Genomic DNA, 48,063 nt, shown 5'->3' with positions numbered 1-48,063 from the left:
ACTCTCAATGGTTTGGTGGCGATAGCGAAGAGGTCACACCCGTTCCCATGCCGAACACGGAAGTTAAGCTCTTCAGCGCCGATGGTAGTCGGGGGTTTCCCCCTGTGAGAGTAGGACGCCGCCAAGCTGTCTTAAACCAGTTCATGATGAACTGGTTTTTTTATATGAAAGATCACATAGATATATAAAGCTAATGCCTTTCAAGGGCATTAGCTTTTTTGTTTACATTGATTTTGCTTTGCTGTTGTGATTTTGAAGATTGTTTGATTTTATTGTCTCGAGTATTCTTAAACTGAACACAATCAGCAGCATAAGGACCATCAGTGCAGTAAACAGCCAGAATGCAGTTTGTGCGGGATATTCATCTAAGCTCCAGCCGACGGCGATCGGAAGGAGTGAACCTCCTAATCCGTTTGAAGCGAGCAGAATACTGGTAGTCGTTTCTGTCTTTCCGGGATAAAAATGATTCGTGATGATTAGGGCTATTGCAAACATGCCTGCCATGAACAGCCCTAAAAAGAAGCAAAGGGCAAAGCCGAACCATACGTTTTTACTTAGTGCCAATACAGTAAGAGCAGCCAGACCGCCAATGCTTATGAGACGAAGATAACGGTGATATGTCAGCTTTTCTGATACTGGGCCTGTTAATAACCTTCCGATGATCATCCCCGTCCAATACACTGTAACTGTTATCGTTGCCAAAGAGTTGGGGATATCCCATTTCTCAGCGAAAATGGAAGGGATAAAATGTACAATTGAAACTTCACTGCCGCCGTAAAAGAAGAAGTAAGCCCCCGCCAAGGTAATAAAAAGCAATCCGTGTGACTGATAACCGGTGCTTTCTTTTTTAGTGTCAGCGGAAGAGACCTCTTTTCGGATGAGAAGCTGATCAATACTGCCGAAACTCATCTGCTTCCATGCGATTAAAAGTGCAAAACTGGATAACCCTAATACTAAAAAAGCAATTGTCCACATGTGGTTGTTGATAAGAAAGCCTGAGAGCAGAGGCATGAAAAGCGCACCTAATCCGTAGGCCACTTCCATCTTGCTCATGGCCACAGCCTGTCTTTCTTTAATAGCGGTGAGGATGATCGTACCTACACAGGATTCCACCAATCCGGCGCCAAGCCCCGCGATGCTGACGAGAAGAAAGAGCAGCGGCCAGGGCGGCAGGAAGGTGATGAACATTTCACAGCTGATGAGTGCCATGCCAAAGATAACAACGTTTTTGCGCCCAAGCTTTTTCACCATGTAAGGCATTCCGATGACACCGATGAGAAAGCCCATGAACTGAGAGAATACCAACACACCGCCATTACTGTAGCTTTGTGAATAATGTGTGAGTAACTCAGGCAGTACGGCTCCCAGAATAACAAGTGTAAAAGCAATCGATCCATAAGAAAAACAGCTTATCCACAGCAGACGAGTTTTCATCATTTTATCTCCTTATTGGTAAAATAATATTTCTCTCTACTCGTATGACATGACGTTTTTACAAAAAATCCAAGTATTGTTACTATATCACATAACTTTTTCTCGTACATCCCTTATGGTAACGTTAACAAATTGTTAACATTTTTTACAAGAAAGATCGTTGACATTATTTTCAATAATTAATACGATAAAAAGCGAAATTCTAATAATTTCATAGGGGTGGTATTTGTGGGAACGAAGGAAATCACGAATCCAGACAGCTTGTATTACAGTGTTGACGATGTAGTAATGGAGCGCGGAGAAGGGATTTACCTGTACGATCAAGAGGGGAATGAGTACATTGATTGCGCTTCTGCCACATTTAACTTGAATTTAGGATACGGTAACAAAGAAGTCATTGATACGGTTAAAGAACAAGCCGATAAGCTGATCCATGTGACATCATCTTTTCAAACAGACACCGTAAATAAACTGGCAGAAAAACTAGTAGAAATCGCCCCCGATAATCTCACAAAAGTACACCCTAAAGTCAGCAGCGGTTCCGGTGCAAATGAAGGAGCTATTAAAATGGCTCAGTATTACTCCGGAAAAACCGATGTCATCTCCTTATTTCGAAGCCACCTCGGACAAACGTATATGACTTCCGCTTTGTCCGGCAACTCATTCAGAAAAGAACCTTTCCCGCCGCAAATTTCTTTTGGCCTTCAAGTCCCCGATCCGTATTGCAGCCGCTGTTTTTATAATCAGAAACCTGATTCATGCGGTATGCTGTGTGTAGAAAGAATTAATGATTTTATTGAGTATGCGAGCAATGGAAAAATTGCCGCCATGATTATTGAACCGATATCCGGCAACGGTGGAAACGTCGTTCCGCCTAAAGAGTATTTTAAACAGCTGAGACAGCTTTGTGATGAACACGATATCGCCCTGATTTTTGATGAAATTCAGACCGGGTTCGGACGGACGGGCAAAATGTTTGCCGCGGACCACTTCGATGTGAAACCTAATATGATGACGGTAGCAAAAGGGCTCGGGGGCACAGGCTTCCAAGTCGCCGCCACTCTGACGGAGGACAAGTATACCGGGCTTCCGGGGTATACGCACTCCTTCACGTACGGCTCAAATGTGATGGCCGCCGCTGCCGCGTGTAAAACCATAGATATCATGCAGCGTCCGGGATTTTTGGAAAATGTAACGACGGTCGGTCATTATATTATGGATCGCTTAGAAACGATGAAAGAGGATTTCGCATTTATTTCTGAGGTAAGAGGCGTCGGTCTTATGATCGGTGTGGAAATTGTCAAAGAGAACAATGAACCGGATGTGGAATTGACCAATTATATTGCCAAACGGGCGATGGATTACGGGCTGATTCTCCGGACATCCCGTTACGGGTTCGGAAATGTATTTAAAATCCGTCCGCCTTTAACCATTACACTTAGTGAAGCCGAAGTGCTCTGCTACAGACTTCGCAAGCTATTGGAGGAAATCAAGTGAGAGACTATATCATTGGGCTTGGACAATTTGTTTATCAAAAGGTGAAAAATCAAAAAGGCACGCTGAAAAACCGACTCGTAAACGGCTATTCTCCGGGAGGCGACGCCCAATTTAACATAGACGCCGCTGCTGAGGAGGCGGTGCTGGATTATATTCAAGAAAAGGGCCATCCGGTTGCTTTTTACACGGAGGATGGCGGCCTGAAGCTGATTGGAGAAGATCCGCAATATATTTTAATTGTAGATCCGATAGACGGAACGCGTCCAGCCGCCGCGGGGCTTGAAATGTCGTGTATTTCGATTGCGCTTGCTTCATATAAGCCAAACGCAAAGATTAAGGATATCGAATTTGCTTTTTTGCTTGAATTGAAATCGGGCGCTTATATGTACGGTGATATTTACAGCGATGTCATTCAATTTGAGGGGTATCAGGGAGAATTGCCCAATTTGAGCGGAGTGCGGGATATTAAGAATATGTTTTGGAGCCTTGAATTTAACGGGCATCCGGCGAAGCTGATGACGGACGCATACGGCCATCTGATTGACCAATCGGCTAATAATGGCGGGGTTTTTGTTTTCAACAGCGCTTCTTATTCAATTTCACGAATTATCACGGGGCAAATGGATGCTTATGTGGATATCGGCAATCGTCTGCTGAAAGATGATCCGAAGCTGCTTTCAGATTTTCAGCAGGTCGGGAACGGACAGGTGCTGCATTTGTTTCCTTATGATATTGCCGCAAGCGTCTTTTTGGCGAAGAAAGCGGGAGTGGTCATTACGGATGCATACGGCCGGTCTTTGGACGAAACGCTTCTGACAGATTTAAGTTATCAGAATCAGCAATCATGTATTGCGGCATCAACGAAGGAGCTTCATCAAACATTGTTAGACCAAATCCGCTGGGGCAGAAAGGAAGAGAAATATGAAGGCGTTGGTCTGGACTCCTAATGATAAGCTTGAATATCAAGAGGTGGACGAGCCTCAAATTCGGAAATCCAATGATGTGAAAGTGAAAATTTTCGGCACCGGTATATGCGGAACGGATTTAAATGTGCTGAAAGGAAAAATGAATGCAACCCATCATATGATTATGGGGCATGAATCGGTGGGAGCGGTCGTGGAAATCGGACCGGACGTGACAAATGTAAAAGTCGGAGACCGCGTCGTGATAGATCCTACGCAGTTTTGCGGGAAATGTCATTATTGCCGGAGAGGGCTGACGTGTTATTGCGAAACCTTCGAGGATTGGCAGCTCGGAATCGGGGCGCACGGAACGTTTGCGGAATATTACGTGGGAGAAGACAGGTTCATGTACAGAATTCCGGATTCAATGGAATGGGAGCGGGCCACATTGGTTGAGCCTCTCTCCTGTGTGCTGAATGTTGTGGACAAAGCTTCGATTCAGCCGGAGGACTCGGTCTTGGTTTTGGGGTCCGGACCGATCGGACTGCTTGTGCAAATGATGGTGAAAAAACTGGCGCGATTGACGGTTGCGACTGAAATAGGCAGTTTCCGAAGCGAAGCGGCGAGCCGGATATCGGATTATGTCTACCACCCTGAAGCATTAACCGTGGATGAAGTGAAACGGATTAATCAAGGAAGAAAATTTGATGTGATTTTTGACGCGATCGGCAATCAGCTTGATTGGGCTTATCCTTTTATTGAAAAGGGAGGCAGAATCGTGCCGATGGGCTTTGATGATACGTATGAGATGACAGTCAGGCCGTACCAGCTGCTGTCAAACGGCGTAACGATTGTGGGCACAGGTGAAGCCCGTCAGATCATGGAGGCTGCGTTAGCATGCGCGTCCGACCTTCCGCAGCTCTATGATTTTATTACGGAAAAGACGGAACTGAAGAATTATGAAGAAGCCATTGATCATCTCATGGGCATCGACCCGGTGACAAAAGAAAGAAAGGATATCAGCGCAATAAAAACGATTCTTGTGTCTGATCCGGAACTTTTATAAAAGCGGAAACGGCTCCAGTGAGAGCCGTTTTCTTTTCTTATTTATACGGTCTTGCACATTTCTTTAAAGTTTAATATGATACTCTTTGTTAACCATTCCTTTCCTCAACGACATTATACTCTGAGCGTGTCCCCTTTTTCCCCGTAAGCTTGCCTCATATTCCCCAGATAAAAATCAATGTTTCCAACTGATAAGGTGCGGATTTTTATAGTGAAAAGGAGTCGTTATCATTTGAAAGATTATACGTTACAGCAGCAATGGTTCGGAAATGTCCGTAAAGACATTCTGGCCGGTATTCTGGTTGCTCTCGCTCTGATCCCTGAGGCGATCGGATTTTCAATTATTGCAGGTGTCGATCCGATGGTCGGGCTTTATGCATCATTTTGTATCGCGATTATTATTTCTATCTTCGGCGGCAGACCGGGAATGATTTCAGCCGCTACGGGTTCAATGGCGGTTGTCATGGTGACATTGGTGGCTGATTACGGGCTGCAGTATTTGTTTGCGGCAACCATTTTGACAGGTATTATTCAATTTATTCTTGGTGTCAGTAAGATAGCGAAATTGATGAAATTTATTCCGCGTTCGGTCATGATCGGATTTGTGAATGCTTTGGCGATCTTGATTTTTTCTGCGCAGCTGCCGCAGTTCAAAGGAGCTTCATGGGTCATGTATGCTATGCTTGCCGGATCACTGGCTATCATATATCTTTTGCCGAAGGTTACGACGGCTGTGCCGTCTCCGCTGGTGGCGATTATTGTCATGACGATCATTGCGGTGGTCTTCCATGCGGATGTCCGAACGGTCGGTGATATGGGCGGGATTACAAGTTCACTTCCGCATTTCTTGATACCGGATGTTCCGTGGACGTTTGAGACATTGCGGATTATTTTCCCTTATTCACTGGCGCTTGCATTCGTCGGATTGCTTGAGTCGTTGCTGACGGCCCAGATCATTGACGAAATGACGGATACGGATAGTGATAAGAACAAAGAAAGCCGCGGACAAGGCATCGCCAATATTGTGAACGGATTTTTCGGAGGCATGGCCGGATGCGCCATGATCGGCCAGTCTGTCATTAATACGAAAGCCGGAGGTCGCGGCCGGTTGTCGGCTTTTACGGCCGGAGCGTTTTTAATGTTTTTAATTGCCGTATTAAGCGGTATCGTCGTGAAAATTCCGATGGCTGCGCTTGTGGCCGTGATGGTTATGGTGTCCATCGGCACGTTCGACTGGTCATCGATTAAAGGTTTGCGGAAAGCGCCCCTTACTGATTCGATCGTTATGGTGATTACCGTCGTGACAGTCGTTCTGACAAATGATTTATCGAAGGGTGTTTTCGCGGGTGTGCTGCTAAGCGCAATCTTTTTTACGGCGAAAATTTCTAAGCTGAAGATTGTGTCACATTCCGAACAGAAAGATGTCCGAACTTATAAGGTCACGGGACAGATCTTTTTTGCTTCCGTGTCTGAACTGATGAATGCCATCGTTTATGATGAAGACGTGAAACGGATTATCATCGATTTGACCGATGCCCACGTGTGGGATGATTCGGGAGCGGCGGCTCTTGAGAAGATTGTCGCCAAATGTAAAGAATACGGAATTGAGGCTGAATTAAAGGGATTAAATCAGAAAAGCCGAGATTTAATGAAACAAATGGCATAGAATTTGTGAAGTCCGGATGAATATATCCGGGCTTTTTTTCGGTTAAATTTGGCGATGTGCATTGTTATAATGAATGAGACTTGAAAACCGTATATAGGAGACTTGCATATGATGTGGCTTCAGAAGTTGAACCAAGTGTTGGGGAGAATCATGCCGCTTTTGACTCCGTCAAGTGTGGCGGCGGGTGTGCTGTTATCTCAGCATATCAGCTGGATGGCCGGCGCTGTGCCGTGGATATTTGCATTTATTACATTTACGGGCAGTCTGAGTGCCAATTTTCAATCGCTGAAGCGCAGTATCGAGAAGCCGCTCCCGATGATCATGGCATTGTTTGTTCTGCATATTTTCATGCCTGTTTTTGCATGGGGAAGCGGCCATCTGATTTTCAGCGGTGACCCTTTAACTGTGACGGGGCTGATTATGGGTGTGGTGATCCCGACCGGAATTACGAGTTTGATTTGGGCTGCGATGTATAAGGGAAATGTCGGATTGACGCTGTCTATTATCCTGGTTGATACCGTACTTTCTCCTTTTATCGTACCGTTAAGCCTGTCTGTCCTGGCCGGGGCGAATGTTCAGATGGATGTGTGGGGCATGATGAAAGGGCTGGCGGAGATGGTGGTGATTCCGTCCATCGCAGGGATGATGGTCAACCAGTTTTCCCCGCCGGTAAGGACTCAGGCGATAAGCCGGTCATTGTCTCCTTTTTCAAAAATCTGTCTGATGATTGTCATTGCCATTAACAGTTCGGAAATCGCGCCGTATGTCACGCATGTGGATATCAAATTTGCGGGCATCGCTGGCATGGTATTTTTTATTGCCATGACGGGTTATGCCGTGGCTTGGCTGATCGGAAGACTGATGAAGCGGAGCCAGGATGAAATCGTGTCTCTGATTTATACGGGGGGCATGCGCAATATCAGCGCCGGAGCTGTTCTCGCCGTGTCTTTTTTTCCGTCTCAAGTGGCGGTTCCGGTCGTCATCGGGATGCTCTTTCAGCAAATCCTTGCCGCTTTGTTCGGCTATTTGCTGAGACGCTTTGAACTTAAGCCGGTCGTGATCAAGTATGAAAAAAACCGCTCAGCTACGTGAGCGGTTTTTTCCGTACAGCCAGCTTAGTGCTGAATTGAATTGTCGTTTGAACGCTTCTTGATGGTGCACGGCACCCTCTTCGATCGTAAATGAGAGCTGAGATTGAGAAAAGCCTTTTTGCCTCAGGCTTTTGTACACGCCTTTATTTTGTCCGATCATGGTGTTTTGGATGTTACATTTTTGCTCTGCTTCACGGCTGCCGACAGACATATAGATACGCCGCCGTGCCGGCCGCAAAGGTGCGGAGCGGACATAATCTGCTGATTTTTCATACCAGAAGGAACCGGAAATACAGCCGATTCTGCCGAATATTTCAGGCTTTTGCAGCATCGCGTATATCGAAAACAGTCCGCCTAATGACGCGCCGATCAGTCCTCTCGTTTCCGAATGTGCAGAAATGTGATGCATATCTTCAACAGTTGGAATGATGACATTTGTCAGCTCCTCAAGAAAGAGCCTCCCTTTGCCGCCGAAATCATGAAACGCAGGGCTCAGGGAAGGCGCGGGCCACGGTGTGTACTCATCGAGTCTGTCAGCCGGTTTGATGCCGATGAAAATCAATTCGGAAAGTGTTCCGTCTGCAAATTGGAATTCAAGCTTATCTATCTGTTCTAAAAACAAAGATCCTCCGTCAAGTACGTACACACAGGGTAAAGCCCCCGTTTGAACCGAATAGGACGGAGGAAGATACACAGTGCATTCCCTTCCGTTTATCCGGTGTTCTGTAAGGGTGCCTCTCATGCGTCCAGCCCCTTCTTTTGCTTAAACAGAAGAAAAAAGAAATAAGGAACGCCGAGAATCGCAAGAATAATTCCCGCCGGCACTTCTGAAGGCTGAAAGAACAATTTGCCCGCAAAGTCGGCGGATATGACGAGGAGCATACCGACCAGTCCGCTGACCGGTAATGAGTATCTGTGCTCAATGCCGGCGAGCCTGCGGGAAATATGGGGCGCGATCAGTCCGACAAATGCCATGCTGCCCGCTGCGGTTACACATGCGCTGATCAAAGCGATGCAGGCAATGAGTAAAATGGTTTTTTCTTTATTGGTTGAAACACCGAGGCTTTTCACCGTGTCCTCATCGAAACGAATGGTATCCAGCAATGACGTTTTCGCCATAAGAAGAGGAATGAACAAGATCAGCCACGGAAGGATTGCCGTAATGGTCATCCAGTTTGCCGACCAGATGCTGCCGTTTTTCCAAACCATCGCCATCTCATAATCCTGCGGGTCCATTTTTAATGATAGAAATAAAGACAGCGCGCTGAATCCGGAATTCATGGCGATTCCGACGAGAATAATTCTGCCCGATTCCAGATGCCCCCGGTGCCAGGCGAAAATATAGATCAGCACGGCCGCCATCAATCCTCCGATGAGGCCGAAGACAGGCATACCCATCGCAGAGGCAAGTGCCGTCGCTTCAGATTGTCCCTGAAACAGAAGCATAAACGTGACGATTCCCGCTCCGGCTCCTGCATTAATGCCCAAAATACCGGGATCGGCAAGACCGTTTTTGGTAATGGCCTGAATAACGGCTCCGGCTATCCCCAATCCGAGTCCGATGGCAGCAGCCATGACTATGCGCGGCAGCCTCAGCTGAAACAGCAAAATGTCATATTGCGGATTCGGATGGATGCGGAAAAGCGTACTGAGCAGTTCACCCGGCTTTGCGGAAAAAGAACCGCTTGTCATGCTGAAATAGCTTACGAGCAATATGAGAGCAATCAGAATGATATAAATTCCGGCCATTTTACGCACCACGCTGATCCCCTCCTTTTCTTTTAATCAAATAAAGAAAGAAAGGAACACCGATGATAGAAGTGACGACTTCAATAGGCGTCTCAAACGGGTAATTGATGAATCGGCTGGCAAGATCGCAAAGGGTCAGGAAGACGCCGCCGATGATGCACGCGCATGGGATCAGCCTGCTGTAGTCCGATCCGACGAGAAAACGTGTGATGTGCGGAACGACCAAACCGACAAAGGCAATTTTTCCGGCGAGCGCCACCGAGCTTCCGGTCAATATGACAACGGCTGCCATCGCCATGAGTTTGATGGTTCTTTTCTGCTGTCCCAGACTTTTTGAAATGTCGTCTCCTAATGATACGGCAGTGACCTTTTTGCTGAGAATCATGGCCGTGATGATTCCGATCGCAAAAAATGGGACGGCCAGTTTCAAAAAATCAGGGTTCATTTGATGCAGTCTCGCACTGTACCAAAAACTGAGATCCTGCGAAATTTGAAAATAAATCGAAAGCGCAGCCGACAGACTGCTGAGAAGCATACTGGTTACCGTTCCGATAATGGCAAGCTGCACAGGGGTAAAACCGCCGGGAAGAATGGAGGCCAGCCCGAAAACAAGAGCCGCGCCGAATGCGGAACCGATAAACGAGTATATGATCATTTCAATGGATGTCGATTGAGGGAGCAATACCATGCAAAGGGTGATGATAAAAGCGGAGCCGTCCGACACACCCATGATCGAAGGCGAGGCCAGATAGTTCCGTGTGATTCCCTGCATGAGCGCCCCGGAAACAGCAAGGGCGGCGCCGATAAACATAGCGCCGGCAGCCCTCGGGATTCTTGAATGCCATATGATCTGATGGTCGGTATTCTCCGGATTAAAGTGCAGCAATGCGGAGAACACGGTATGGAAGTCAAGCTGCTTTGCGCCGTATAAAACGGAAAGGAGCAGTGACAGAACAATGGCAATCGGTGAAGCAATGATAATAATGTGTGTCCGCCGTTTTGCATACATGTGAAAAACCTACTCTTTATTAGTCTTGAGTCAATTTGTCAGCCGCAACCTGTAAGAAGCTGATTTTACTCCACGCGGTTCCGCCTTGGGCTAATGGATCAATCGTATTGACGTATACATGGTCTTTTTTGACTGCCTTCAGGCTCTTCCAGATCGGATTTTTCTCTAAGTCTTTCAAAGCGTCCGGCTTATCTGCGTTTTCGTCATCAGAAAATTGTACGAAGATATGGTCAGGGTTCATTTCGCTTAATTTTTCAAGAGAGATCAGTTCCTGCGCTTTCGCCGCTTTGACTTCGTCCGGTGCCTTCAGGCCTAAATCACCGTAAAGCGTGGAGTTGAAATAAACTTGTTCAGGATAAATATAAATATTGCCTTGTCTGATTCTGATGACCAGTGCGTTTGACTGTTTCGCTTTGCTGTTGATCTTTGTTTTTGTCTTTTTCAGGTCCTGTTCGTAATCTGCGATGATTTTTTTCGCTTTTTTCTCTTTATCTGTAAGCTGGGCGAGCAGCATCATGTTTTCTTTCCAGTTTGATGAGATATGAGAGACAGGGATGGTTTCAGCGGTGCCGCTCAATTTTTTCAACGTTTTTTCCGGGAATTTGGTTGATGCCAGAATGACGTCCGGCTGCAGCTCAAGAATTTTTTCCATATTCGGCTGCATTTTTTCTCCCGTTGATACGGATTTATCTGTAATATCTTTAAACAGTTCCGGGAATTTGCCGGAGAAAGAAATTGCTCCTGCCGGATGAACGTCAAGCAATTTGGCGTCTTCCATTGATTCTACGCTGCCTGTAATGGCGATTTTGTCAGTCGGCGCTTTGACTTCATATGTTTTTCCGAGATATTCGATTTTCTGTTTATCTGAAGAAGCGTCCTTTCCTTTACTTGCTGTATCAGATGTTTCTGAGCTTCCGCAAGCCGCGGCCGTGAAAGCCAAAAGCAAAATCATGAAAGCGAATGCCAATTTCTTCATCTATTGTTCCTCCTGTTCAATTGATAACTATTATCAATTGGAATTATAGAGAATGAACAGGGATAAGACCATGGATAATTTCCGGCATTACCATGGACGATCTTCGGATAAAATGGAAATGCTTTGCTCGATCATCCGCTGATGTCCGCTTGGAGAATATTCAATCCACGGGTCAGATGAAATGGGAAACACGCGTTTATTGCTGACGGCACTAAGGTTCTGCCATATCCCGGTCTGCTGAATCCGCTGAAAATAGCGAAGCGTTTCCGGTTCTTTACAAGTGAAAAGCATGATGCAGTCAGCCTGGCAATCCGCCAGCATTTCCAAGGAAATCTTTTCGTCAGGAGCAAAAGATTCCGGTTTTGCGGAGGCAAAGTCTAAATCACCGAAGAAGACTTCCTCAATACTGTTGTTATGGGCGATGTACATATTTTCTTTATATACACGGACAAATAAGAACCGCTGATGCCGCACGTGTTTAAGAGCATCTTTCGCTGAATGGGCGAGACTTTGATAAGTTTTAAGCCAGTGCCGCGCCTCCTGCTCTTCATTCAGATATGCGGCTGTGCGAAGAAACTGGTCTCTCCAATTCTCTTGAGCCGGAAGATAAAAAACTTCAGTGATGTCATTCAGGCGCTGTTTTTCTTCTTCACTGACAGAATCGAGACTGAAAATGATGTCCGGGGCAGCTTGAGACAGCGTGTGCAGGTTCTCTTCCCAATTTGCATTATAGCGGTAAGCGCTCAGGTGAACCGGAATATCGGAAGAGAATTGTTTGTAATAATAGGCCGTCCATTTCGGGTGCAGCGCTGCAGCGTAAGGCACGTGATGCAGAGGAATCAGATGCCCCATCGTTTCTTTTCCGTACGCGGCCATTTTTGTTCGTCTTTTTTTCATATAGCTTGTAGGTGAGCTGCCGGTATGTTTTTTAAAGATGCGGCTGAAATAAAATTCGTCCTGGTAGCCGATTTGATGAGCGATTTCCCGCAGTTTGCAGCTTGCCTTGGCCATCAGTTTTTTCGCATTGGTTATGCGGATGTCTGTGATATATTCAGTTACGCTCTGCCCGTATAGTTTTTTAAAGGTTTCACTGTAATGCTTGGGACTGATTCCCGCCATATGAGCGAGCTGGGTGAGTGTGATTTTTGTGTCGGACTGAGCATGTATGAATTGTTTTGTCTGTTCGATCGCCGCTTTCGTATTATTTTGATGGCATACTTTTGCGGCATAAAGGTCGTACATCAGCTGCTGAAAGTCGGCTGTATATTTCATTTTCTGCAATCCATCCGCCGATCGCACGTTTTCAGAAAGTGATTGGAGCCGGCTTGTCAAATGATCAACCGTTTGTAAATTCATTTGCTGAAGTCCGTGGAAGATGTCTTCCCCGTTATCCGGAAGCATCGCTTCATCATCTGAGGAATAGGAGAAAACACGGAGTCTGACGATATACAAATGGATGCCGCCTGACGATATAGGGGCAATATTGAATGTCTCATCACAAGGACAGATGTAGAGCGTTTCCTTCTGCAGCGGAAAGCTGTCTGTGCCGATATCAATTTGTCCCTCGCCTTTCACATGAAAGATCAATACGGGGGAATCAGTGAGCTGATGCTCTGACAGAAGGTCGGCTGTTTTTTTTACGGAGATGATATCAACGGGCTGAAAGAATAATGTGTTTTTCATGAGAAACCACCTTTTAGGAAACATTCATTTAAATGATAACTGTTATCAATTGAATTGTACCAAATAAATGAATGTTTTCCTATAAAAAGCGGAAATGTGAAATGCGACAAAATGTTACACGTGTAACACGAATGTTGTCAGTATATGAGGTATTGTTTTCTTAGAGTTTTGAATTGGTCCAGCCGGCGTTGATATGTGCCGGTGATGTCTTCAATGGAAGCGCCTTTTTCTATTTTTTTGCGTACCCAGCCGTTACCGATCAGCTTGTCAAAAGAGCCTGTCGGCAAGAATGAAAAGTCATTCGGATATAAGTCATGCATGGTTTTCAGAATCGAGAGCCCTGTTTTGGCCGCTTCAAATGTGTTTCTGTTTGTTACGTAGACTTGTACGCCGTGGCACAGCTTGCCCTGGTGCTTGGAGAAGCTGGGGATGAATGAAGCGGCTCTGAAGGTGACGCCCGGAAGCTTGAGACTGTTCAGGCGTTCTTCGAGCTCGGTGCTTTTCATATAAGGCGCGCCGATAAGTTCAAACGGCTTTGTCGTGCCCCTTCCTTCGGACACGTTTGTGCCTTCGATTAGTCCTGTCGCCGAATATGCGAATATGCTGTCCGGGGTCGGGATATTAGGCGAAGGGAGGACGAACGGCAGACCGGTATCTTCAATCGTCATCGTCCGCTTCCAGCGCTTCATTTTTACGACGGTGAGGTCAGCGCCAATATGAAACTCTTTATTGAATAAAAGAGCAAGCTCACCGATCGTCATGCCGTGCTTCAGCGGGATCGGATACAGTCCGACAAATGAAGCGTAATCCGGTTCAAGAACCGGGCCGTCCGGATTTCGTCCGCCTTGCGGATTCGGCCGGTCCAAGACATAAAAAGGAATGCCTTTTTCTTTGGCCGCTTCCATGGCATAGGCCATTGTATAAATGTAGGTGTAGTACCGGGTTCCGACATCCTGAATATCGAAAATCAGCACATCTGTATCTTTCAGCATGTCAGGCGTCGGTTTCCTCGTCTCCCCGTATAGGCTGTAGACGGGAAGCCCTGTTTTTTCGTCTATATAGGATGTGACTTTGTCTCCGGCCTGAGCATCGCCGCGGACACCGTGCTCGGGTCCGAATAATGCCGTCAAGTGGATGTCTGGCGCCTCATACAGCACGTCAACGCTGCTTTTCAATGATGCGTTCACACCGGTCGGGTTGGTGATCAGCCCGACCCTTTTTCCCTTCAGTTCCTGTTTATAATCTTTCAGCAGGCGGTCGATCCCTGTTTGGGTGCTTGGTTTCTTGGCGGTATGAAGGGTTCTGTCAGAAGCCGCCGAGACTGCCGTCATAGCACTGATGACGACAAGTCCGGCGAGAAGTGCAGCCGTATGTGTTTTCATAATCAGCCCTCCTGTTTAAAGCGGTTTTCCTGTCTTCAGATTGATACCGAAACCATAAGGATACAGTGTCGTTCCCGGATGCGTGACGGAAGGAATGTCAGCGGGCAGCCTGCCTTGCGGTGTTGTCTGTCCGAATATCGCTTCAATGCCTGCCGGAATGTTTGGCTGGAGGAATTGTCCGTCTGTATATCCTTTAAAGCCGTAGACTGCGATAAGGGCTTCAGCTTCTTCAAAATTCGCGGCGTCGTAAGGATTACGCAGGCTCATCAGCACAAAGGGTTTTTGGTTCGATTGTGCGGCTTTCATGACGGCCCGCGGAAATGCAGTCGCCCACTTGCCGGGATCTGTGACGGAATCGTCAATCACGCCGTCGTTTACGACAGGGTCATTTTTTACGACATAGGAGCCTGTAATCACGTAATCCGCATCAGATACCAGCTTTTTGTGTTCATCATGAAATGTGCGCTCGGCGAAGTTCATTTTACTGATGGTTACCGGCCGGATTTTTTTCTTCTTGATGAGCTGCCGGATGGTTTGTTCCATTGACGCTGTTTGATCTTCATAAGGAGCGGCAATGAGAACGCGGCTGTTCTTTTTCGGTTTGAATGGGAGCGTGCGGTTTTTGTTTTGTAAGACGGTGACGGATCTTTCCGCGATTTGTTTTTCAGTTTTCAGGTGATTTTTACTGCCGACGGTTTTCTTTGCTTTTGCAATCTTCTTTTTCAGATTTGTCTCTTTCGGTGCGGGATATATCCCTCGTTTTATTTTCAGGGAAATGATGCGTTCCGCTGATTTGTTAATTTGCTGCAGCGGAATATCCCCTTTTTGTACCGCCTTTTTTAAAGCGGAATGAACCCGGGCAAAGCGGTTTTCCGTTTGCAGCGATGTCACTTGGGCCGGCATCAGGGCAATATCGACTCCTGCTTTTACTGCCATGACGACCGCCTCTTCCTGACCGAAATGATCGGCAATGGCTTTCATATTTAATGCATCCGTAACGATGACGCCGTTAAATCCCATTTCCTCACGGAGAAGATGAGTCATCACTTTTTTCGAGAGTGTGGCGGGTACGAGGATGTCTGAACCGTCCAGCTTGCTTTTATAGGTTGTATCGTCAAAAGCGGGAAATTGCACATGGGCTGTCATGATCATATCAGCTCCGGCCTGAATGGCCTGCCGGAACGGATAAAGTTCAATCTGACGCAGCCTTTCTTGATTGTGGGTGACAAGCGGAAGACCGTAGTGGCTGTCGACATCCGTGTCGCCGTGTCCCGGGAAATGTTTGACGGCGGCAGCGACATTCTGCTTTTGCTGAGCCTTCATTGAGGCAAGGCCGAGTGAAGCTGTCAGATCTCGGTCTGAACTGAACGACCTGACGCCGATGACAGGGTTTGCGGGATTATTATTGATATCGAGAACGGGCGCGAAATTCGTATTAATGCCCAGTGCTTTCAGTTCTTTCCCGATAATGGCGCCGGTCTGGGACGCGTAGGCTGTTTTTCTAGCAGCCCCGAGTGCCATATTGCCTGGGAAATGAGTGCCCTCACCAAGTCTAGTTACGATGCCGCCCTCCTGATCAATGCTTAATAATAGCGGAATGTCAGGGCTCGCCTTTTGAAAAGCATCTGTCAGGCGTACCGTTTGCTCAGTGTTTTTTACATTTTCTGCAAATAAGATAACGCCGCCGAACCGGTACTTTTGAATAAGCCTTGCGACTTCGTCATTCATTTGGGTAAGAGCCTCAGGTGATGACTGCCCCTTTTTTTGCCAATTACGAAAATCAGGCATGAGCATCTGCCCTAATTTTTCATCTAATGTCATACGGGATACCGCTTGTTCCGCCTGTGACGGAATATCCGGTTTTGTCGATGCATGATGCGTGCCGAAAACAATAAACAACAGTAATACAGCTGAGATGAAAAGTTTCATAATGGTGCCCTCCTGCCGTCATAGTTTGGACAAAAGACATGGGTTGTCATTCAATGGCTTCATAAATCGCTTTTATGACGCTGCCGTAGCTTCCGGTCGGGAAAAGATCCCCTTCAAAAACATTCGGGTTTTCACCGGGGCTGACGACGGGGGAATGCTTTTTATTGGTCAAAAGTGCGATCCCCAGCTTATAAGCGGGATCAATAATCGTGATGGTGCCGGTCCATCCCGTATGGCCGTATGCCTGCCTGCTTGCATAAGGTCCGAACATCCACTCCATATCCGGGCTGCCGTTTTTCCGCCAGCCGAGAGCGAATGTCGGATCAGAGGATGCCGCGGTTGTGAACAAATCGGCCGTTCTTTTATTGAAGAGAGAAACATGTTTATAACTGCCGCCGTTCAGCATGACTTGAAGAAGGACGGCCAAATCATCAGCTCTGGAAAACAGCCCGGCGTGACCGGACACCCCTCCCATTGAGTAAAATGCTTTTTCATCGTGAACTTCCCCCTGCAGCGTATACGTCCTGATGTGAGGGAAATGGATGACTCCGTCACGTGTGTTGCCTAAACGTTCAGTAGCTGCGAATGCTTTTTCTTTAAAACCTTTTTGCAGCGGATTGAACAGTGTGTGCGTCAGTTTCAGCGGTTTGTACAGTTCTTGTTCCGCATAGGTATCAAGGGTTTTCCCGGTTATGTTTTCAATAAGGCAGCCGAGAAGCATGTAACCGATATCGCTGTATACGTGTTTTGTTCCCGGCTTGTATTCAAGCGGGATTTGGGTGAGAAAACGGATCGTTTTATCCCGTTCTTGTGAATATAAAGGGCCTGCGGTGTCCGGCTGATAGAAATAAAAGCTTGCCGGCAGACCGGATTGATGCTGGAGCACATCGATAACGCGTATGCGGTCTTTTCCTTGAATCGGATCGCTTTTTCTGTCTTTGAAATCAGGAAGGTAAGCCGAGACTTTTTGATACACATCAAGCTTTCCCTGGCTGACGAGTCGCTGTAGTGCAAAATTGGCCGCGTACATTTTTGTATTGGAAGCTAAATCAAACATGGTTGATGTTTTCATTTTTTTCGGACGGGATAAAAGGGTGTTCCCGTCATATTTTTTGCTGTAGCCGTATGCTTTCTTTTTGATCACCCGTCCGTCCTTTACGACGACGAGGACGGCTCCGGGGAATCCTGCTGCGATGTCTTTTTCAATCATTTGATCAACCTTTCTGAGCTTTGCTGCGTCGTATAATTTGGATTGGGCTTCGGCTTTGTGCTGCGGCAGAAAAGAGAGGCTCATGACCATTGTGAGTATGGCGGCTGTCAGTGTTTTCATATTCTGATCCCTCCCGGTTTATTCAAATTCAGCAGCCATGTCATCCTTAAATCCGAACGCATAAGTGAAGACAAAGCCCGCCGCGTAAGAGATGAAGAGACCGATGATATACAAAACGATTTGAGCCGGCTGTACGAGAAACGAGAGCGGAAGGCCGGAGACACCGATTGAAAAAGTAGCCACTTGAAAATGGGCTTGAAAGGCGCCGCCGATTCCCGCCCCTAAACACGCCGTCAAAAACGGCCGGCCGAGCGGGAGCGTGACGCCGAAGATGAGCGGCTCTCCGATTCCGAGCAGACCGGATGGAAGTCCGCCGCCGATCGCTCTTTTTAATGAGGCTTTTTTTGTTTTCATAAAGATGGCGAAGGCCGCGCCTACTTGACCCGCGCCTCCCATCGCGAGAATCGGAAGAAGCGGGTCATCTCCGATTGATCGGATTAATTCCAAATGTACGGGAGTCAAGCCCTGATGCAGGCCGGTGACGACAAGCGGCAGGAAGGCGGCTCCCAGTACAAACCCTGAGAGCACTCCCCCGACATTCAGCAGCGACAATAAACCTGATGTAATCAGATCAGAAATAAAACCGCCTGCAGGGATAAAAACGACATATGTCACCAGCCCGGTGATAAGTAAAGACAATGTAGGCGTGACGATAATGTCGATGGATTGATGGACGTACTTTCTGATAAACCGTTCGGTATAAGCGATAAAAACCGCAGCGAAAAGAACGCCGATTAATCCTCCCCTGCCAGGGAGTAGATTCTCTCCGAACAAACTGATATTGGCGATCTCAGGGTTAAGGATCAATATGCCCGCAAGGCCGCCCATCGCGGGTGTCCCGCCGAATTCCTTCGCCGCATTGATGCCGACAAGGACGCCGAGGTAAGCGAACAAGCCTGAACCGATAACCGTTAAAATAAGTGCGATTTGAGATTCTTTCGGGAGCCAGCCGGCCTGAATGACGGCTTTCGTAATACCGGTGATTAAACCTGATGCGATGAGTGCGGGAATAAGGGGAATGAAGATGCTTGATATTTTTCTCAGAAACAATTTGATGGGTGTGGTGTTTTTTCTGTTGAGATCGGCTTTTTTCCGTGAGGCGGCTTCTTTTAAATCAATGTTTTTTCCGGATGGCATTAGTTTTGCGAAAGCGTCGGCGACATGATTGACGACACCCGTGCCGAGAATGATCTGCAGTGTTTCGGCTTCGACGACGCCTATTACCCCGTCAAGCCGTTTCAGCGCCTCAATATCCGTTTTGTCCCGATCTAAAGGTGTAATCCTCAGGCGTGTCATACAGTGGGTAAAGCCTGAAATATTCGATGAACCGCCGCAATTGTCCAGGATATCTTTGGCCAGTGACTGATAAAATGCCTCTTTGCTCATGGAGATCCTCCTTTTTCCGTACGATTTTTCCCGGGGAGCTATGCCTGAAACGCGTCCTAAAAGCGCCTGCGCCGAACATGAAAACGGCGCGGGCTCGTAAAAGCACATTATTTTTCACCAAAGAACGATCAGCGTTCTTTTTCTCTTGAAACGTGCTGTTCAATGGCTTTATCAATGAATCCTTCTGATTCTTTGAGCAGTGCCTTCGCGTGTGTTTCGTCCGAATTCGTCTTCAGCATGACGATTGCCGTTTTGACATGGCTGCCTGCGGCCTCAAGCGTTTCTTTTGCCTTGTCGTACGGAACGCCAGTGACGCTTTGGATAATGCCGATGGCGCGTTCTTTCAATTTTTCGTTGCTGACATGAACGTCCACCATTAAATTTTCGTACACTTTGCCGCTTTTAATCATCACGGCCGTGGAAATCATGTTCAGAATCATTTTATGTGCCGTCGCGGCTTTCATTCGTGTTGACCCTGTAATCACTTCGGGGCCGACAATGACTTCAATGCTGTGATCGGCAAAGGTGCTGATCAATGAGTCCTTATTGCATGTGAGCGCGACGGTTTTGGCGCCGATTGTTTTTGCATATTTCAGCGCACCGGCCGCATACGGCGTGCGCCCGCTTGCCGCGATGGCGATCACGGTGTCTTCTGCGGTAAGCCCGATCGTTTTGAGATCGAGAGCGCCGGTTTCCTCGCTGTCTTCTATACCTTCAGCCGCTTGCAAAAAGGCGTCTGCCCCTCCGGCCATCAGACCGATGACGGTGTCGGGACTTACGCTGTATGTAGGCGGGCATTCAACTGCATCCAGTACACCGAGTCTGCCGCTTGTGCCCGCTCCCGCATAAATCAGCCTGCCGTTTCGCCGTAAGGACTGATGGGCGAATTGAACGGCAATCTGAATATCGGGCAGCACCTGCTGAACGGCTTCAGCCACTTTGAAATCCTCTTCGTTAATGATACGGAGAATTTCCATCGTGTCTGCCTGATGGATTGAAGCGGTCTGCGGATTTCTGGTTTCTGTGGTCAATCTGTGAATGTTAAGCCGGTCTGTCATGATCGTACCCTCCCAAGTCGTTAATACTTGAAGTATATGGGCATCTGAATAGATGTTTCAAGAAAAATCGGCAGGGATGAGATGAATAATCAAGCGCTTTCACAAAAAATGATGCAGAATGTGCTGTTCACCGATCGGGCCGATCCTGCGCCGCCCTTTGTCAATAAAACCGGAAGACCGGTACAGGTTCTTTGCACGTTGATTGCGATGGTTTACAGCAAGCACGATTTCATCACACCAAGGAAAATAATTTGCGACAAAAGCGGGGAGCTGCAGCATCGCTTGTTTGGCATAACCTTTTCCCTGATGCGGCGCATGTAATGACAGCGCACTCAGCAAAATGGCAGACACATTGTTCGAATACGGGGCAATGGTTTCTTTTGAGGTATGTAAAATAAAAAAACCGACGGGGCGGTCTTCTTTTAAAATGACTGTCGGGTAGCGATCCCGGATGACAAGCGCCTGCGGCAGGACATCTATCGGCAGAGCTGTGAACTTTTTATCTTCTTCACTCAGCACAAACCCGTTCAGCCCGTCTGCATGCTCCGGTTTATAAAAGGACAGGGCTACATCCATGATATCTACTCTCCTTTTTTATAATTGATCCAATTCATCTTCTGATAGAACACGGCAGCCTGCCCGTTTTAAAAGAGCGGAAGTGATGCCGTCTCCGAGTATTTTTTTTCCTGAGAAAGTGCCGTCATAGATAAAGCTGCTGCCGCAGGACGGACTGTTTTCTTTAAGGATGACCGTTGCGGCGCCTATTTCTTTTGCGTATGCTAACGTTTTTTCCGCGCCGTCCATATATAAAGCTGTAACGTCTTCGCCTGATCCCGTTACGATTCTTGCCGTTCCGTTCAGCACGTCTTCACCCGTGCCGCCGATGATTTCCGCCGGTTCGCGGGGAGTGGTGAAGCCGCCCAAAAGTTCGGGGCAGACCATAACAGCTTTCTTTTCTTCTACGAGTCTGCGGATTTTTTCCGAAGCGGCGTGAGAGCCGTTATATCTGCATTCGATACCGCCGAGACAAGAGCTGACTAAGATCATCTGTGTCCATTCCCTTCAATATTTTGATACTTTCATCATAAATGAAATAAGAGAGGAGGGATGAGTTTTTCAGTTAAAAAACGGGTAAAAAAGTTTGAAAATAAAAAAAATAATTTTTCTCTTTACAAATGGGGTACAACCTGTATATAATAACTTTTGTCAGCTCGACGCGGACACAACGGCCCGTTGGTCAAGCGGTTAAGACACCGCCCTTTCACGGCGGTAACACGGGTTCGAATCCCGTACGGGTCATATGGAGGATTAGCTCAGCTGGGAGAGCATCTGCCTTACAAGCAGAGGGTCGGCGGTTCGAGCCCGTCATCCTCCACCATATTTGCCGGCCTAGCTCAATTGGTAGAGCAACTGACTTGTAATCAGTAGGTTGGGGGTTCAAGTCCTCTGGCCGGCACTGTTTTCCAAAAAAATACGGAGGGGTAGCGAAGTGGCTAAACGCGGCGGACTGTAAATCCGCTCCCTCAGGGTTCGGCAGTTCGAATCTGCCCCCCTCCACCATTTTTGGGCTATAGCCAAGCGGTAAGGCAACGGACTTTGACTCCGTCATGCGTTGGTTCGAATCCAGCTAGCCCAGTCTCAGACACCTTTTGCATAAAGGTGTCTTTTTTTTATCAGCATTTTGTTTCGATTTTTGATTGTTCATCAGATATACTATTTTTAAGCTGCTGTTAAGGCAGTATATTCTGTATTTTCCATCTACACCCTGCCTGAAATTTGGTAAAATAAATGTAATAAAAAAAATGAAACCTTTTAAAACAATCAACGTATAGATACAGACCGGTGAAGGGCAGAGGTAAGATAAAACATGGAAAACCTGATTAAAAAAAGAATCAAGCAAGTCAAAAAAGGCGATCAAAATGCGTTTGCAGAAATCGTTGACCTTTATAAAGATAAGATTTACCAGCTTTGCTACCGCATGCTCGGCAATGTTCACGAAGCGGAAGATATTGCGCAGGAAGCTTTTATCAGAGCGTATGTCAATATCGACAGTTTCGATATCAACAGAAAGTTTTCAACGTGGCTTTACAGAATTGCGACCAACCTGACCATTGACCGCATCCGCAAGAAAAAGCCTGATTACTATCTGGACGCAGAAGTAGCGGGAGCAGAAGGGCTGACGATGTATTCGCAGATCGCCGCGGACGGGGTTCTCCCTGAAGACGCCGTATTGTCATTGGAGCTGTCGGACACAATTCAGAAAAAGATTTTAAAGCTGCCGGACAAGTACAGAACAGTTATTGTATTAAAGTATATTGACGAACTCTCTTTAATTGAAATCGGGGAGATTCTGAATATCCCTGTCGGCACCGTCAAGACAAGGATACACAGAGGCAGAGAGGCTCTTAGAAAACAATTGAGGGATCTTTAAGTGGGGTGATGAAATGAGCTGTCCTGAACAGATTGTGCAGCTTATGCATAAGCATCTTGATGGAGATATCCTTCCTGAAGATGAAAACGTATTAAAACAACATTTGCAGTCATGCGGGAATTGCAAACGGCATTTTCATGAAATGGAGAAATCCGTAGCACTCGTCCGAAGCACATCGCATGTCACGGCCCCTGCTGATTTTACTGCCAAAGTTATGGCGAATCTTCCAAAAGAGAAAAAACGCGCTTCTGTAAAACGATGGATCAAAACTCATCCGATGATTGCAGCCGCAGCGGTTTTTGTGATTTTAATGGGCGGCGGTTTTTTCAACAGCTGGCATAATGACCACAATTTCAGTGTGTCCAAACAGCCGAACCTTATCGTGCAGAATCACACGGTCACCGTCCCTGAAGGCGAGACCGTAAAGGGCGATGTCACAGTAAAAAACGGCAAGCTGTTCATTGAAGGAAAAGTCGACGGCAATGTGACCGTCGTCAACGGAGAAAAATACATGGCCTCAGCCGGACAAGTCACCGGGCAGATTGAAGAGATTAACCAATTGTTTGACTGGGTCTGGTACGAACTGAAATCGGCGGGCCAGGGCGTCGTGAGCGCTTTGGACCCGAATGAAGATGAGTAAAGCGTATAATCGCTTTACTCTTTTTTTTATGCATCGCCGTGCTGGCCCATTTCACTTGAGAAATCAAAATGTGTTATAATGAGCACGCTATATGATGTACATATTGCTCATGCAGCACAATTCATAACGGAAAAAACGAAATGACTGAATTCTTGGAGGACGAGGAAATGGCTTTTGAGGACATCCCATTTTTGCAATACCTCGGCAATGCCGTTGATATTCTCCTTGTTTGGTATGTGATATATAAATTAATCATGGTCATACGCGGGACGAAGGCGGTTCAGCTTTTAAAAGGAATCGTCGTCATCGTATTGGTCCGGATGGCCAGTTCATATTTGGGACTCAGCACGCTTCAGTGGCTGATGGACCAAGCGATAACATGGGGATTTTTAGCGATCATCATTATATTCCAGCCTGAGCTGAGACGGGCGCTTGAACAGCTCGGACGGGGCCGGTTCTTTTCCAGGAGCGGAACCCCCGTGGAAGAAGCGCAGCATAAGACAATTGAAGCGATTACAAAATCGATCAGCTACATGGCGAAACGCCGCATCGGCGCACTCATCGCCGTTGAGCGCGATACGGGAATGGGCGATTATATTGAGACGGGCATCCCGCTTAATGCGCAGGTCAGCTCGGAGCTTTTGATTAATATCTTCATCCCGAATACACCGCTGCATGATGGAGCGGTCATTATGAAAAATAACGAGATTGCGGCGGCAGCCTGTTATCTGCCGCTTTCTGAAAGCCCGTTTATTTCAAAGGAGCTGGGGACGCGTCACAGAGCGGCTGTCGGCATCAGTGAAGTGACGGACAGCTTAACCATTATTGTGTCTGAAGAGACGGGCGCCATCAGTGTGGCCAAAAACGGAGACCTTCACAGAGAATTGACGGAAGAAGAACTGAAAGAAATGCTTGAAGCCGAGTTTAAGAAGAACGCCAGAGACACTTCTTCTAACCGCTGGTACTGGAGGGGCAAGAAAAATGGATAAATTCTTAAACAACCGCTGGGCTGTAAAGATCATTGCATTGCTCTTGGCGCTGCTGCTTTACGTTGCGGTTAACAACAACCAGGCGCCGACTCCGAAAAAGCCGGGGGAATCCTTTTTTCCGACATCAACGACTGACGAGGCTACGCTTACTGATATTCCTGTAAAAGCATACTACGATGAAGCGAACTATGTCGTCACCGGCGTGCCCCAGACGGTAAATGTCACGATTAAAGGCTCGACAAGCGCGGTGAAAAAGGCGAGACAGACGAAGAATTTTGAGATATACGCCGATATGAATAAGCTGAAGACCGGGACTCATAAGGTCGAATTGAAGGCGAAAAACGTATCGGACGGACTGACGATCTCCATTAACCCATCAGTCACGACGGTTACGATTCAGGAAAAAACGGCTGAGAGTTTTCCCGTGGAAGTTGAATACTACAATAAAAGCAAAATGAAAAAGGGATATACCCCTCAGCAGCCGATTATCAGCCCGAAAAACGTGCAGATTACAGGTTCGAAAAATGTGATTGATAACATTTCACTTGTCAAAGCATCCGTGAACCTTGAAAATGCAAATGAGACCATTGAAAAGGAAGTGAAGGTGACCGTCTATGACAAAGACGGCAACGCACTTCCTGTTGATGTTGAACCGTCAGTCATTAAAGTGACGGTTCCCGTAGCCAGTCCGAGCAAAAAGCTTCCTTTCAAAATCGAAAGAAAGGGAAGTCTTCCGGACGGGGTGAGTGTTGCGAGCATTGACTCGAATCCGAGTGAGGTGACGGTTTACGGCCCGCAGGATGTGCTGGATTCACTGGAATTTATTGACGGCGTATCTCTTGATTTAGGCAAAATTGATAAAGATACCGATATCAATGCCGATATCCCGCTTCCTAAGGGTGTCACTAAGGTATCACCGGAAAAAATCACGCTTCATGTTAAAGTGGACAGTGAAGACAAAAAGGATTTTGACAATGTCGCAATCAAGACGGTCGGACTGGGAGGCTCACAGCAGATTGAGTTTCTCGACCCTGAATCGCAGGCGATAAATATTACGGCCAAAGGCTCTCCCGCCAACATTAAGGCGCTGAAAAAGTCGGACATTGAACTGTATGCCAATGTCTCGGACCTGGATGACGGAGAGCACTCTGTAAAGCTTGAAGTAAACGGCCCGCAAAACGTCACATGGTCCCTGTCAAAAGACACGGTTAAGATCAAGCTAACTTCTAGGAAAAACACAAGTTCAAATAAAAATGACGGCGGCTCCGCTGATTCCGGCAATAATAACGGCACAAGCGGAGACGCAGACAAAGACAAGAACAAGAACCGGGAAGACGACACTGACAGCGATCAGAATAAAAGTCAAAACCAGGATCAAAATCAAGACCAGGATGAAGACGGATCAAGCGCTGATTCTTCTTCAACAGAATGAAAAAGGAGCGATACAAAATGGGCAAGTATTTTGGAACAGATGGTGTAAGAGGTGTTGCCAACAGCGAGCTTACGCCAGAGCTGGCCTTTAAAGTGGGGCGTTTTGGCGGTTATGTCCTGACCAAAGATAAGCAGCGCCCGAAAGTGCTGATCGGCCGTGATACACGTATCTCCGGACATATGCTGGAGGGAGCCCTTGTCGCCGGACTTTTATCGATCGGAGCTGAAGTGATGCGCCTCGGCGTTATTTCTACGCCGGGGGTATCCTATTTAACGAAAGCCATGGATGCTGAGGCGGGCGTCATGATCTCTGCTTCTCACAACCCCGTACAGGATAACGGAATTAAATTTTTCGGAGGGGACGGCTTTAAGCTTTCTGATGAGCAGGAGGCCGAGATTGAACGTCTCATGGATGAACCGGAAGATAAGCTGCCGAGACCGACAGGCGCGGACCTCGGGCTTGTGAACGATTATTTTGAAGGCGTTCAAAAGTATCTGCAATTTTTAAAGCAGACGGCGGACGAAGATTTTACGGGCATTCATGTAGCGCTTGACTGCGCCCATGGTGCGACATCTTCCATTGCGACGCACCTTTTTGCCGATCTCGATGCTGACGTATCTACAATGGGGACGTCTCCGAACGGATTAAACATTAATGATGGCGTCGGTTCTACACACCCGGAAGCGCTGAGTGCTTTCGTCAAAGAAAAAAACGCCGATATCGGCCTTGCGTTTGACGGAGACGGCGACCGCCTCATTGCCGTTGATGAAAAAGGAAACATCGTCGACGGCGATCAGATCATGTACATATGCGCGAAGTATTTGAAATCAGAAGGCCGTCTGAAGGATGATACCGTCGTATCGACCGTGATGAGCAACCTCGGTTTCTACAAAGCGCTTGAAAAAGAAGAAATCAAAAGCGTTCAAACGGCAGTCGGCGACCGCTATGTCGTAGAAGCGATGAAAAAAGACGGCTATAATGTCGGCGGCGAGCAGTCAGGGCACCTTATTTTCCTTGATTACAACACTACCGGCGACGGTCTTTTGTCCGCGATCATGCTTGTGAATACGCTGAAGGCGTCCGGCAAAACCCTTTCAGAACTTGCGGATGAAATGAAAAAATTCCCGCAGCTCTTAGTGAACGTGAAAGTGACGGATAAATATAAGGTAGAAGAAAACGCTAAGGTGAAGGCCGTTATTTCTGAAGTGGAAAAAGAAATGAACGGAGACGGCCGGATTTTAGTGCGCCCGTCAGGCACCGAACCGCTCGTACGCGTGATGGCGGAAGCGAGAACAAAAGAGCTTTGTGACGAATATGTCACAAAAATCGTGGATGTCGTGCGGACAGAAATGGGAGCGGAGTAGCGAAGTTTATAAGCAGAGAGCGAACAAGACAAGTGCGATCAGCATAAAATGATAGTAAACATGATGCCGGGGCGGCAAAAAATAATTGACCGTCCTTGGCACATGCTGTAAAATCAAGCTTGTTCAGCCTTTGTTTTTCACTTGCAGGAAAGGCGGGATTGTTTGCATCTTTTATAATTACAGCGCCCGAACTAAGCGCCCGAAAAACGGCTTAGTTGACGAGGATGGAGGTTATCGAATTTTCGGCGGATGCCTCCCGGCTGATTCATTTAGATCACAGCCGTAAGGATTTCTTCAAACCGGAGGGGCGACTCTCCGAACAAAGAGAAATCACATGATCTTCCAAAAAAACATGTGGGAGGGGACGATTGAAAGTCCCCTTGTAATTTGACTTTCTTCGTCTCCTTTTACACCTTTAGGAGGAAGAAAATATGTGTGGAATTGTAGGTTACATCGGTCAGCTTGATGCGAAAGAGATTTTGTTAAAAGGATTAGAGAAGCTGGAGTACCGCGGCTATGACTCTGCCGGTATCGCTGTGGCGAATGAGCAGGGCGTGCATGTGTACAAAGAAAAAGGCCGCATCGCCGACCTTCGTGAAGTGGTGGATCACACGGTTGAATCTCAAGCGGGAATCGGCCATACACGCTGGGCGACTCACGGCGAACCAAGCTTCCTGAACGCTCACCCGCATCAAAGCGCACTCGGCCGCTTTACACTTGTTCATAACGGTGTGATCGAGAACTATGTTCAGCTGAAGCGCGAGTATCTTGAAAACGTTGAACTGAAAAGCGACACGGACACTGAAGTAGTCGTTCAAATGATTGAGCAATTTGTGGCGGGAGGACTCAGCACAGAAGAAGCGTTCCGTAAAACACTGACTCTGTTAAAAGGCTCTTACGCAATTGCATTATTTGACGGTGAAAACACAGACACCATTTACGTTGCAAAAAACAAAAGCCCTCTGTTAATCGGTCTTGGAGATACGTTTAACGTCGTGGCATCTGACGCGATGGCTATGCTTCAAGTAACGAATGAATACGTTGAGCTTTTGGACAAAGAAATGGTGATCGTGACAAAAGACGAAGCCGTGATTAAAAACCTTGACGGTGAAGTCATGACACGTGCGTCTTATATCGCTGAGCTTGACGCCAGTGATATCGAAAAAGGCACATACCCTCACTACATGTTAAAAGAAACGGATGAGCAGCCGCTTGTTATGCGCAAAATCATCCAAACGTATCAGGACGAAAACGGCAGACTGGCCGTGGCGGGCGATGTCGCTGACGCCGTGGCGGAAGCGGACCGCATTTATATCGTGGCTTGCGGAACGAGCTACCACGCCGGTCTTGTCGGGAAACAATATATTGAAATGTGGGCAAACGTACCGGTTGAAGTGCATGTAGCGAGTGAATTCTCTTACAACATGCCGCTTCTGTCTAAGAAGCCGCTCTTTATCTTCCTTTCTCAAAGCGGAGAAACAGCGGACAGCCGCGCGGTGCTTGTTCAAGTCAAAGCGCTGGGTCACAAAGCGCTGACGATTACAAACGTCCCGGGATCAACGCTTTCCCGTGAAGCGGATTACACATTGCTTCTGCACGCAGGCCCTGAGATCGCCGTGGCATCAACAAAAGCGTATACGGCTCAGATTGCCGTCCTCGCGATCCTTGCATCAGTTGCGGCAGAACGCAACGGCGTTGATATCGGTTTTGATTTAGTCAAAGAATTAGGTATCGCGGCAAACGCCATGGAAGCCCTCTGCGACCAGAAGGATGAAATGGAAATGATCGCGCGTGAGTACCTGACTGTTTCAAGAAACGCTTTCTTCATCGGCCGCGGCCTTGACTACTTCGTATGTGTCGAAGGCGCCCTGAAGCTGAAAGAGATTTCTTACATCCAGGCGGAAGGCTTCGCCGGCGGCGAGCTGAAGCATGGAACAATTGCACTGATTGAAGAAGGAACACCGGTCTTTGCGCTTGCGACACAAGAACACGTCAACCTGAGCATCCGCGGAAACGTGAAGGAAGTCGCAGCCCGCGGCGCCAACACTTGCATCATCTCGCTGAAAGGCTTAGAAGACGCAGACGACAGATTCATCCTGCCGGAAGTCAACCCTGCGCTTGCTCCGCTGGTATCTGTTGTGCCATTGCAGCTGATCGCTTACTACGCTGCACTGCACCGCGGCTGTGACGTTGATAAACCGCGCAACCTTGCGAAGAGTGTTACGGTGGAATAATATATTTAACCCCTTTGGTTATTAGCCAGAGGGGTTTTTTAATGCGGAAATGAGAAATACATACTCTTTGCGATTGTAAAGAAATCCCCTTTTATATATTGAAAAGGAATAACACCTGCTTTATAATACGAGATGCATTCCGGTTAACATCCATAAATGTAATCATTAGTAAATCATTTTTGTGTATGTCTCATCGAAAAGTAATCACCTCCAGTAATTTTCATCATGAATATCCATTATATAAATGTAATCAATCGATTACACTTCCAAATTATGATTAAAAAAGACTTTAAAATCCCTTTTGTATTTGCCGACTCCTGATCCATTATGAATACCTAGACTAGATATGAAAATCACAACATTTTTGCAATAATCCGGTTCAATTCTTAAAAAAGTCCTGACAACAATGATAGGAGTGGAATGATGTCAAATCTTTTAGAAATCAGAAACATCAGCAAATCTTTTGGTCATAAAGCTGTTTTAAAGGATGTTACATTCAATGTGCCTGCCGGATCAATTGTCGGTTTTATCGGTGATAACGGCGCAGGCAAATCAACAACATTTAAAACGATATTAGGGTTAATCTCTCAAGATAGAGGAAAAGTGAAAATCTTTGGTGAGGAGAATCTGGATAAACATATAAAGTTTAAAGAAGATATTGGGGTCGTATTTGATGCGATGAATCTGCCCGCGCACCTTACGATAAAGCAGCTGAACCATGTATTTAAGAAACTATTCGACGCTTGGGACCAAGACCATTTTTACCGGTTGGTTCATTCTTTCTCTTTACCTATGGACAAAAAAGTGAATACATTCTCGCGCGGCATGTCAATGAAGTTATCTGTAGCTGTTGCTTTGTCGCATAATGCAAAATTATTACTCCTGGATGAAGCAACGGGAGGGCTTGATCCTTCTTCAAGAGATGATCTGTTAAATGAATTAAAAAGCTTTGTGAGTAAAAGCAACGGCGGTATTTTACTTTCATCGCACATTATGACTGATGTCGAGAAGATAGCCAGCCATATCATTATTATGAAAGATGGCGAAATTTTATTAAATGAAGAGAAAGATAAGGTTCTTGAAAGCTATACCGTTATAGATGTTGATGAAGGCCAATTGGCTGAGCTTGACGAAGATATCGTTCTAGCAAAAAGGAATCATGGATCTTATTGGAGTGTGCTTGTATCGGATCAACAGAAGTTGCCGAATGGCGTAACGGCCAACACCATTTCCATAGAAGAAATCAGCGTCTTTTTAACGAGGAGTGAAAACATTGAGAGGTCTGTTACTGACTAACTATTACTTGGTTTATCGGAGTTTCTTTGCATACACAGGGTTGGCCATATTGGTATCAGCAGTTATTTTTTATTTTGGGGATGCTTCAATGCATCGTTTTGTTGCTATGCTGATTATTTTGTTTGTCGTTATGCCCGCACTTGAGGTTATAAAGTATGAGAGCAAGTCTGGCTATGACAGGTATGTCTTGACTTTACCGGTCAGCAGAACAAATATTGTTCAAAGTCACTATTTCTTTTATCTTTTGATTGTTGTGATCGGAGCCGTAATATCTTATGGTATTTTCGTTGTATACAGCCTGGGTTCTGATGAACCAATTGACGGCATATTTAATATTGTCTCTTTTGGAACGTTCATCGTTCTCTTTGCCGGTGCAATCGTTTATCCTCTTCTCTACATGATAGGTCCGGAAAAATCCGATGCTATCGTGATTGGAGGGGCAATGGGGGGACTTTTTGCTACCTTTGGATTGCAAAGTGTCGTTGGGTATGTAGCAGAACAAGTACCGCTGTCATTTTTGCACATAAATCCTTCTTTATATGTCCCGATTATATATCTCATGATCGGCGTTATCTTATATATCATTTCATTTTTCATCGCCGCAGCTATATATCATAAAAAAGAATTTTAGCAGCGTGTTTAATGTTTTATGCTGTGACAACAGGATAAGGCATGGCACGGGCTCATAAATTCACTTTAACTCCAAGGAGACAGCCGCCCGCACAATGGGCGGCAGTTCTTCTAATTAAAACTGCGTTGTCATATCGTACTCATAATCAATCTTCAATTTCACATTTTTCATAGCCGATTTTGCTGTTACGAGTGTGTTGTATTTAAAATTCCAGATGCTTGAGACTGAGAGGTTATCTTCCAGTGTGATATCGTAATTTCCTTGAGTGGAGCTGTTTGCGAGTGCGCGGTGCCACACTTTATTTTCTTCTGACATTATGCAGTGTCTTGTGTTTCCTTGACTTGGTATTTGAGTCGCGGCGGTGCTGATTCTTTTCACTATGGCGTCTTTTGGAATGCTTGTCTGTTTGGTTAAGTCGAGCCTGAGAACAGTTGAATCTGATCCATTCGGACTGAGGTTTGTATTTCCTTTATTTTCAGCCGTGCCGCTGAATGAGAAGGTCTCGCTTCCGGTTTTGATTCGATCGTAAATGGAGAGTGTAAAGTATATATCGTCAGTGTATGAGCCGCGGGACACTTTTACGTAGAACGTCTCGTTATTCTCTTTCGCATCTGTAATGGCATAGATAAAAGGAAGCGGCGTATCAGGGTTTATCACTTCTGTGCCTTTACTGATCAGCACTTTGTTTTTATTATAAATTTCAATGCTCATTCCCTTGTATTCACTTCTTGTTGAGCTCCTGACATAGAGTCTTTCTCCCTTATTTGCCGTGAAAGTGAAGTACGATTCTTTTTCCCCTTCCGGCAATATGGCAGTATCAATATTTTTATATTTCCAGTAGCCTACTGGATTGGCAGTTTCAAATGAGTGATTTCCTGTAATAGCGCTTATTTGTGATGAGTTCTTTTGAGACGCAGAGGCTGAAGGTGCAATCAATACGCCTGATAATACGATTGCACTGACAAATAGTATAGATATATACTTTTTTATGGAAAAATCCCCCTTTTTGACTACATCATACATAAAAACCCCCCATGATGTAAACATTTGTTATTTTAGGTTAAAATCAACTGGGAAACAGCCGATACAAACACTAGAACATCATCTCAAGCGGAGGTTAAAAACATGCGCCTAAACGCTCGTTATATAAAAAATCAAATAATGGCTCAGCAAGCGCTTCAGCGGTATACTTCCAAAACAAATGTGAAAGATGCGGCAAAAGGGCCGGACAGCTTATTGATTCAGGCAAGCGGCACCCGCGATCTCAGCCAGGTGAATTATTCAAGGAGCGGTGTCACTGAGAAAGGGAGCAGTCTGTCCCGTTTATATCAATCCGCAAATCAGAAAACGATTACGGATAATGGGAATGAGACGGTAATAGACGCTAATAATCCGTATGAGTCTGAGAGTGATATTGCGAGCAAGATTCTTGATGAGAAATACAGCCGTATCAATGAAATCAATAAACGAAAACCAGATCCTTTGCATTATATTAAGGACAAATACCAGCGTGCCGATTCACCTTATTTCAGAAGTGATTTATCAGAATCGGAGCGTCAGGCTGCTTATCATAATGAAACGGAATGGCTGTTTAAGGGGAAAGCCCAGAGCTATGATTTCCGTGATGCGGCGTTTCGGGGTGAAACGCTCAACGGAGAGATTCAAGGAGAAAATGAAAAGGTGTTTCAGAGAGGGCAGGTCAATCAGCAAATCGGTGTGCTTTTTCATCGGAATCATATTCAGATTCCGGAGGGTGCGAATCTTACATTTACGATATCACCGATTGATTATCTGTTAAAAGTGAGCGGGATTGACGATAAAGAGCTCACTCAGCAGATTGAAGCCGTCTTAAACTCCGGGGAAAACAGCAAAGAGCTGTTTGCGCACATCATTCGCAGCCGGAGTGATGACTCCTCGCAGTTTACGCCGGAAGCGTATGAGAAATATCAAGTCGTTCGGGAAATGTATGAGGTGACCGGCTATCATCTGAAAGACTTGCAGACTGTGGGTGGGAAGTTCGTCACAGAAGACGGCCGCGACCTTTTAGAGGTTTATAAGGAAGCGCTGCAGCAAGATCCTTTGCTGAAACATACGGCGGCAGAAGCGGCCGCCCATTACGGACAGGGGCTCACGAAGCTTGCGAGAACGGGTTATGATGCCATTCCTGATTTGGTGCTGTCCATTGAGTATAAAAACGGATCTCTGCGTGATGCCGGTCAAAGCAGGCAATACGGATCTGGGGATACAGATTGGCTTTCTGAATGGAAACGGGAGCTGGGTGTGCGTATATAAAATGAGAAAAAAGCTGACGAATGATGCCGTCAGCTTTTCTTTATGTGTTTTCTTAAAACTCCTCATACTCCGCCGGGTCTTGGCCGTTTATGCGTCCGTCGGGGCGGGTAAGCGAGTCGATGATGCTCATGTCGTTTTCATCAAGGGAGAAATCAAAAACAGAGATGTTTTCAAGCTGGCGCTCGGGCGATGCTGATTTTGGAATCGGGATGGCGCCCAGCTGGATATGCCAGCGTAAAATGACTTGAGAAATGGTTTTGCCGTATTTGTCCGCAATCTGTCCGAGTTTTTGATCGTTCAATACTTCGCCGGCGCGGGATAACGGACTCCATGATTCTGTCACGATGCCCTGTTCTTCGTGCCATTGGCGCTGCTGCTGCTGATTAAAAGCGGGATGCAGTTCAATTTGGTTGATGCCTGGCTTTACGCCGGTTTCACGTTCGAGCCGTTCGATGTGCTCAGGCAGGAAATTGCAGACGCCGATGGATCGGATCAGGCCCCATTTTTTCGCATCAATCAGTGCCTGCCATGCTTCCGTGTAGCGGTCTTGTTTCGGATTCGGCCAATGGACGAGATACAGGTCATAGTAGTCCAGACCGGCGCGGTATAAAGATTCTTGGATGGTTTGTACAGCTTTGTCATAGTCATGGTAGCGCCCGGGCAGCTTGGACGTCACGTATAGCTGTTCTCTCGGAACAGAGCTTCTGCGGATGGCTTCTCCGACCGTCCCTTCATTTTCATAGTTATAAGCGGTATCAATCAGACGGTAGCCGATATCAATGGCGCTGGTAATGGCATGAACGCCATTGTTTCCATTAAGAGCGTATGTACCGAAGCCGATCGCGGGAATGCTTGTCCCATCAAGCAGTTTCTTTTGCGGAATTGTCCCAGTCATCATTAAATCCCTCCTTGTTTTCTACTTTACCATTATTCTTACAAATGAAACATAATAATGGAAGGAAATGAGATGATCCGCACATGAAAAAAGCTGACGGAGAACCGCCGGCTTTAAATTTGAAACATCCATGCTACGACGGGGCCGAAGACCGACCCTAACACGGCGCAGAGCGTCATGGATACAGAACTCATGGAGACCGTTAATTCTCCGTACTCCATTGCTTTTGAGGTGCCGAGCGCATGGGAGGCGCTCCCGAATGCAATTCCTTTCCCGAGTGAGCTGCGGATGCGGATCCACTTGAGAAGCAGCGGTCCTAAGATAACGCCGGAAAACCCTGCGATCATGACGAACACGACTGTCATGGAAGGGACACCGCCGATACCGGACGCAATCTGTATGGCGACAGGCGTCGTAATTGATTTTGGGATAATTGACAAAATCAAACTCCGGCTGATGCCGAACAGCTCTGCAAATAGCAGGCCGCTGACCATTCCGGAGAATAAACCGGCCAACACGCCGCCGATGATCGGAAACATATACTTGATTAACACCCGGCGCTGCTTATAAAGCGGGTATGCCAAAGCCACCACGGCGGGTCCGAGCAGTGAATTGATCCATTGTCCGCCGATCATATACGCTTTATACGGAATATGAAAAATAAGCAGCACGGCGATAATGAAAATCGTAGTCGTCAAAACCGGTATGAGAAAGGGATATGGAAAGCGCACATATAATCTCACCATAGCCAGATAGGCGGCGGCCGTGAACAAAATTATAACAATTGCGATACATGCTTGCTGCACTTCTTTTTCTCCTTTCTCTGATTGGCTTTATGCTCTAACAGCTGGCTGGCGTACCCTGCGGCGATCATTGTGACGATGGTGCTCAGCACGATGATCAGAAACAGAGCAGCCCCGCTGGCGGAAAACAGTGACGGGTAATTGATGACGCCCGTCATGGCCGGAATGAATAACAGCGGAAGAAAAGACAGCAAAAATCCGGCTCCGTCTTCAATCATTTTGACGGGAATGATCTTAACCGATAAACATATGATCAGCAGGATCAAACCGATGATGCTTCCGGGAATGGGCAGGTGAAAGAACTGCTGAACGGCTCCCCCGATAAAGGAAAATGCGAATAAAATAATGATTTGCAAGATGATGCGTATGACTTTCACAACGATGCTGTTCTTTGGAGAAGAGCAGCTTCCCCCTTTCTTGATGTTTCTATAAGTTTCTTTACTTTTGGCACATATATTTGTACTATACAAATATATGTATGCAAAATCTTTCTATATGTTTTCTGAGTAAATGTGCATATGTTTGTATTATACAACTAATGTTGCTGTTGTCAATGTAAGGAGTGAGGCGTTTGTCAAAACAAGATCCGATTGAATTAATTGAATATGAACTCACCACTTTCATCAGGAGAGCTGTTTATCTTGATAACTCCGACCGTAAAATCGGACATCTGGAAAGGGCTGCGTATTTGTTATTACGGCAGCTGGATGAATTCGGGCCTGCGCGTGTGAAGGAATTGGCCGAATCATTTAAGCTGGATATTTCTACATTGTCACGCCAGGCAGCGGCCTTGGAGTCGAAAGAGCTGATCCAGCGTTTTTCTGATCCTTCTGACGGGCGGGTCAGTCTGTTTGCGATTACGAAGCTTGGCAAACAGAGGTTAAAAGCTGATAAAAAGATGCGCCTTGAGCGGTATCATCGTATGCTTGACGATTGGTCCGGCGATGAAAAAGAAATGTTCGGCCGGCTTTTGCTGCGGCTGAATGAGGCATTTATCGATTAATGCATGATTTTTGCCGGGTTAAGCAGGATTATGGCGTATACAAGGGTGAATGGAACAGAGTAAGGTTTTACGCCATTCTGCTTAGCAAAAATAATATTGAATAGGGGGCGGAAAACGTTTCTCCTGGGAAATAATGTTTCTCGGAGGCTGCGGCATTTATTATCTCAATATTCATAATTCAATGAAAATGAAAGCGCTTTATTTTTACTCCGGTGGTCCAGAGTGTAAGGTGTTTGCCTGAAAAAAACAATTGTATTTTCCACGAAAATTTATTATGATGGAATAAGGAAATTGGAGATTATATAACGATAGGAAGATAGAATATTTCTAATATTGCGGGAAATGAAGATTGAGTTAGGTTCAACAGGTGCACCTTCTGCTTCATTATTTCACATATATCAGAGCTGTTAAGAGGAGGAAGCGAAGTGGCAAACAAAGAATTAAAGAGAGGCTTAGGCGCGCGTCATATACAGATGATTGCGCTGGGCGGCACGATCGGTGTCGGTTTATTCATGGGGTCATCCAGCACGATCGGATGGACCGGGCCGTCTGTCCTGCTGGCTTATGCGATCTCGGGTATCTTTATCTTTTTTATCATGCGTGCGATGGGCGAAATGCTCTATGTAGAGCCGAGTACAGGGTCGTTTGCGACATTCGGCCATAAGTATATACATCCGTTAGCCGGCTATATGACGGCGTGGAGCAACTGGTTTCAATGGGTGATCGTCGGGATGTCTGAAATTATCGCCGTCGGTTCGTATATGAAATATTGGTTTCCTGATCTGCCGGCATGGATTCCCGGCATTATCGCCATGGCCATTCTCGGTGCGGCGAATTTAATTTCAGTAAAATCTTTCGGTGAGTTTGAATTTTGGTTTGCCATGATCAAAATCGTCACCATTATTCTGATGATTGTGGCCGGAATCGGAATTATTTTCTTCGGTTTCGGTAACGGAGGGCATGCGATCGGATTATCTAATTTATGGTCGCACGGCGGTTTCTTTACAAATGGTTTTTCAGGATTTTTCTTTGCTTTGTCTTTGGTTGTTGCGGCCTATCAAGGGGTCGAGCTGATCGGAATTACGGCAGGGGAAGCGAAGGACCCGCAAAAAACGCTGCGAAGCGCGATTCAGAGCATTATCTGGCGAATTTTGATTTTCTACATCGGTGCGATTTTCGTAATCGTTACCGTATATCCGTGGAATGAGCTTCACTCACTCGGCAGTCCGTTTGTTTCGACATTTGCGAAAGTCGGGATTACGGCGGCGGCCGGTCTGATTAACTTTGTGGTGATTACCGCTGCGATGTCCGGATGCAACAGCGGGATATTCAGTGCGGGACGTATGCTTTATACGTTAGGCGTGAACGGACAGGCACCGAAATTCTTTAAGAAAGTTTCTTCGAGCGGTGTGCCGATATTCGGTACGCTTGCGGTATTAATCGGACTTGTGATCGGTGTTGTGCTGAACTACATCGCGCCTCCGAAAATTTTTGTTTATGTGTACAGCGCGAGTGTGCTGCCGGGAATGATTCCGTGGTTCGTCATTTTGATCAGCCATCTCGGTTTCAGAAGAGCGAAAGGCGCTGAGCTTGATAAGCATCCGTTTAAAATGCCTTTTGCGCCGTTTACAAACTATTTGACGATCGCTTTCTTACTCATGGTATTGATCGGCATGTGGTTTAACAAAGATACGCGGATTTCTTTGGTTGTCGGGGTGATTTTCCTGGCGATTGTGACGGTCAGCTATTATGCGTTCGGTATCGGCAAGCGCATGCCTGGTGAAAAATCGAAAATAGAAGACGCTGTATAATTCAAAAAGACACCTCTCTTACAGGGGTGTCTTTTTCGGCTTGTCCGCGAGTGGTATACTGGTTAAAAAAAGCAGAACCGGGGGAAACATCGATGAGTCATTACCGTACGTTATTATTTGATATAGACAATACGCTGCTGGATTTTACCGCTTCAGAAACCGATGCTCTTCAAAAATTGTTCCAAGGTTCAAAGCTGGAGCTGACGGCAGAGGTGGAAGCCCGTTATAAAGCGTTAAATCAAGGGCTGTGGAAGGCGTTTGAAGAGGGGGAAATGACCCGCGATGAAGTGGTGAATACACGGTTTGCCCTTTTGTTTAAAGAATACGGCCTTGAAGCCGACGGCGTGCTGATGAATCAGGCGTACCGCCAATACTTAGAAGAAGGGCACCAGATGATAGACGGAGCTTATGAGCTGATTGAACGGCTGAGTCCTTTATTTGATTTATACATCGTGACGAACGGCGTCTCAAGATCACAATATAAGCGGCTGGGCGACTCCGGTCTGTATCCGTTTTTTAAAGATGTGTTTGTATCTGAGGACACGGGTTTTCAAAAGCCGATGAAGGAATACTTTGATTATGTATTTGCGAGAATTCCCGGTTTTTCTGCCGGGCACGGGCTTATTATCGGCGATTCATTGAGCGCGGACATAAAAGGCGGTCAGATGGCGGGAATGGATACGTGCTGGTTTAATCCCGGAAAGAAAGCAAATGAGTCCGGGATTATCCCGACGTATGAAATTCATTCGCTTGATGAGCTGTATGATGTGCTGAACGTGGAGGTTGTAGCTTTATGATTTCTCAATATATGTATAATATAATTTATATCAAGTTGTCTCGGGAAGGATTATTATGAAAAATCTTTCTTCAATTAGTACAAGAGTGCTCATAGAGAAAACCATTATTTGTTTTTCCTTATATTCTATTATCAGTTCTATTTTTAAAACGCCAACTTTTACGGCTTCGGAATCCGCTTACCTGCTGATTATCACCATTTTTTTAGTCGTCAACGATCATATCAGATTAAAATACCTAAGCGGTCAGTATTCTTTTAGATATTATGCATCTTTTTTAGTAAGTAACCTTTTATCAGGCATTTTATTGTTTAAAATTAACTGTCTCGGTTCTCAAATATATAATATTTTCTTACTGATCGAGATTATTGTAACAACTCGTAAACTGCCCTGGACTGTAGTAAGTCTGCATTTTATTATTTTTTTTACAGCTCTTAAAGCAGCAGGGACCAGCGGGAAAGATATATTGATGTCCTATTTAGTGATCATGGCTATTATTTATCTGTTTAGAAACGTACTGCTCGAAAAAGCAAAAATACAAACATTAAATAAAGAATTACAAAGTGTAAACACTAAACTTAAGAATTATTCTCAAAAAATTCAAGAGTTAACTATTTCTAAAGAGCGGACAAGAATTGCACAAGAGCTTCATGATTCCCTGGGGCATTATTTGATCGCATTAACAATGAATCTTGAATTCGCCGATAAAATAGTAAGTAAAAATCCCGGCGAGGCTAAACAAGTCATCAATAAGTCACATGATTTATCGAAGGAGTGTATTATTAACCTGAGAGAAGCTGTCGCTTTGCTCAATGACCCTGCTCCTCAAAAAGGGCTTCTGAAATCGATCAATGAGATTTTTGAAAATTTTCAGCAAACAAATGAAATAAAATTCGAGCTTGATATGGACAATAAAGTAGAGTCAGCTGATCCAGATATCAAGAATTGTCTCTATAAAACAGTACAAGAGTCTATAACCAACGGGATAAAACATGGAAATGCTACGTTTTTTTCAATAAAAATACGTAAGTCTTTTGAAAAAATCTCTATATCGATAACTGATAACGGAACAGGATGTTCTGAAATTAATAAGTCAAATGGAATAAACGGAATAGAAAAAAGATTTGCCGCACTTGGAGGAGAGGTTGATTTTTATTCAGGGCTAGATTCTGGATTTACTGTGGAAGCCGTAATCCCCGAGATAGCAGATCTTTAATCCGAATGTGAGGAGGTATTGATATGGATATTATCATTGTGGATGATCAGCAAATTGTCAGGGAAGGGCTTAAAATGATTCTGAGTCTGCACGAGGAAATTAATATTGTAGGCGAAGCTTCTAATGGTGAACATTTATTAGATTTGCTAAAACAGATAAGGCCTGAAATCATTTTAATGGATATAAGAATGCCCGTAATGGACGGCATTGAAGCAACAAAGCTAGTTAAAGAGAGATATTCGGATATTAAAGTAATTATCCTGACAACCTTTAACGATAGTGAATACATTTTTACTGGACTGAAAAGCGGTGCTGATGGTTACATACTGAAAGATTCTGATTCACAAGAAATTATTGATTCCATCAAAACAGCATGTGAAGGCAATATTCTGTTAAATCCTAAGGTAACGCTAAAAGTTGTAAAGGCTCTAAATTCGGTAGAACATAATAAAGAGCTTGTTCAAGAAAATAATGAAAAGGAACAGCTGGTGCAATTGCTTACTCCCAGAGAAAAAGAAGTCGCTAAACAGATTATGGAAGGGAAAAGCAACAAAGCTATAAGCGAAGCACTGTTTATTACTGAAGGCACAGTCAAAAATTATGTATCAAGAATACTGGAAAAACTTCAAATGAACAACCGAACGGAGCTTAGCTTATATTTACAAAAGCATATGTGATTCAACTTTTTTCCTTCAATCAGAAAGGAATTTCATCAAATTCCTTTCCTCCATTTTCTTCTGAATATATCCGGACTTACACCTTCCGTGCATGACTAAAGTAACAATGCGATTCGTAACTAAAGTAATAAGGTAAATGAGTACTATAGTAAATTCTAAAAATATTCAATCCAGGTTAAAATAAAAGAACCGAAATACCACGAGGGGTGTTTTAATTATGCTTGAGTTAAAAAAACTTACCAAAAAATATGATGACTTTACGGCAGTTAATAATATTTCGCTGACTGTAGAAGATGGAGAAGTATTCGGACTATTGGGTCCTAACGGTGCCGGCAAATCAACAATGGTTTCTATGATTAGCACTGTTCTTGCACCTACCAGCGGGACAATTAAAGTAGATAATAAATCACTTAAGGAAAAACCTATTGAGATAAAAAAAATAATGGGGGTTGTTCCGCAGGATTTAGCTTTATATGAAACGTTAAGCGCCAAAGATAACTTGAACTTCTTCGGAAGCCTTTACGGGCTGAAAGGGAAAAAGCTAAAAGAAAGAACTGATGAGGTTCTGGAGATTATTGAACTGACAGATAAAAAAAATCAAAATGTATCAGAGTTTTCCGGGGGAATGAAACGCCGGGTCAACATAGGCGTGGCGTTAATGAATAATCCTAAATTATTAATTCTTGACGAGCCTACAGTAGGAATTGATCCGCAATCAAGAAATCATATCCTTGAAACAGTAAAAAGGCTGAATAAAGAAAAAGGAATGACTGTTATTTATACCAGCCACTACATGGAAGAAGTAGAGTATCTTTGCGAGAAGGTGGCAATTGTTGATCATGGATCTCTTATTGCTTTAGGAACGAAAGAAGAACTCAAGGAAAACTTAAATGCTTGTGACACTTTAACTGTTACTTTTAAGGGTGCTAATGAAGAGGCACTCAGCCGGATAAACAGCATTACAGGAATTGATAAAGTGACGGTAGATCATAAACAAATTTCAATGCTTGTATCGACGAAGGAAAGAAACATCATTGAAATTGTAGATGATATCAAAAATCTGGGGATCGACCTCACTAGCTTTAAGTACGAGGAAGTAAATTTGGAAAGCATTTTCCTTCAAATTACAGGGAAAAACCTAAGAGATTAGTAGGAGGAGGCTATCTTGAGAAAATTATTCAACTTATTTTTTCTTGATTTTAAGCTGTTAACAAAAAATAAGTCATTTTATTTAAAGCTGATGCTGTTTCCATCACTGCTAATCCTCATATTGGGCAGTGTGTTCAGTAATTCAGATTCAAAAATCGAAGCATTTGATGTAGCTTTTTACTCAGCAGATTCAGGGGAGAGTGTTTCTTTAGGTGATGTCTTAAAGGATAAAGTTTTTAAGAAAGGCGATCTCAAAGATATCATTCATTTAAAAGAAGCTGAGAGCTACAATGACGGTGAAAAATTAGTTAAAGAAGGAAAGGCTGCAGCTTTTATCTATGTACCGAAACACTTTACGAAAGCCGTTATGAACAACGGGAAAACAAATATCGATTTAATTGGAGATAATAATAAGACCATAGATAAAAATATTGTTCAGGCTGTTTTGGAGGGCTTTACGAAAAGCGTGAAAACAATGAGTGCTGAGCAACAAGAAGTAATAAAACATATCAGCCCCGGCGGCAGCGTACCAAAAGAAAAAATAGAAAAAATGATGAACGATTTGGCCGATAATGACGGGATCTCCGCTGATATCCCAAAAGCAGCGACAAATAAAAATGCGGTTCCTGTCGATTCCATGCAGTATTATTCAATTGCGATGGTTGTCATGTTTTCCATTATGACGGCTTTTGTGCTTGTTCATAGCATTGTTGATGAGCGGCAGAATAATACGCTGTTCAGAATTAAATCTACACCGACTTTAAATATTCAGTATGTGCTTGGAAAGTTGACAGGTATTATTTTTGCGATCTTAATGCAGATGACTGCTGTTATTCTGATAAGCTGGGTCGTATTCCGAATGAACTGGGGCAACTTGTTTGATATTTTTGTTATTACGGTAGTATACGCATTTGCTATAGGCAGCATTGTATTGTTTTGGGGTTTTACCGCTAAGGACCACGTGGCGGTGTCCAGTATGGCTTCTCCGGTTCTTTATATTTTTAGTTTTTTGGGAGGCAGTTTTATTTCTAAGAACGGACTGCCTGATAGCTTGAGGGTTGTCCAAGAGATCATACCGAACGGTAAGGCAATAAACTCTTATTTAAAAGTCAAACAGAATATTGGTCTTAGTGGCATGTATATTGATTTGCTTGAGCTAATTGGTATTGGTCTCATCTTTGTCTTTATTAATATTATGGTATTCAACAGGAAGAAGGTGGCGTAGTAGTGCAATTGATTGCCATGATTAAACATCAGCTGAAGCTGATGCTCCGAAATAGATTAGCAATTTTTGCAACTATTTCAGTGCCGTTAATCCTTACATTTTTGTTCTCTTTTTCTCAAGATACGGATAGCAAAGAGAACTTGTATATAGCCAATGCTGATAAAAGCAACTATGCTGCAAAGCTCATTGAAATGATAAAAGAGCATAAAAATATTAAAGTTATAAAGCTAACGGAAAATGAAATAAAGAAAAAAGTCGATGATCAGGATATTCCTTTTGGGGTCGTTATTGAAAAAGGTTTTGGAAAGGATTTGGCGGACAATCACAAGATAAAAATGAAAATCATCCAAAACTATGAGAACGGCAGCGGAACATTGTTAGAGCAGCTGGTCACAAATGAGGCGGGAACTCTTAAAAAGGTAGTTAAAGATTCGCAATATATGTCTGCACAGTTGCATACGGACTCAAAAGATATAGAAAAAAACATTTTCAAGAAATTGAAAAACAATTCAGGAATAGAAGTGAATGACAAAACATTAAGTCAGGGTGAACATACTCAGGATAATGCGACCGTGAGATTAATTGGTTTTCTTGTAATGTTTATTTGGTTTGTTGTTATTCAAGGGTTAAGAACACTTATTGATGAAAAAGAGAATAATACTTTCAGCAGATTACTAAGTACGCCTATAAACTATACAAAATATGTTTTATCCAAAATGGCTGCTACTTATATTTCCGGAATCATTCATATAATCGTTATAATACTTGCGGGAAAATATTTACTCAAGATCAGCATAGGTCATAACATCTTTGCCATCGCTGTTATGCTCGCTGTTTATTTATTTGCATTGACCTGCATTACGATGATTATGGTTCCATTTATGAGAAGCCAAAAGCAGTTTACTTCTGCCGCATCGATCATAATTGCAGTAAGCGGGATGATAGGCGGTTCCTTTTTCTCATTGGAAATTGCTCCAAAATATATGCAGGTTATTTCTAAATTTACACCCGAAGCATGGGCAATACAGTCTTTAAACAACATTATCTTTAGTAAGAGTACCTTAGGAACTGAATGGCTTCCGATCGTAATTTTTGCAAGTGTCGGCTTATTAAGTATTATTGTATCTTTCATCTTAATAAGCAGGGAGATTAAAAAAGAAAATTAAATCAACAATAATCGGATAAAATTAACAGATCAAAAAGGACGTGAGGGAATTGGGTATGGAAGAACTATTTGGAATGGCTGAATTAATTATAGGTGTACTCATGAATGTATTTATCGGTAAAATCGGGCAAGTTGCTTTTGGAAAAGATAACAGAACAACAAGGATCATTTTAAGAGTAATAGGAATCTTCCTCATCATCAACGGAGTTTCAAGAGCATTTCATATATAAAATGAGATAGTAAAAACATCCTTTTCAGGGTGTTTTTTTATCGGGTTATTACAAAATTTCTGAGGTGAATTATGAAAAAAATATTTTGTCTTCCGTATGCAGGGGGATCAAGTGCAATATACTATAAATGGAGAAGGTTAATGAGTGGCTCTTTAACAATACATCCTATTGAGTTAAAAGGAAGAGGTACAAGAATTAACGAAGATTTTTATGAACATATAGATGAGGCTGTTAATGATATATATGATCTGATAAAGGATCAAATCAGGGAGTGTGATTATGCTTTATTCGGCCACAGTATGGGAGGCCGATTAGTTTATAAGTTATATTGTAAAATTGCTGAAATGCAGCAGAAGAAGCCCAATCACATATTTTTTTCCGGCTGCGGCATTCCTAAAACGAAAAAAGCAGAGGGGATGATTCATGCTTTGCCGGATAATTTATTTTTGCAAAGAATCATGGATATGGGCGGGACTTCGGAAGAACTGTTACATAACAAGGAATTACAACAATTATATCTTCCTATTTTAAGAAGTGATTTCAAAATGTTAGAAGAGGATGTTATTTCTGAAAATAAGACTGTTATGGACTGTGATATAACAGTGTTGCATGGTATTAATGACAAGACGATAAGCTCAGATTTAATATGTAATTGGGGACATTATACTTTAGGGAAATGCAATTTTTATACGTTTGAAGGAAATCACTTTTTTATTCATCAATTTTCGAATGAAATAACTGACATTATAAATAAAACCTTGAGATAAATTGTTGATTGAAAAATCGGGAGTGTTACTTTGTCCCGGTTTTTTTTATGTTAATACGAAAAATAAAAACTGGGTTAATGTGCTTAGGTGTTTTTCCCCGCTAATTGACAACTCTTAAACATTTGTATAATATTTCTTAAAGATGGCTAGTTCTTCTTCATTATCCTTTTTTTTAAAAAAGTGTTTGTACGGGTCTATATCATTAAAAAATGGTTTTTGCTGCCGATAAATAAACTGTCAGACTACAACAATAATTATTGGTGAGCGTTATTGCCTGTGATGCAGTTTAACATAAAAATCCACCGAAAGCCTCTGCTGTTTTAATTCAGTGAATGAATTGAATTTTGATATCAAGTGAAGGAGTTTTTGTTATGACAAAAAGTATAAAGGGAGATAAAAACAGTATTGGTGAGTTAAAAACTGAAGAGCATTTTTTAGTGGGAAGTAAACCTTCTAAAGAAAAAAGAATGAAAAATCTTACATATAAATTGTCACAGCAATTAAGCGATAAGCTGAATGTATGCTGCAATGGATCGGATGAACGTCTGCATGTCGTATTAACAGCGGCACTGACTTTGTTAATAAATCAATATACAGAAAGACAAAATATTGTAATCAAGACTCCTGTTTTCAGAAAGAACAGAACGATTGATTCTGAGCAAGAAATTTTGACTCTTAAAAATGCTGTTCATGGTGAAGACCTATTAAAAGAGATCATACATAAAGTCGAATTCACCGTAGAACAGGCATTGGAAAGCCCCCAAAATAATTCTCGAACAAGTGATAAAATGACTGGCCTTCCTTTTGATGTCATGATAGTCCTTGAAAATATTCAAGAATACATACTTAATCAAGAAAATCCCGCTATTCATATCCTATTTTCGTTTATGAACCAGAAACAATACATAGAGACAGCCATACACTATAACGAATGCCTCTATTCTCAAAATATGATAAAAGATTTGTCACTGCGATTTCAGATGATCCTTGAAGCTATGATAACTCCTGAAAATATCAGAGTGAAAGATATGAGATTCCTGAAAGAAAAAAATAAGCAAAAGAAAATCTTTGGCTGGGAAGATAATTATTCGAAAATTGGAACAATTTCAGAGGTGTTTGAGCAGCAGGCTGATGAATATTCGGATAAGACTGCTTTGGTACTAGAAAACTCTTCAATGTGTTACGCAGAACTTAATCACCGTGCGAACCAGCTGGCACGGTATCTTCAGGAGTGCGGAGTAAAACGGGGAGACCTTGTCGGAATTGCTTTAGAACGCTCTTTTGATTTGTATATTAGTATTCTGGCAATATTAAAGTCAGGCGGTGCTTATGTGCCGTTAGACCCTCAATATCCGAAGCAAAGACTATCATTCTTAATCGAAGATTCAGGTGTAGAGTTGCTGATTACAAACGAAAGCATTCAGTCACAACTCCCGCCTCACGGGGACGGCGTAATCTGTTTGGATGGTATGAAAGAAGAAATTGAAAAGATGGATGGATCTAATATTGGCATAAAAGGTTCCTTGGATGACCTGGCTTATGTCATGTATACGTCAGGCTCAACGGGACTGCCTAAAGGAGTAAGTATTGTTAACCGCGGTGTGATTCGGCTGGTGAAGGAGACTGATTATGCGGTATTTGATGAGAATCAAACGTTTCTGCAATTAGCTTCTGCCGCTTTTGACGCTTCTACCTTCGAGATCTGGGGCTGTTTATTGAATGGGGGATGTCTGGCTATAATGCCTCCGGGAATACCGACGGCTGATGATATTGCAGAAGCTGTAAAAAAATATAACATTACGACTCTTTGGCTGACGGCCGGTTTATTTTCTCTAGTAGTTGATCAGCAGTTAGAATCATTAAAAGGGCTTCAGCAATTATTGGTAGGCGGAGATGTGGTTTCCGTTCCGCATGTTCAAAAAGTATTAGCACTTGGAAAGGTACAAGTAATTAACGGATATGGACCGACAGAGGGAACGACCTTTACCTGTTGTTTCCCGGTCCCTCATGATTGGAAAGGCAGTACGCTTCCTATAGGGAGGCCTATTTCTGGTACAGAAATATTCATTTTAGATTCGCAATTAAAACCGGTAGCGCCTGGTATTCCTGGTGAGCTGTTTATTGGCGGAGATGGGCTGGCGCGAGAGTATTGGCGACGGCCTGATTTAACGAAGGAACGGTTTATATCACACCCTTTCAATAATGATCCTTCAGCACGTCTTTATAAAACAGGAGACTTAGTGCGTTATTTAGAAAATGGCGATGTGGAGTTTATTGGACGGCGGGACGAGCAAGTCAAAATCCGCGGTTTTAGAATCGAGCTTGGGGAGATAGAAGCCCGATTGATCAATCATACAGAAATTAAAGAAGCGGCTGTAACAGTAAATCATAATGGTGATGATGATTTATATATCTGTGCTTATTACACTTCAAATCATAAAATCGCAAAGATTGAATTGCAGCACTTTCTGAGAGACTTTCTTCCGGAATATATGGTTCCATCGTACTTTAAACAAATGGATAACATGCCTTTGACGGTAAATGGGAAAATTGACAGACGGGCACTTCCTCGACCTGATATATCTCAAATGTCCGAAACAAAATATGAAGCGCCGACAAATGAAACGGAGAAAAAACTTTCGGAGATTTGGGAAGCTGTACTTGGCAGGGAACGCGTCGGTATAGATGAAAATTTCTTTGAAATCGGTGGTCATTCATTAAAGGCCTCTATGTTAATTTCCCGCATCAGAAAAACATTCGGCACGGATATAAAGGTGAAGGAGCTTTTTGAGCAGCCTACCATCAAACAGTTGAGCCGTCTTATTCAAAAGCGGGATAAACAGAATTATCCGATCATCAGTA

The 48,063-nt window shown here is 44.4% G+C and carries 42 protein-coding genes, 5 tRNA genes and 1 rRNA gene; 31 read left to right on the top strand and 17 right to left on the bottom strand.

The window, feature by feature from the left end:
- The first annotated feature begins 11 nt into the window (after positions 1–11).
- Positions 12–127 (top strand): 5S ribosomal RNA (rrf, locus tag OWN49_RS19150).
- Positions 128–222: 95 nt separating this feature from the next.
- Here the strand turns inward: rrf and OWN49_RS19145 are convergent.
- Entirely contained in the window at positions 223–1,434 is a 1,212-nt protein-coding gene (locus OWN49_RS19145) for an MFS transporter (RefSeq protein ID WP_172615132.1), read from the bottom strand.
- A gap of 228 nt (positions 1,435–1,662) precedes the next feature.
- On the opposite strand from OWN49_RS19145, the gene OWN49_RS19140 reads away from it, so the two are divergent.
- From OWN49_RS19140 to OWN49_RS19120, 5 genes are all read left to right on the top strand, one after another.
- On the top strand, positions 1,663–2,931 hold the full coding sequence (locus OWN49_RS19140) for an aspartate aminotransferase family protein (RefSeq protein ID WP_176283088.1): 1,269 nt from the start codon (positions 1,663–1,665) through the stop codon (positions 2,929–2,931).
- Positions 2,928–3,878, top strand: a complete 951-nt coding sequence (locus OWN49_RS19135) for an inositol monophosphatase family protein (RefSeq protein ID WP_077721702.1) — start codon at positions 2,928–2,930, stop codon at positions 3,876–3,878. The genes OWN49_RS19140 and OWN49_RS19135 overlap by 4 nt, the downstream gene beginning before the upstream one ends.
- Positions 3,853–4,899 carry a zinc-dependent alcohol dehydrogenase gene (locus tag OWN49_RS19130; protein WP_003156784.1) on the top strand — a complete coding sequence of 349 codons (1,047 nt, stop codon included), beginning with the start codon at positions 3,853–3,855 and terminating at the stop codon, positions 4,897–4,899. The genes OWN49_RS19135 and OWN49_RS19130 overlap by 26 nt, the downstream gene beginning before the upstream one ends.
- Positions 4,900–5,130: 231 nt before the next feature.
- Entirely contained in the window at positions 5,131–6,564 is a 1,434-nt protein-coding gene (locus OWN49_RS19125; protein WP_024084805.1) for a SulP family inorganic anion transporter, read from the top strand.
- Between the two features lie 150 nt (positions 6,565–6,714).
- Positions 6,715–7,656 (top strand): bile acid:sodium symporter family protein, encoded by a 942-nt coding sequence (locus OWN49_RS19120; protein ID WP_094247904.1) that lies wholly within the window; start codon positions 6,715–6,717, stop codon positions 7,654–7,656.
- On the opposite strand, the gene OWN49_RS19115 is transcribed toward OWN49_RS19120, so the two are convergent.
- The 12 genes from OWN49_RS19115 to OWN49_RS19060 all read right to left on the bottom strand — a co-directional run bounded on the left by OWN49_RS19115 (position 7,645) and on the right by OWN49_RS19060 (position 21,204).
- Positions 7,645–8,397, bottom strand: a complete 753-nt coding sequence (locus tag OWN49_RS19115) for an alpha/beta hydrolase (protein ID WP_070081283.1) — start codon at positions 8,395–8,397, stop codon at positions 7,645–7,647. The genes OWN49_RS19120 and OWN49_RS19115 overlap by 12 nt on opposite strands.
- Positions 8,394–9,404 carry an iron ABC transporter permease FeuC gene (gene feuC, locus OWN49_RS19110; protein ID WP_032872817.1) on the bottom strand — a complete coding sequence of 337 codons (1,011 nt, stop codon included), beginning with the start codon at positions 9,402–9,404 and terminating at the stop codon, positions 8,394–8,396. The genes OWN49_RS19115 and feuC overlap by 4 nt, the downstream gene beginning before the upstream one ends.
- A 1-nt stretch (position 9,405) precedes the next feature.
- Positions 9,406–10,413, bottom strand: coding sequence for a FecCD family ABC transporter permease (locus tag OWN49_RS19105; protein ID WP_007609051.1), 1,008 nt, complete (start codon positions 10,411–10,413; stop codon positions 9,406–9,408).
- Positions 10,414–10,432: 19 nt separating this feature from the next.
- Positions 10,433–11,389: an ABC transporter substrate-binding protein gene (locus OWN49_RS19100; RefSeq protein ID WP_077721704.1), complete on the bottom strand. Its 957-nt coding sequence runs from the start codon at positions 11,387–11,389 to the stop codon at positions 10,433–10,435.
- Positions 11,390–11,476: 87 nt separating this feature from the next.
- Entirely contained in the window at positions 11,477–13,072 is a 1,596-nt protein-coding gene (gene btr, locus OWN49_RS19095) for a bacillibactin transport transcriptional regulator Btr (protein ID WP_176283089.1), read from the bottom strand.
- A gap of 137 nt (positions 13,073–13,209) precedes the next feature.
- Positions 13,210–14,454, bottom strand: coding sequence for an exo-beta-N-acetylmuramidase NamZ family protein (locus OWN49_RS19090; protein WP_176283090.1), 1,245 nt, complete (start codon positions 14,452–14,454; stop codon positions 13,210–13,212).
- Positions 14,455–14,469: 15 nt separating this feature from the next.
- Positions 14,470–16,383, bottom strand: a complete 1,914-nt coding sequence (locus tag OWN49_RS19085; protein WP_176283091.1) for a glycoside hydrolase family 3 protein — start codon at positions 16,381–16,383, stop codon at positions 14,470–14,472.
- Between the two features lie 46 nt (positions 16,384–16,429).
- Complete coding sequence (gene pbp4b, locus OWN49_RS19080; RefSeq protein WP_172614396.1) at positions 16,430–17,713, bottom strand: penicillin binding protein PBP4B; 1,284 nt, start codon at positions 17,711–17,713, stop codon at positions 16,430–16,432.
- A gap of 18 nt (positions 17,714–17,731) precedes the next feature.
- Positions 17,732–19,099, bottom strand: coding sequence for a PTS transporter subunit EIIC (locus OWN49_RS19075; protein WP_003156771.1), 1,368 nt, complete (start codon positions 19,097–19,099; stop codon positions 17,732–17,734).
- A 128-nt stretch (positions 19,100–19,227) separates the two neighbouring features.
- Positions 19,228–20,157 carry an N-acetylmuramic acid 6-phosphate etherase gene (murQ, locus tag OWN49_RS19070; RefSeq protein ID WP_077721709.1) on the bottom strand — a complete coding sequence of 310 codons (930 nt, stop codon included), beginning with the start codon at positions 20,155–20,157 and terminating at the stop codon, positions 19,228–19,230.
- A 99-nt stretch (positions 20,158–20,256) separates the two neighbouring features.
- Positions 20,257–20,733: a GNAT family N-acetyltransferase gene (locus OWN49_RS19065; protein WP_014304238.1), complete on the bottom strand. Its 477-nt coding sequence runs from the start codon at positions 20,731–20,733 to the stop codon at positions 20,257–20,259.
- An 18-nt stretch (positions 20,734–20,751) separates the two neighbouring features.
- The gene (locus OWN49_RS19060; RefSeq protein WP_077721710.1) at positions 20,752–21,204 is read right to left on the bottom strand and encodes a DUF523 domain-containing protein; all 453 of its coding nucleotides are present in this window, start codon (positions 21,202–21,204) and stop codon (positions 20,752–20,754) included.
- Positions 21,205–21,384: 180 nt separating this feature from the next.
- Between OWN49_RS19060 and OWN49_RS19055 the strand changes: the two genes are divergently transcribed.
- The 13 genes from OWN49_RS19055 to OWN49_RS18995 all read left to right on the top strand — a co-directional run bounded on the left by OWN49_RS19055 (position 21,385) and on the right by OWN49_RS18995 (position 31,174).
- Positions 21,385–21,456, top strand: a tRNA-Glu gene (locus OWN49_RS19055).
- A 3-nt stretch (positions 21,457–21,459) separates the two neighbouring features.
- A tRNA-Val gene (locus tag OWN49_RS19050) sits at positions 21,460–21,535 on the top strand.
- A 5-nt stretch (positions 21,536–21,540) separates the two neighbouring features.
- Positions 21,541–21,613, top strand: a tRNA-Thr gene (locus OWN49_RS19045).
- A gap of 19 nt (positions 21,614–21,632) precedes the next feature.
- Positions 21,633–21,717 (top strand) — tRNA-Tyr (locus OWN49_RS19040).
- Positions 21,718–21,721: 4 nt separating this feature from the next.
- A tRNA-Gln gene (locus tag OWN49_RS19035) sits at positions 21,722–21,793 on the top strand.
- A 231-nt stretch (positions 21,794–22,024) separates the two neighbouring features.
- Entirely contained in the window at positions 22,025–22,588 is a 564-nt protein-coding gene (sigW, locus tag OWN49_RS19030) for an RNA polymerase sigma factor SigW (protein WP_003156766.1), read from the top strand.
- Between the two features lie 13 nt (positions 22,589–22,601).
- A complete protein-coding gene (gene rsiW, locus OWN49_RS19025) occupies positions 22,602–23,228 on the top strand; it encodes an anti-sigma-W factor RsiW (RefSeq protein ID WP_065180897.1) in 627 nt (208 codons plus the stop codon).
- Between the two features lie 167 nt (positions 23,229–23,395).
- Entirely contained in the window at positions 23,396–24,217 is an 822-nt protein-coding gene (cdaA, locus tag OWN49_RS19020; protein ID WP_065180898.1) for a diadenylate cyclase CdaA, read from the top strand.
- Positions 24,210–25,649: a CdaR family protein gene (locus OWN49_RS19015; protein ID WP_077721711.1), complete on the top strand. Its 1,440-nt coding sequence runs from the start codon at positions 24,210–24,212 to the stop codon at positions 25,647–25,649. Before cdaA ends, OWN49_RS19015 begins: the two co-directional genes overlap by 8 nt.
- 17 nt (positions 25,650–25,666) lie before the next feature.
- Entirely contained in the window at positions 25,667–27,013 is a 1,347-nt protein-coding gene (glmM, locus tag OWN49_RS19010) for a phosphoglucosamine mutase (RefSeq protein ID WP_007408011.1), read from the top strand.
- A gap of 431 nt (positions 27,014–27,444) precedes the next feature.
- Positions 27,445–29,247, top strand: a complete 1,803-nt coding sequence (gene glmS / locus OWN49_RS19005) for a glutamine--fructose-6-phosphate transaminase (isomerizing) (RefSeq protein WP_003156758.1) — start codon at positions 27,445–27,447, stop codon at positions 29,245–29,247.
- Positions 29,248–29,670: 423 nt separating this feature from the next.
- Positions 29,671–30,543 carry an ABC transporter ATP-binding protein gene (locus OWN49_RS19000; protein WP_077721712.1) on the top strand — a complete coding sequence of 291 codons (873 nt, stop codon included), beginning with the start codon at positions 29,671–29,673 and terminating at the stop codon, positions 30,541–30,543.
- The gene (locus OWN49_RS18995) at positions 30,521–31,174 is read left to right on the top strand and encodes an ABC-2 transporter permease (protein ID WP_077721713.1); all 654 of its coding nucleotides are present in this window, start codon (positions 30,521–30,523) and stop codon (positions 31,172–31,174) included. Before OWN49_RS19000 ends, OWN49_RS18995 begins: the two co-directional genes overlap by 23 nt.
- A gap of 114 nt (positions 31,175–31,288) precedes the next feature.
- On the opposite strand, the gene OWN49_RS18990 is transcribed toward OWN49_RS18995, so the two are convergent.
- Positions 31,289–32,197: a hypothetical protein gene (locus tag OWN49_RS18990; RefSeq protein WP_077721714.1), complete on the bottom strand. Its 909-nt coding sequence runs from the start codon at positions 32,195–32,197 to the stop codon at positions 31,289–31,291.
- 102 nt (positions 32,198–32,299) lie between these two features.
- Between OWN49_RS18990 and OWN49_RS18985 the strand changes: the two genes are divergently transcribed.
- Positions 32,300–33,466, top strand: a complete 1,167-nt coding sequence (locus OWN49_RS18985; protein ID WP_077721715.1) for a DUF4885 family protein — start codon at positions 32,300–32,302, stop codon at positions 33,464–33,466.
- Positions 33,467–33,518: 52 nt separating this feature from the next.
- Here the strand turns inward: OWN49_RS18985 and OWN49_RS18980 are convergent, their stop codons facing one another.
- From OWN49_RS18980 to OWN49_RS18970, 3 genes are all read right to left on the bottom strand, one after another.
- On the bottom strand, positions 33,519–34,364 hold the full coding sequence (locus OWN49_RS18980; protein ID WP_021734242.1) for an aldo/keto reductase: 846 nt from the start codon (positions 34,362–34,364) through the stop codon (positions 33,519–33,521).
- 110 nt (positions 34,365–34,474) lie between these two features.
- A complete protein-coding gene (locus OWN49_RS18975; RefSeq protein ID WP_077721716.1) occupies positions 34,475–35,167 on the bottom strand; it encodes an LrgB family protein in 693 nt (230 codons plus the stop codon).
- Complete coding sequence (locus OWN49_RS18970) at positions 35,137–35,541, bottom strand: CidA/LrgA family holin-like protein (RefSeq protein WP_077721717.1); 405 nt, start codon at positions 35,539–35,541, stop codon at positions 35,137–35,139. Before OWN49_RS18970 ends, OWN49_RS18975 begins: the two co-directional genes overlap by 31 nt.
- A gap of 194 nt (positions 35,542–35,735) precedes the next feature.
- Between OWN49_RS18970 and OWN49_RS18965 the strand changes: the two genes are divergently transcribed.
- The 11 genes from OWN49_RS18965 to OWN49_RS18915 all read left to right on the top strand — a co-directional run.
- Complete coding sequence (locus OWN49_RS18965; protein ID WP_003156749.1) at positions 35,736–36,167, top strand: MarR family winged helix-turn-helix transcriptional regulator; 432 nt, start codon at positions 35,736–35,738, stop codon at positions 36,165–36,167.
- A 425-nt stretch (positions 36,168–36,592) separates the two neighbouring features.
- The gene (locus OWN49_RS18960; RefSeq protein WP_003156747.1) at positions 36,593–37,978 is read left to right on the top strand and encodes an amino acid permease; all 1,386 of its coding nucleotides are present in this window, start codon (positions 36,593–36,595) and stop codon (positions 37,976–37,978) included.
- Between the two features lie 92 nt (positions 37,979–38,070).
- Positions 38,071–38,775, top strand: coding sequence for a YjjG family noncanonical pyrimidine nucleotidase (locus OWN49_RS18955; RefSeq protein ID WP_063174608.1), 705 nt, complete (start codon positions 38,071–38,073; stop codon positions 38,773–38,775).
- Positions 38,776–38,830: 55 nt separating this feature from the next.
- Positions 38,831–39,988, top strand: coding sequence for a sensor histidine kinase (locus OWN49_RS18950; protein WP_057080165.1), 1,158 nt, complete (start codon positions 38,831–38,833; stop codon positions 39,986–39,988).
- A gap of 23 nt (positions 39,989–40,011) precedes the next feature.
- Entirely contained in the window at positions 40,012–40,665 is a 654-nt protein-coding gene (locus tag OWN49_RS18945) for a response regulator transcription factor (protein ID WP_077721720.1), read from the top strand.
- A 217-nt stretch (positions 40,666–40,882) separates the two neighbouring features.
- Positions 40,883–41,815 (top strand): ABC transporter ATP-binding protein, encoded by a 933-nt coding sequence (locus tag OWN49_RS18940; protein ID WP_077721721.1) that lies wholly within the window; start codon positions 40,883–40,885, stop codon positions 41,813–41,815.
- 15 nt (positions 41,816–41,830) lie between these two features.
- Positions 41,831–43,039 (top strand): ABC transporter permease, encoded by a 1,209-nt coding sequence (locus OWN49_RS18935; protein WP_077721722.1) that lies wholly within the window; start codon positions 41,831–41,833, stop codon positions 43,037–43,039.
- Between the two features lie 2 nt (positions 43,040–43,041).
- Entirely contained in the window at positions 43,042–44,205 is a 1,164-nt protein-coding gene (locus OWN49_RS18930; protein ID WP_077721723.1) for an ABC transporter permease, read from the top strand.
- A gap of 49 nt (positions 44,206–44,254) precedes the next feature.
- Entirely contained in the window at positions 44,255–44,434 is a 180-nt protein-coding gene (locus OWN49_RS18925) for a hypothetical protein (protein WP_024084829.1), read from the top strand.
- A 71-nt stretch (positions 44,435–44,505) separates the two neighbouring features.
- Complete coding sequence (locus OWN49_RS18920; protein ID WP_077721724.1) at positions 44,506–45,201, top strand: thioesterase II family protein; 696 nt, start codon at positions 44,506–44,508, stop codon at positions 45,199–45,201.
- A 371-nt stretch (positions 45,202–45,572) separates the two neighbouring features.
- A partial coding sequence (locus tag OWN49_RS18915) for a non-ribosomal peptide synthetase (RefSeq protein ID WP_270908873.1) occupies positions 45,573–48,063 on the top strand: 2,491 nt, incomplete at its 3' end.

The sequence above is a fragment of the Bacillus sp. NEAU-242-2 genome (assembly GCF_027853835.1).
Lineage (GTDB): Bacteria > Bacillota > Bacilli > Bacillales > Bacillaceae > Bacillus > Bacillus velezensis.
The sequence above is the reverse complement of the archived record's forward strand: the minus strand, read 5'-3'. Positions and strand labels throughout refer to the sequence as shown.

Coding starts and splice junctions, on each gene's coding strand:
- OWN49_RS19145 (WP_172615132.1), bottom strand. CDS start 1,434: ATGAAAACTCGTCTGCTGTGGATAAGCTGTTTTTCTTATGGATCGATT.
- OWN49_RS19130 (WP_003156784.1), top strand. CDS start 3,853: ATGAAGGCGTTGGTCTGGACTCCTAATGATAAGCTTGAATATCAAGAG.
- OWN49_RS19120 (WP_094247904.1), top strand. CDS start 6,715: ATGCCGCTTTTGACTCCGTCAAGTGTGGCGGCGGGTGTGCTGTTATCT.
- OWN49_RS19115 (WP_070081283.1), bottom strand. CDS start 8,397: ATGAGAGGCACCCTTACAGAACACCGGATAAACGGAAGGGAATGCACT.
- feuC (WP_032872817.1), bottom strand. CDS start 9,404: ATGGCCGGAATTTATATCATTCTGATTGCTCTCATATTGCTCGTAAGC.
- OWN49_RS19105 (WP_007609051.1), bottom strand. CDS start 10,413: ATGTATGCAAAACGGCGGACACACATTATTATCATTGCTTCACCGATT.
- OWN49_RS19100 (WP_077721704.1), bottom strand. CDS start 11,389: ATGAAGAAATTGGCATTCGCTTTCATGATTTTGCTTTTGGCTTTCACG.
- btr (WP_176283089.1), bottom strand. CDS start 13,072: ATGAAAAACACATTATTCTTTCAGCCCGTTGATATCATCTCCGTAAAA.
- OWN49_RS19090 (WP_176283090.1), bottom strand. CDS start 14,454: ATGAAAACACATACGGCTGCACTTCTCGCCGGACTTGTCGTCATCAGT.
- OWN49_RS19085 (WP_176283091.1), bottom strand. CDS start 16,383: ATGAAACTTTTCATCTCAGCTGTATTACTGTTGTTTATTGTTTTCGGC.
- pbp4b (WP_172614396.1), bottom strand. CDS start 17,713: ATGAAAACACTGACAGCCGCCATACTCACAATGGTCATGAGCCTCTCT.
- OWN49_RS19075 (WP_003156771.1), bottom strand. CDS start 19,099: ATGAGCAAAGAGGCATTTTATCAGTCACTGGCCAAAGATATCCTGGAC.
- murQ (WP_077721709.1), bottom strand. CDS start 20,157: ATGACAGACCGGCTTAACATTCACAGATTGACCACAGAAACCAGAAAT.
- OWN49_RS19065 (WP_014304238.1), bottom strand. CDS start 20,733: ATGGATGTAGCCCTGTCCTTTTATAAACCGGAGCATGCAGACGGGCTG.
- OWN49_RS19060 (WP_077721710.1), bottom strand. CDS start 21,204: ATGATCTTAGTCAGCTCTTGTCTCGGCGGTATCGAATGCAGATATAAC.
- sigW (WP_003156766.1), top strand. CDS start 22,025: ATGGAAAACCTGATTAAAAAAAGAATCAAGCAAGTCAAAAAAGGCGAT.
- rsiW (WP_065180897.1), top strand. CDS start 22,602: ATGAGCTGTCCTGAACAGATTGTGCAGCTTATGCATAAGCATCTTGAT.
- cdaA (WP_065180898.1), top strand. CDS start 23,396: ATGGCTTTTGAGGACATCCCATTTTTGCAATACCTCGGCAATGCCGTT.
- OWN49_RS19015 (WP_077721711.1), top strand. CDS start 24,210: ATGGATAAATTCTTAAACAACCGCTGGGCTGTAAAGATCATTGCATTG.
- glmM (WP_007408011.1), top strand. CDS start 25,667: ATGGGCAAGTATTTTGGAACAGATGGTGTAAGAGGTGTTGCCAACAGC.
- glmS (WP_003156758.1), top strand. CDS start 27,445: ATGTGTGGAATTGTAGGTTACATCGGTCAGCTTGATGCGAAAGAGATT.
- OWN49_RS19000 (WP_077721712.1), top strand. CDS start 29,671: ATGTCAAATCTTTTAGAAATCAGAAACATCAGCAAATCTTTTGGTCAT.
- OWN49_RS18990 (WP_077721714.1), bottom strand. CDS start 32,197: ATGTATGATGTAGTCAAAAAGGGGGATTTTTCCATAAAAAAGTATATA.
- OWN49_RS18985 (WP_077721715.1), top strand. CDS start 32,300: ATGCGCCTAAACGCTCGTTATATAAAAAATCAAATAATGGCTCAGCAA.
- OWN49_RS18980 (WP_021734242.1), bottom strand. CDS start 34,364: ATGATGACTGGGACAATTCCGCAAAAGAAACTGCTTGATGGGACAAGC.
- OWN49_RS18955 (WP_063174608.1), top strand. CDS start 38,071: ATGAGTCATTACCGTACGTTATTATTTGATATAGACAATACGCTGCTG.
- OWN49_RS18950 (WP_057080165.1), top strand. CDS start 38,831: ATGAAAAATCTTTCTTCAATTAGTACAAGAGTGCTCATAGAGAAAACC.
- OWN49_RS18945 (WP_077721720.1), top strand. CDS start 40,012: ATGGATATTATCATTGTGGATGATCAGCAAATTGTCAGGGAAGGGCTT.
- OWN49_RS18940 (WP_077721721.1), top strand. CDS start 40,883: ATGCTTGAGTTAAAAAAACTTACCAAAAAATATGATGACTTTACGGCA.
- OWN49_RS18920 (WP_077721724.1), top strand. CDS start 44,506: ATGAAAAAAATATTTTGTCTTCCGTATGCAGGGGGATCAAGTGCAATA.